The sequence below is a fragment of the Paraburkholderia susongensis genome (genome assembly GCF_900177725.1).
Lineage (GTDB): Bacteria > Pseudomonadota > Gammaproteobacteria > Burkholderiales > Burkholderiaceae > Paraburkholderia > Paraburkholderia susongensis.
The window spans coordinates 56,705-113,388 of sequence record NZ_FXAT01000009.1 but is presented as its reverse complement, the minus strand read 5'-3'; the positions used below and the strand labels follow the sequence as shown (position 1 = coordinate 113,388).

General features: G+C 64.0%; 54 protein-coding genes, 1 tRNA gene and 1 riboswitch (2 of these 56 running past the window's edge). Of the genes, 36 read left to right on the top strand and 19 right to left on the bottom strand.

What is annotated here, in order from left to right; all coding sequences use genetic code 11:
- Positions 1–570, bottom strand: partial view of a LysR family transcriptional regulator gene (locus B9Z01_RS24165; RefSeq protein WP_085487715.1) — the 5' portion only. 396 nt of this gene lie to the left of the window's left edge; 570 of the gene's 966 nt are visible here — the first part of the coding sequence; the start codon lies at positions 568–570; its stop codon lies off the left edge, out of view.
- A gap of 155 nt (positions 571–725) precedes the next feature.
- Here B9Z01_RS24165 and B9Z01_RS24160 point away from each other — a divergent pair, with 155 nt between their 5' ends.
- The 3 genes from B9Z01_RS24160 (at position 726) to ribB (ending at position 3,866) form a co-directional block, all read left to right on the top strand.
- Entirely contained in the window at positions 726–1,892 is a 1,167-nt protein-coding gene (locus B9Z01_RS24160; RefSeq protein ID WP_085487713.1) for an MFS transporter, read from the top strand.
- 123 nt (positions 1,893–2,015) lie between these two features.
- Complete coding sequence (locus B9Z01_RS24155; RefSeq protein WP_085487711.1) at positions 2,016–2,717, top strand: helix-turn-helix domain-containing protein; 702 nt, start codon at positions 2,016–2,018, stop codon at positions 2,715–2,717.
- A gap of 92 nt (positions 2,718–2,809) precedes the next feature.
- Positions 2,810–2,993: riboswitch (FMN riboswitch) on the top strand.
- A gap of 153 nt (positions 2,994–3,146) precedes the next feature.
- Positions 3,147–3,866 (top strand): 3,4-dihydroxy-2-butanone-4-phosphate synthase, encoded by a 720-nt coding sequence (ribB, locus tag B9Z01_RS24150; RefSeq protein ID WP_208626166.1) that lies wholly within the window; start codon positions 3,147–3,149, stop codon positions 3,864–3,866.
- A 53-nt stretch (positions 3,867–3,919) separates the two neighbouring features.
- Here the strand turns inward: ribB and B9Z01_RS24145 are convergent, their stop codons facing one another.
- The 3 genes from B9Z01_RS24145 to glpD form a co-directional block, all read right to left on the bottom strand.
- The gene (locus B9Z01_RS24145) at positions 3,920–4,606 is read right to left on the bottom strand and encodes an HAD family hydrolase (RefSeq protein WP_085487707.1); all 687 of its coding nucleotides are present in this window, start codon (positions 4,604–4,606) and stop codon (positions 3,920–3,922) included.
- 128 nt (positions 4,607–4,734) lie between these two features.
- A complete protein-coding gene (gene glpK, locus B9Z01_RS24140; protein ID WP_085487705.1) occupies positions 4,735–6,234 on the bottom strand; it encodes a glycerol kinase GlpK in 1,500 nt (499 codons plus the stop codon).
- Between the two features lie 228 nt (positions 6,235–6,462).
- A complete protein-coding gene (glpD, locus tag B9Z01_RS24135; RefSeq protein ID WP_085487703.1) occupies positions 6,463–7,992 on the bottom strand; it encodes a glycerol-3-phosphate dehydrogenase in 1,530 nt (509 codons plus the stop codon).
- Between the two features lie 201 nt (positions 7,993–8,193).
- Here glpD and B9Z01_RS24130 point away from each other — a divergent pair, with 201 nt between their 5' ends.
- Positions 8,194–8,568 carry a hypothetical protein gene (locus B9Z01_RS24130; RefSeq protein ID WP_208626163.1) on the top strand — a complete coding sequence of 125 codons (375 nt, stop codon included), beginning with the start codon at positions 8,194–8,196 and terminating at the stop codon, positions 8,566–8,568.
- A 150-nt stretch (positions 8,569–8,718) separates the two neighbouring features.
- Here B9Z01_RS24130 and B9Z01_RS24125 read toward each other — a convergent pair whose 3' ends face one another.
- The 3 genes from B9Z01_RS24125 to B9Z01_RS24115 all read right to left on the bottom strand — a co-directional run bounded on the left by B9Z01_RS24125 (position 8,719) and on the right by B9Z01_RS24115 (position 10,852).
- Positions 8,719–9,366 carry a TetR/AcrR family transcriptional regulator gene (locus B9Z01_RS24125; RefSeq protein ID WP_085487699.1) on the bottom strand — a complete coding sequence of 216 codons (648 nt, stop codon included), beginning with the start codon at positions 9,364–9,366 and terminating at the stop codon, positions 8,719–8,721.
- A gap of 181 nt (positions 9,367–9,547) precedes the next feature.
- A complete protein-coding gene (locus B9Z01_RS24120; protein WP_085487697.1) occupies positions 9,548–9,745 on the bottom strand; it encodes a hypothetical protein in 198 nt (65 codons plus the stop codon).
- Between the two features lie 327 nt (positions 9,746–10,072).
- Positions 10,073–10,852 (bottom strand): DeoR/GlpR family DNA-binding transcription regulator, encoded by a 780-nt coding sequence (locus B9Z01_RS24115; RefSeq protein WP_085487695.1) that lies wholly within the window; start codon positions 10,850–10,852, stop codon positions 10,073–10,075.
- A 395-nt stretch (positions 10,853–11,247) separates the two neighbouring features.
- Here B9Z01_RS24115 and ggt point away from each other — a divergent pair, with 395 nt between their 5' ends.
- The 5 genes from ggt to B9Z01_RS24090 all read left to right on the top strand — a co-directional run bounded on the left by ggt (position 11,248) and on the right by B9Z01_RS24090 (position 16,345).
- Entirely contained in the window at positions 11,248–12,885 is a 1,638-nt protein-coding gene (gene ggt / locus B9Z01_RS24110) for a gamma-glutamyltransferase (protein WP_085487978.1), read from the top strand.
- A gap of 206 nt (positions 12,886–13,091) precedes the next feature.
- The gene (locus B9Z01_RS24105; RefSeq protein WP_085487693.1) at positions 13,092–14,468 is read left to right on the top strand and encodes an MFS transporter; all 1,377 of its coding nucleotides are present in this window, start codon (positions 13,092–13,094) and stop codon (positions 14,466–14,468) included.
- A 35-nt stretch (positions 14,469–14,503) separates the two neighbouring features.
- The gene (locus B9Z01_RS24100) at positions 14,504–14,689 is read left to right on the top strand and encodes a hypothetical protein (protein WP_085487691.1); all 186 of its coding nucleotides are present in this window, start codon (positions 14,504–14,506) and stop codon (positions 14,687–14,689) included.
- A 157-nt stretch (positions 14,690–14,846) separates the two neighbouring features.
- Entirely contained in the window at positions 14,847–15,674 is an 828-nt protein-coding gene (locus B9Z01_RS24095) for a ferritin-like domain-containing protein (RefSeq protein WP_085487689.1), read from the top strand.
- A 146-nt stretch (positions 15,675–15,820) separates the two neighbouring features.
- Positions 15,821–16,345 (top strand): hypothetical protein, encoded by a 525-nt coding sequence (locus B9Z01_RS24090; protein WP_085487687.1) that lies wholly within the window; start codon positions 15,821–15,823, stop codon positions 16,343–16,345.
- 82 nt (positions 16,346–16,427) lie between these two features.
- On the opposite strand, the gene B9Z01_RS24085 is transcribed toward B9Z01_RS24090, so the two are convergent.
- The 4 genes from B9Z01_RS24085 to B9Z01_RS24070 all read right to left on the bottom strand — a co-directional run bounded on the left by B9Z01_RS24085 (position 16,428) and on the right by B9Z01_RS24070 (position 21,037).
- On the bottom strand, positions 16,428–18,032 hold the full coding sequence (locus B9Z01_RS24085; protein ID WP_085487685.1) for a DEAD/DEAH box helicase: 1,605 nt from the start codon (positions 18,030–18,032) through the stop codon (positions 16,428–16,430).
- A gap of 202 nt (positions 18,033–18,234) precedes the next feature.
- Positions 18,235–18,855 carry a PAQR family membrane homeostasis protein TrhA gene (gene trhA / locus B9Z01_RS24080; RefSeq protein WP_085487683.1) on the bottom strand — a complete coding sequence of 207 codons (621 nt, stop codon included), beginning with the start codon at positions 18,853–18,855 and terminating at the stop codon, positions 18,235–18,237.
- 132 nt (positions 18,856–18,987) lie between these two features.
- Positions 18,988–20,286 (bottom strand): c-type cytochrome, encoded by a 1,299-nt coding sequence (locus B9Z01_RS24075; RefSeq protein WP_085487681.1) that lies wholly within the window; start codon positions 20,284–20,286, stop codon positions 18,988–18,990.
- A 19-nt stretch (positions 20,287–20,305) separates the two neighbouring features.
- Entirely contained in the window at positions 20,306–21,037 is a 732-nt protein-coding gene (locus B9Z01_RS24070) for a c-type cytochrome (RefSeq protein WP_085487679.1), read from the bottom strand.
- Positions 21,038–21,365: 328 nt separating this feature from the next.
- Between B9Z01_RS24070 and copC the strand changes: the two genes are divergently transcribed.
- Together copC and B9Z01_RS24060 are read left to right on the top strand one after the other, a co-directional pair.
- Positions 21,366–21,743: a copper homeostasis periplasmic binding protein CopC gene (copC, locus tag B9Z01_RS24065; RefSeq protein WP_085487976.1), complete on the top strand. Its 378-nt coding sequence runs from the start codon at positions 21,366–21,368 to the stop codon at positions 21,741–21,743.
- A complete protein-coding gene (locus tag B9Z01_RS24060) occupies positions 21,740–22,669 on the top strand; it encodes a CopD family protein (protein ID WP_085487677.1) in 930 nt (309 codons plus the stop codon). Before copC ends, B9Z01_RS24060 begins: the two co-directional genes overlap by 4 nt.
- Positions 22,670–22,758: 89 nt before the next feature.
- On the opposite strand, the gene B9Z01_RS24055 is transcribed toward B9Z01_RS24060, so the two are convergent.
- Entirely contained in the window at positions 22,759–24,093 is a 1,335-nt protein-coding gene (locus tag B9Z01_RS24055; protein ID WP_244196148.1) for an MFS transporter, read from the bottom strand.
- Between the two features lie 184 nt (positions 24,094–24,277).
- Positions 24,278–25,426, bottom strand: coding sequence for a galactonate dehydratase (gene dgoD / locus B9Z01_RS24050; protein WP_025602604.1), 1,149 nt, complete (start codon positions 25,424–25,426; stop codon positions 24,278–24,280).
- A gap of 182 nt (positions 25,427–25,608) precedes the next feature.
- On the opposite strand from dgoD, the gene B9Z01_RS24045 reads away from it, so the two are divergent.
- Positions 25,609–26,343 carry a FadR/GntR family transcriptional regulator gene (locus B9Z01_RS24045; RefSeq protein ID WP_244196147.1) on the top strand — a complete coding sequence of 245 codons (735 nt, stop codon included), beginning with the start codon at positions 25,609–25,611 and terminating at the stop codon, positions 26,341–26,343.
- 37 nt (positions 26,344–26,380) lie between these two features.
- Here B9Z01_RS24045 and B9Z01_RS24040 read toward each other — a convergent pair whose 3' ends face one another.
- Positions 26,381–27,919, bottom strand: coding sequence for a DHA2 family efflux MFS transporter permease subunit (locus B9Z01_RS24040; RefSeq protein WP_085487675.1), 1,539 nt, complete (start codon positions 27,917–27,919; stop codon positions 26,381–26,383).
- A 138-nt stretch (positions 27,920–28,057) separates the two neighbouring features.
- Here B9Z01_RS24040 and B9Z01_RS24035 point away from each other — a divergent pair, with 138 nt between their 5' ends.
- Positions 28,058–28,501, top strand: coding sequence for a MarR family winged helix-turn-helix transcriptional regulator (locus B9Z01_RS24035; protein WP_085487970.1), 444 nt, complete (start codon positions 28,058–28,060; stop codon positions 28,499–28,501).
- Between the two features lie 123 nt (positions 28,502–28,624).
- Here the strand turns inward: B9Z01_RS24035 and B9Z01_RS24030 are convergent, their stop codons facing one another.
- Positions 28,625–28,975 carry a hypothetical protein gene (locus B9Z01_RS24030; RefSeq protein ID WP_085487673.1) on the bottom strand — a complete coding sequence of 117 codons (351 nt, stop codon included), beginning with the start codon at positions 28,973–28,975 and terminating at the stop codon, positions 28,625–28,627.
- Positions 28,976–29,636: 661 nt separating this feature from the next.
- Here B9Z01_RS24030 and B9Z01_RS24025 point away from each other — a divergent pair.
- Positions 29,637–30,248, top strand: coding sequence for a putative pterin-binding protein (locus tag B9Z01_RS24025; protein ID WP_085487671.1), 612 nt, complete (start codon positions 29,637–29,639; stop codon positions 30,246–30,248).
- Positions 30,245–32,068: an ATP-binding response regulator gene (locus B9Z01_RS24020; protein WP_085487669.1), complete on the top strand. Its 1,824-nt coding sequence runs from the start codon at positions 30,245–30,247 to the stop codon at positions 32,066–32,068. The genes B9Z01_RS24025 and B9Z01_RS24020 overlap by 4 nt, the downstream gene beginning before the upstream one ends.
- A 45-nt stretch (positions 32,069–32,113) precedes the next feature.
- On the opposite strand, the gene B9Z01_RS24015 is transcribed toward B9Z01_RS24020, so the two are convergent.
- On the bottom strand, positions 32,114–32,968 hold the full coding sequence (locus B9Z01_RS24015) for a helix-turn-helix domain-containing protein (RefSeq protein WP_085487667.1): 855 nt from the start codon (positions 32,966–32,968) through the stop codon (positions 32,114–32,116).
- 461 nt (positions 32,969–33,429) lie between these two features.
- Here B9Z01_RS24015 and B9Z01_RS24010 point away from each other — a divergent pair, with 461 nt between their 5' ends.
- The 21 genes from B9Z01_RS24010 (at position 33,430) to B9Z01_RS23905 (ending at position 52,769) form a co-directional block, all read left to right on the top strand.
- Positions 33,430–33,720 carry a Flp family type IVb pilin gene (locus B9Z01_RS24010; protein WP_085487665.1) on the top strand — a complete coding sequence of 97 codons (291 nt, stop codon included), beginning with the start codon at positions 33,430–33,432 and terminating at the stop codon, positions 33,718–33,720.
- Positions 33,721–33,742: 22 nt separating this feature from the next.
- Positions 33,743–35,245 (top strand): hypothetical protein, encoded by a 1,503-nt coding sequence (locus B9Z01_RS24005; RefSeq protein ID WP_143809051.1) that lies wholly within the window; start codon positions 33,743–33,745, stop codon positions 35,243–35,245.
- Positions 35,242–36,057 (top strand): hypothetical protein, encoded by an 816-nt coding sequence (locus tag B9Z01_RS24000; RefSeq protein ID WP_085487661.1) that lies wholly within the window; start codon positions 35,242–35,244, stop codon positions 36,055–36,057. The genes B9Z01_RS24005 and B9Z01_RS24000 overlap by 4 nt, the downstream gene beginning before the upstream one ends.
- The gene (locus B9Z01_RS23995) at positions 36,057–36,830 is read left to right on the top strand and encodes a hypothetical protein (RefSeq protein ID WP_208626159.1); all 774 of its coding nucleotides are present in this window, start codon (positions 36,057–36,059) and stop codon (positions 36,828–36,830) included. Before B9Z01_RS24000 ends, B9Z01_RS23995 begins: the two co-directional genes overlap by 1 nt.
- On the top strand, positions 36,823–37,029 hold the full coding sequence (locus tag B9Z01_RS23990) for a hypothetical protein (RefSeq protein ID WP_085487657.1): 207 nt from the start codon (positions 36,823–36,825) through the stop codon (positions 37,027–37,029). The genes B9Z01_RS23995 and B9Z01_RS23990 overlap by 8 nt, the downstream gene beginning before the upstream one ends.
- A gap of 21 nt (positions 37,030–37,050) precedes the next feature.
- Positions 37,051–38,064 (top strand): Flp pilus assembly protein CpaB, encoded by a 1,014-nt coding sequence (gene cpaB, locus B9Z01_RS23985; protein ID WP_244196146.1) that lies wholly within the window; start codon positions 37,051–37,053, stop codon positions 38,062–38,064.
- Between the two features lie 143 nt (positions 38,065–38,207).
- A complete protein-coding gene (locus B9Z01_RS23980) occupies positions 38,208–39,863 on the top strand; it encodes a type II and III secretion system protein family protein (protein WP_167387566.1) in 1,656 nt (551 codons plus the stop codon).
- 71 nt (positions 39,864–39,934) lie between these two features.
- Complete coding sequence (locus B9Z01_RS23975) at positions 39,935–41,932, top strand: TadA family conjugal transfer-associated ATPase (RefSeq protein ID WP_085487653.1); 1,998 nt, start codon at positions 39,935–39,937, stop codon at positions 41,930–41,932.
- 14 nt (positions 41,933–41,946) lie between these two features.
- Positions 41,947–42,795, top strand: a complete 849-nt coding sequence (locus B9Z01_RS23970; protein WP_085487651.1) for a type II secretion system F family protein — start codon at positions 41,947–41,949, stop codon at positions 42,793–42,795.
- Positions 42,796–42,800: 5 nt separating this feature from the next.
- Complete coding sequence (locus B9Z01_RS23965; protein WP_085487966.1) at positions 42,801–43,682, top strand: type II secretion system F family protein; 882 nt, start codon at positions 42,801–42,803, stop codon at positions 43,680–43,682.
- On the top strand, positions 43,679–44,035 hold the full coding sequence (locus tag B9Z01_RS23960) for a DUF192 domain-containing protein (protein ID WP_085487649.1): 357 nt from the start codon (positions 43,679–43,681) through the stop codon (positions 44,033–44,035). Before B9Z01_RS23965 ends, B9Z01_RS23960 begins: the two co-directional genes overlap by 4 nt.
- Positions 44,036–44,040: 5 nt before the next feature.
- Positions 44,041–44,796, top strand: coding sequence for a TadE/TadG family type IV pilus assembly protein (locus tag B9Z01_RS23955; RefSeq protein ID WP_244196145.1), 756 nt, complete (start codon positions 44,041–44,043; stop codon positions 44,794–44,796).
- Between the two features lie 150 nt (positions 44,797–44,946).
- Positions 44,947–45,486: a hypothetical protein gene (locus B9Z01_RS23950; RefSeq protein WP_085487647.1), complete on the top strand. Its 540-nt coding sequence runs from the start codon at positions 44,947–44,949 to the stop codon at positions 45,484–45,486.
- A gap of 1 nt (position 45,487) precedes the next feature.
- Positions 45,488–46,915, top strand: coding sequence for an OmpA family protein (locus tag B9Z01_RS23945; protein WP_085487645.1), 1,428 nt, complete (start codon positions 45,488–45,490; stop codon positions 46,913–46,915).
- The gene (locus B9Z01_RS36680) at positions 46,912–47,736 is read left to right on the top strand and encodes a lytic transglycosylase domain-containing protein (RefSeq protein ID WP_275937517.1); all 825 of its coding nucleotides are present in this window, start codon (positions 46,912–46,914) and stop codon (positions 47,734–47,736) included. Before B9Z01_RS23945 ends, B9Z01_RS36680 begins: the two co-directional genes overlap by 4 nt.
- A gap of 68 nt (positions 47,737–47,804) precedes the next feature.
- Complete coding sequence (locus tag B9Z01_RS23935; RefSeq protein ID WP_085487643.1) at positions 47,805–48,620, top strand: hypothetical protein; 816 nt, start codon at positions 47,805–47,807, stop codon at positions 48,618–48,620.
- A 44-nt stretch (positions 48,621–48,664) separates the two neighbouring features.
- A complete protein-coding gene (locus B9Z01_RS23930; RefSeq protein WP_085487641.1) occupies positions 48,665–49,051 on the top strand; it encodes a hypothetical protein in 387 nt (128 codons plus the stop codon).
- Between the two features lie 399 nt (positions 49,052–49,450).
- A complete protein-coding gene (locus tag B9Z01_RS23920) occupies positions 49,451–50,905 on the top strand; it encodes an OmpA family protein (protein WP_143809050.1) in 1,455 nt (484 codons plus the stop codon).
- Between the two features lie 172 nt (positions 50,906–51,077).
- Entirely contained in the window at positions 51,078–51,929 is an 852-nt protein-coding gene (locus B9Z01_RS23915) for a hypothetical protein (RefSeq protein WP_143809049.1), read from the top strand.
- Positions 51,930–52,000: 71 nt separating this feature from the next.
- Positions 52,001–52,384: a hypothetical protein gene (locus B9Z01_RS23910; protein WP_143809048.1), complete on the top strand. Its 384-nt coding sequence runs from the start codon at positions 52,001–52,003 to the stop codon at positions 52,382–52,384.
- A gap of 118 nt (positions 52,385–52,502) precedes the next feature.
- Entirely contained in the window at positions 52,503–52,769 is a 267-nt protein-coding gene (locus tag B9Z01_RS23905; RefSeq protein ID WP_143809047.1) for a hypothetical protein, read from the top strand.
- Between the two features lie 406 nt (positions 52,770–53,175).
- On the opposite strand, the gene B9Z01_RS23900 is transcribed toward B9Z01_RS23905, so the two are convergent.
- The 3 genes from B9Z01_RS23900 to B9Z01_RS23890 form a co-directional block, all read right to left on the bottom strand.
- Positions 53,176–53,252 (bottom strand) — tRNA-Met (locus B9Z01_RS23900).
- An 86-nt stretch (positions 53,253–53,338) separates the two neighbouring features.
- Positions 53,339–54,997 (bottom strand): MFS transporter, encoded by a 1,659-nt coding sequence (locus B9Z01_RS23895; RefSeq protein WP_085487631.1) that lies wholly within the window; start codon positions 54,995–54,997, stop codon positions 53,339–53,341.
- Between the two features lie 228 nt (positions 54,998–55,225).
- Positions 55,226–56,684 carry the 3' portion of a sensor histidine kinase gene (locus tag B9Z01_RS23890; protein WP_085487630.1) on the bottom strand. The gene runs 80 nt beyond the window's last position, so the window shows 1,459 of its 1,539 coding nt (coding positions 81–1,539); the start codon falls outside the window, past its right edge; its stop codon occupies positions 55,226–55,228.

The window sequence follows — 56,684 nt, the reverse complement described above, 5'->3', positions numbered from 1 at the left end:
GATGCAATCGAAATTGGCCAGATCCCGCGGGTCTTTCGGCTCGCCCTTGCGCGCGACGTATTCCGGCGACGCGCACAGCACGCGCCGGTTCGGCGCCAGCTTGCGCGCGACCAGCGAACTGTCGGGCGGCACGCCGAAGCGGATCGCGAGATCGATGTCCTCCTGCACGAGATTCGACAGCGAATCCGACAGCATCAGCGCGAACTGCACTTCCGGATACAGCGCGTTGAATTCGTCGAGCCAGTGCATCAGCAGATTGCGGCCGAAGTCGGACGTCGCCGAGATCCGCACCTTGCCGCGCACGACGCCCTGGCCCGCCTGCAGCGCCGCTTCGGCGTCGTCGAGTGATTGCAGCGCCTGGCGGCAGCAGTTCAGGTAGAGCCGGCCTTCGTCGGTGAGCCGCAACTGGCGTGTGGTGCGCTCGAAAAGCCGCGCTTTCAGATGCGCTTCGAGTTTCGCGAGACGCGCGCTCGCCGCGGCGGGCGTGAGACCCATCTTGCGGCCCGCCGCCGACAGGCTGCCTTGCTGCGCCGCTTCGACGAAGAGACGGATGTCGCCGAGATTGTCCATCGCTTACTTTCAAAGAGAATTTGAAAATGCTTCAAATGCTACGCCAATTATCAAATTGACGCCGTGCCTCGACAATGCCGTGGTCAAAAGTCTGATGCTGCTCAGCCATTGCCTGCCGCCGCCAGCACCATCTCATCTCAATCCGGAGCGGAAAAATGCCCATCCCCTTACTCGCGCTTGCGATCAGCGCATTCGCGATCGGCACGACCGAATTCGTCATCATGGGCCTGTTGCCCGAGGTCGCGCGCGATCTCGCCGTGTCGATTCCGTCGGCGGGGCTGCTCGTGAGCGGCTATGCGCTCGGCGTCGCGGTCGGCGCGCCGCTGCTCGCGGTGGTGACGAGCAAAATGTCGCGCAAGCTGGCGCTGCAATTGCTGATGGGTGTGTTCATCGTCGGCAATGTGCTGTGCGCGACGGCGCCGGACTATTCGGTGCTGATGGTCGCGCGCGTCGTGACTTCGTTCGCGCACGGTTCGTTCTTCGGCATCGGCGCGGTGGTGGCGGCGTCGCTCGTGCCGGCCGAGAAGCGCGCGAGCGCGATCGCGTTGATGTTCACGGGCCTCACGCTCGCCAATGTGCTCGGCGTGCCGTTCGGCACCTTCATCGGCCAGCAGTTCGGCTGGCGCGCGACGTTCTGGATCGTGAGCGCGCTCGGCGTGCTCTCGCTCGCGGGCATCGCGGCGCTCGTGCCGAACCGGCACGACACCGGTCCGGCCAGTCTCGGCCACGAACTGCGCGTGCTGAGGGACCCGCAAGTCTGGACCGCGCTCGCGATGACGGTGCTCGGCTTCGGCGGCGTGTTCGTCGTGTTCACCTATATCGCGCCGATCCTCGAACAGGTGAGCGGCTTCTCGCCGCGTGGCGTGACGCTGATCCTCGTGCTGTTCGGCGTGGGCCTGACGATCGGCAACGTGGCCGGCGGCAAGCTCGCGGACCGCGCGCTGATGCCGTCGCTGATGGGCATTCTGGCCGTGCTCGCGGTGGTAATGGCGATCTTCGCGCGCACGAGCCATTCGCAGGTGGCGGCGGCGATTACGGTGTTCGTGTGGGGCATTGCCGCGTTCGCGACGGTGCCGCCGCTGCAGATGCGTGTAGTCGAGAAGGCGGCGGCCGCGCCGAATCTCGCCTCGACGCTGAACATCGGCGCGTTCAACGTCGGCAATGCGGCGGGTGCGTGGCTCGGCGGTCTCGTGATCGGTCACGGACACTCGCTCGATAGCTTGCCGTGGGTCGCGGCCGCGGTGAGCGTGGCGGCGCTGCTGCTCACGTGGTTCGCGGCGCGCATGGATGCGCCGATGCGCACGGTAGCGCAGCGCGCGTGAACTGCTTGCCTCTGCGATGCTGATAACAGTGTGAAGATAACTTCGTTGGGCGCGGCGCAACGCGATGCTATCTTGCTTCCACTCACTGCTTTTGCGCCGCCGGGCGGCGCTTTGGAGGCAAATATGCATTCCCCGCTCGCGCTGGTTCGCGATCCCCAGGCCGAAGCCGATGCGTCGCCGCGCGCCGCCGAACCCTTCGATGCACTAGAACAGCTGGTCGGCGTGAATCTGGCCCGGCTGCGCGCCGAACGGCAGCTTTCGCTCGACGCGCTGGCGCGCGCCTCGGGCGTGTCGCGCGCGATGCTCGCGCAGATCGAATCGGCGCGCAGCGTGCCGTCGATCAAGGTGCTGTGCAAAGTGGCGGCGGCGCTGAAAGTATCGGTGGCGGCGTTCCTGCGGCGGCACGCGACCAACGGCTTCGAGCATCTGCCGGCAGAGCGCTCGGCGCGTATCGTCAGCGAGAACGGGCGCTATTCGGCGCGGCCGCTTTATCCCGATGCCGAGCCGGGCGCCGCCGAGTTTCACGAGTTGCGCATCGCGCCGCTGCACACCGAGGCGGGCACGCCGCGCGCGCCGGGCACGACGGTGAACCTCGTGGTCAGCGACGGCACGCTCGAAGTCAGCGTGCACGATCAGCGTCAGTTGCTGGCGACCGGCGACGCGATCGTCTTCGATGCCGACCAGCCGCACAGTCTGCGCAATCCCGGCGACACCGAGGCACGCGCGTTTCGCGTGACGTTGAAGGCGGAAACGCCGCCGCGCTGGGACGTGCCGGCAGCGGGCGCGACGCGGGACGAGGCCGCGCGCGAAGGTGTGCCGGGTTGAGGGATCAGCACCCCCAGTAGGGTCTTTGTTCGTCGCGCTGCAGCTCCGGCGCGGCTGTTGTATGCTTCGCCAGCCGGTCGATCCGGCAATCAGTGCGTCTTCAGGGCGGGGTGAAATTCCCCACCGGCGGTAAGCCAGCAGCGCGAAAGCGCGAGCCGGCGAGCCCGCGAGCGCCCGCATCGCGTGTTCTTCGCATCAGCGAAGACCGTGGCGGGGTCAGCAGATCTGGTGAGAAGCCAGAGCCGACGGTCATAGTCCGGATGGAAGAAGATGTGCAGATAGTCCTGTGCGTTCCGTGACGCCGTCCGTGGTTCAGGCGGTGCATCAGGTATGAGCGCCGCCTTTGCGCGGTGCCCGGCGGCGCGTGCCAGTCTGTTTGCAATGCCCTGAAACGTTTTTCGCCCAACTTTTGCGATGAGCGTTTCAACCATGTCCTTTGCTGCTTTTCCTGCTCCGTCGACGATTGCAGACGATGCATTCGCCGATCTCCCCCTGCTCGCCACCGAGACCGTTCCGCCGCGTATCGCCGCCGCCTTGCAGGCGATGCGCGAGGGCCGTGCCGTCGTGCTGCAGGACGACCACGACCGCGAGAACGAAGCCGATCTGATCGTCGCGGCAGAGCGTCTGTCGGTCGAAACGATGGCGCTGCTGATCCGCGAATGCAGCGGCATCGTCTGCCTGTGCCTGCCCGACGACAGGATTCGCGCGCTCGAATTGCCGCCGATGGCCGTCAACAACGAAAGCCGTCACGGCACGGCGTTCACCGTGTCGATCGAAGCGCGCGAGGGCGTGAGTACCGGCGTGTCCGCGCAGGATCGCGTGACGACGATCCGCGCCGCGATCGCCGACACGGCCATGCCCGCCGACATCGTGCGGCCGGGCCACGTGTTCCCGCTGCGGGCAATGCCCGGCGGCGTGCTCGCGCGGCGCGGCCATACCGAGGGCACGGTCGATCTCGCGATTCTCGCGGGCCTGAAGCCGGCCGGCGTGCTGTGCGAATTGATGAATCCGGATGGCACGATGACGCGCGGCGCGGACGTCGAGCGCTTTGCGGCTCGACACGATCTGCCGATGCTGACGATCGCCGAACTCGTCGAGTTCCGTGAGGCGCTCGCGCAGGTGCGCGAGGGTGCGGTGATCGAGGCCTGACAGGCGGGTGGTGCGTTGTTGCCGATGACGCAACACGTCATCGGCAACGACCGCTACGACTGCACGTCGCCAAACTCACCGCGCACGCCTGCCGCGACGAGCTCGGGCAATTCGTCCATGTGCTTCATGATGCGCGTCATGCCCATTGCGCGCAGCGCGTCCGCGTAGCCGTCGGGAATATGGCTCGCGCCGACGAAGGCAATCGTCTTCATGCCCGCCGCGCGCGCCGCGTTCAGGCCGGCCACGCTGTCTTCGACGACGAGGCAGCGCGACGGCTCCACGCCGAGCGTCTGCGCAGCGAACAGATACACGTCGGGGTAGGGCTTGGGCCGCGCCACCTGTTCGGCGCTGAAAATCCGCGCGCCGAAAATCTGCTGCAAACCCGCGCGCCGCACCGATGCGCTCACGCGCGTCATGCGGCTGTTCGAGACGACCGCGACCGGCAGTGTCACGCGTTGCAGCGCCTCGCGCACGCCGTTGATCGGGCTGAGCGAGGCCGCGAGCTCGATCCCGACGTTGTGTTCGACCGTTTCGAGGAAGCCATCGGGCAGCGTGATGTCGAACGACTTTTCGACGCCTTCGAGAAAGCGCGAGGTCTGCTGGCCGAACGCGGTTTTGACGACGGGTTCGAAGTCGATGCCGGGGAACGTCGCCGTCAGCGTGTCGAACATCACGCGATCGGCGATGACTTCGCTGTCGACGAGCACGCCGTCGCAGTCACAGATGAGGTGGTCGATCATGCCTGAAAAACGATAAGCGGGAAGTGCGGGCTGGCGTCGTCGCCAGCCCGCGCTTTGGGATGGAAAGCGTCATGATACGTGCTTTCCGGCGCCGTTCATGTGCCACTCATGGGCCGCTTATGTGCCACTCATGGCGTATCGGCCCACGCCTTCGCCGCGCGGATCGCGCGCTGCCAGCCGTCGAGGCAGACCTTGACCTCCGCGTGCGGCAACGCGGGCGTGAAACGGTGCTCGAGCTTCCACTGGCTTTGCAGTTCGTCGATGTCCTTCCAGTAGCCGACCGCGAGACCGGCGAGATACGCCGCGCCGAGCGCGGTCGTCTCCGGCACTTTCGGGCGCACCGTGTCGACGCCGAGAATGTCGGCCTGGAATTGCATCAGCAGATTGTTTGCGCAGGCGCCGCCATCCACGCGCAATTCGCCGATGCGAATGCCCGAGTCGGCTTCCATTGCCTTCAGCACGTCGAGCGATTGATACGCGATCGAATCGAGCGCCGCGCGCGCAATGTGCGCGGACGTCGTGCCGCGCGTCACGCCGAACAGCGTGCCGCGCGCGTGCGCGTTCCAGTGCGGCGCGCCGAGGCCGGCGAACGCAGGCACGAGGTATACGCCGTCGCAATGCGGCACGCCGCGCGCGAGCGTTTCGATCTCCGCGGCGTTCTTGATGATGCCAAGGCCGTCGCGCAGCCATTGCACGACCGCACCGCCGATGAAGATGCTGCCTTCGAGCGCATAGTCGATTCTGTCGCCGATCTGCCAGGCGATCGTCGTGACGAGATTGTTCTTCGATTCGATCGGCTCGCTGCCGGTGTTCATCACGAGAAAGCAGCCGGTGCCGTAGGTGTTCTTCACCATGCCCGACTCGGTGCACATCTGGCCGAAGAGGGCGGCGTGCTGATCGCCGGCGATGCCCGCGAGCGGAATTTTCGATGCGAACACCGTGGTCACGGTCGGCCCGTATACCTCCGACGAAGGCCGCACTTCCGGCAGCATGCTGCGCGGAATGTCGAGCGCGTCGAGCAGTTCATCGTCCCATTTCAGCGTGTGGATGTTGAAGAGCATCGTGCGTGACGCGTTGGTCACGTCGGTGATGTGCAGCGCGCCCTTCGTGAAATTCCACATGAGCCAGCTGTCGACGGTGCCGAACGCGAGCCGGCCCTGGCGGGCTTTTTCGCGCGCGCCTGCGACGTTGTCGAGAATCCAGCGGATCTTGGTGGCCGAGAAGTACGAGTCGATCGGCAGACCGGTTTTCGCCCGCACGCCCGCTTCGAGACCTTGCGCCTTCAGTGCGTCGCAGAAGTCGGCGGTGCGGCGGTCCTGCCAGACGATCGCGTTGTAGACCGGCTGGCCGGTTTCGCGATCCCACACGATGGTGGTTTCACGCTGGTTCGTGATGCCGATTGCCGCGATCGACGTGCCGTTCATGCCGGCGCGCGTCACGGCCTCGGCGGCGACGCCGGCCTGAGTCGACCAGATTTCCTGCGGATCGTGCTCGACCCAGCCGGGATGCGGATAGATCTGCTGAAATTCTTTCTGCGCGATCGACACGACGTTGCCGCGCCGGTCGAACAGCATCGCGCGCGAGCTGGTGGTGCCTTGGTCAAGCGCGAGGACGTACTGATCCTGCATTGTGTCTTCTCCATGCATGTTACGGATCGCCGTGCTGCGGGCCGGCGATGCGGGCGGCTATTGTTGCGGCGTGTTGTTCTGAGCGGGCCGCCATAGTGTGATTGCGCGTGCGGGTCTCGTCCAGCCGGAGATGAGCCGGTTTGAAGCGGGAGGGCGGCGTGCGCGCTCGCGCGGGCTTGCGCCTGCTTGTGCCGCGTGTGTTCGTGCCGCGCGTGTCGCCTGCGCCGCCTACGCGCTCTGCCGCGCGGTTTCGTGCGCGAACCACCCGTCGATGTCGCGCGTGACCTGTTCGAGCGTGCCCGGCGCAACGTGCAGCCCGAGTTTCGAGCGCCGCCACAGCACGTCCTGCGCGCTGCGTGCCCATTCGGTATCGCGCAGGTAAGTCAGCTCGGCTTCGTAAAGACCCGGCGAGAATTCGTGGCCGAGGTCGGCGAGCGAGCGTGCGTTGCCGAGCACGCGGCTCGCGCGCGTGCCGTACGCGCGGGCGAGCCGATGAGCCAGCGGCGCCGGCAGCCACGCATGCGCGCGGCTGAATTCGCCGAGGAAGCGATTGAAGTTCGCATGCGCGATATCGCCGCCGGGCAGCGGCGCGCCGACCGTCCACGCCGGCGCATCGTGATGCAGCGTCTGCGCGAGCGTATCGACCGCCTGCTCGGCGAGCTTGCGAAACGTCGTGATCTTGCCGCCGAACACCGAGAGCAGCGGCGCTTCGTTCGCGGGTGCGTCGAGCTCGAGCGAGTAGTCGCGCGTGACCGCCGACGGGTTGTCCGCGTTTTCGTCTTCGAGCAGCGGACGCACGCCCGAGTAAGTCCAGCGCACATCAGCGGGCGAAATCTTCTGCTTGAAGTAGCGGTTGATCGAATCGCAGAGGTACTGCGTTTCGTCGGCGTCGATCGCCACCTGCGACGGGTCGCCGCGATATTCGAGGTCGGTCGTGCCGATCAGCGTGTAGTCGTGTTCGTACGGAATCGCGAAGATGATCCGCTTGTCCGGGTTCTGGAAGATGTACGCGTGATCGTGCTCGAACAGGCGCCGCGTGACGATGTGGCTGCCCTTGACGAGCCGCACACTGTGCGACGCCGGCCGGCCGAGCGCGCCCTTCAGCAGTTCGCCGACCCACGGGCCCGCCGCGTTCGCGATGGCCGCCGCGCGCACGTCGAGGCTCGTGCCGTCCGCGCGTTGCAGTTGCGCGCGCCACTCGCCGCCCGCGCGCGCCGCGCTCACGAGCTTCGTGCGCGTGAGGATCGTCGCGCCGCGCTCGTGCGCGTCGAGCGCATTCAGCACGACGAGCCGCGCGTCGTTGACCCAGCCGTCCGAATAGACGAAACCGCGTTTGATCGAATCGACGAGCGGCCCGCCGGCAGGGTGCTTGTGCATCACGATGCCGCGCGAGCCGGGCAGCAGCTCGCGTTTCGCCAGATGGTCGTAGAGGAACAGGCCCGCGCGGATCATCCAGGCCGGACGCAGATCGGGCATGTGCGGCATCACGAAGCGCAGCGGCCACATGATGTGCGGCGCTGCGCGCAGCAGCGTTTCGCGCTCCTGCAGCGCTTTGCGCACGAGCCCGAACTCGCGGTATTCGAGGTAGCGCAGGCCGCCGTGAATCAGCTTGGTGCTCGCCGATGACGTATGCGCGGCCAGATCGTCCTGTTCGCACAGCAGCACCGACAGCCCGCGGCCGGCCGCGTCGCGGGCGATGCCGGCGCCGTTGATCCCGCCGCCCACGACGAGCAAATCGTATTTCGAGCCTTGCGTCACCTGCTGAGTCCTCTGCGTCGAATCCGGAAAAATGAGTTGGAATGGTAATCGAGCGAATTGTGTTCGTTTTCGAACTTTAATGAACATATTCGAAAAAGTAAAGTTCGTTTGCCCGAACGCGGCCTGGCCGGATGGCGAGAGGAGTGGCGCAACGCGCGTCCACGGACGATACTTTCGACAGCAGCCATTTCGAGGTGATGAATGCGTGGACTTTTGATGATCGGCGCCGCGGCGCTTCTGGCGGGATGTGTGAGTTCGCCGAGTCTGGAGGGAACGAGAGGGGCGCCGTCGTTCGAGGCGTTGCAGCAGATGTGTTCGCCGCAAACGGTCGATTACGGCAATGACGCGCAGAACGTCTACACGACGTTCTTCGACGCTTACGTGGCGAACCGGCGCGGCCGGCTTTCGAAGGAAGACTTCTGTGCGTTCCAGGCATCGATCGCGCAGCGTCACGCGAGCGAGGGAACGAGCAGCGATCCGAAGGTGCGCAATCAGTGGGTCCAATTCTTTGCCGACCAGCGCGCGCAGGCGATCAGCTGGCGTTCGGCCGTCGATCCGACCTTGCGCGCCGGGTGAAGTGCGGGGCAATCGCCGCTGCCGCTTATCTTTGCCTCGCGGGCCGATGCGGGGGTTGGACCGATTAGAACGATCGGGCTGATCGAAGCTGACGGGCCTGATGTTCGCGTTGGCCGGCTCGCACGCAGATCGCGTGCAAACCCGCCTGCGTCACCCACGCGGCGGCAACGCTCCGCGCCATAGCATGCGCAGAATTTGCGCGAACACTGCTTCGCGGGATGGTTCGCTCGCGTCACTGGCCGAATCGGGGTGCAGTGCCGCTGGCGGCGGCAACTGGTTGGCGAGCGCGAGCATCGTGAAGCCGTGCAGGCTCGTCCAGTAGGCGTAACCGATCAACTCCGGATCACCTTCGAGAACGCCCGCCGCGACCAGCCGCTCGAAATGCGCGCCGAGCAGGCGCCACGCGCGTTGCGAAGCAGCGGTGAGTTCAGGGTAGGCACCCTGTTGCGGCGTCTGGTCGAACATCAGGCGGTACGCGTGCGGCTCGTCGAGCGCGAATGCGACGTAGGCTTCGCTCACCGCGTCGTGATCGGTGGCGGCAGCATTCGCGGAGATGCTCTTCGCGACCGTTTCGAGGCGCGCGGCGAAGCGGTTGAACGCGGCGGCGCGGACCATCGCGAGGATTTCGTCCTTGTCGCGGAAGTAGCGGTAGGGCGTCATCGCGCTGCAGCCCAGTTCCTTCGCCAGTTCGCGCATCGTCACGCCTTGCGCGCCGCGCGTCGCGAACGCATTTTCGGCCACGCGCCGCATGGCTTCGCGAAACTGCTGGATGTCTTCGGGTGAGAGCGTTTTGGGCATGCGCGAGAGCGGAAAATCCGTCGCGTCAATTTACCGTGTAAATAATTCGCGCACAATAAAGGGCCGCAAGGCGGCCCGCTGTCACACTAGTCGAACTGCGAGGTCGCGTGAAACGAAGGTGCGCGCGAACTGCCCGCAACGCACCCTGCCGACACGACTCGAAACTTTGACAGAACAAGCCTCAGGAAAAACGCTTGATGGCCCGCAGCGCGTTGTCGCCGTTCTCCGTCACGAGCCACCGATCGTCGCCCGATGCGAGGCGTTCGAGTTGCACGAGCTGGCGCTCCAGCAATGCATCGAGTTCTTCCCGGCCCATATCGACCTGATTGGGGGCATCCTTGACGAGCAACAACGTGGCGAATTCATGCGGACTCAGCATCGTTCTCTCCATGTCAGGCAATCGCGGACAGCCTTGCAGGCAACCGGCGGGGCCGGTCGGGTCCGCTAATGGATCAGGGCGGGAAGTACGGCTTACACGACAGATTCACGCAGCCGGCGCCGCGTGTAGCGCGCAACGAACGCCGGGGAACTGGAGTGTAGTCAACCCCTTGTGAAACACCAAACCGGCTCCCGTAAATTTTCCGTTTGACAATTGGGCGCCGGGGCGGCGGTCCGGGGTTGCGGCCAGATCCTTGATTTCACTCGAAGTTTTGCGTGCGCCGCAGCATGGCGGAGAATGTCTGGCGCGACCGGACGCCGCCAGGCGTTACGCGGCGATATAGACCTGGCAGTTGGTGGCGGTAAGCATCTCGGCCATGTCCGCGGGCGGGATTGCGTCGGTGAAAAGCGCGTCGATCTGATCGAGATGCCCCTGGCGAACCAGCGCCGGGCGGCCGAACTTGGAGTGGTCGGCGGCGAGAAACACGGTGCGGGCGTGCTCGATGATCGCCTCGGCCACGCGCACTTCGCGGGTGTCGAAATCGCGCAGCGTGCCGTCGGTCTCGATGCTCGACGTGCCGATGATCGCGAAGTCCACCTTGAACTGGCGGATGAAGTCGATCGCCAGCTCGCCGACGATCCCCTTGTCCCACGGCCGCACGATGCCGCCCGTCACGAGCACTTCGCAATCGGGGTAGCCGCTCATCATGCTCGCGACGTTCAGATTGTTCGTGATGACGCGCAAGCCGCGGTGCCGGTTGAGCGCGCGCGCGACTTCCTCGGTGGTCGTGCCGAGGTTGATGAAGAGCGACGCCTGATCGGGAATGTGAGTGGCTACTAGCGCCGCGATGCGCCGTTTCTCGTCATGGAACATGCGCTGGCGCGCGGTATAGGAAACGTTCTCGGAACTGGTGGGCAGGCTCGCGCCGCCGTGATAGCGGCGCAGCAGGTTCATGTCGGCGAGCCAGTTGACGTCGCGGCGGATCGTCTGCGGCGTCACGTTGAAGTGGCTCGCGAGGTCGTCCACGGTCACGAAGCCGTCGCGTTGCACCCACTCCAGCAATTCCTGTTGCCGGGCGTTGAGAGTCAGGCGGGGGTCTCGTGTCATGTGTCTCGTGTCGTGGATGTCGTGGCGGCGTGGCCGTCGCGCGGGCAAACGCAGGCAAACGCGGCCGCCGGGCAAGGGCCGGCACCGGGGGCATGGCGGAGGCCGCGACAAGCTTGCGACAAGCCGCGCCGGCGCAAACGGGTTGCGGCTATTGTAAGACCATCGGGCCCCTTGGCCGCCAACTCGCGCCATCCGCCTAAACTGAACGCGGGAATTTCGAACCTGCATCCGACATCCATTCAGGCGGATTGCGCATTTATTCATTTGATAAATGAATTTGTTTTTTGGGCCGGTTCGCGCTGCAATCCGGGGTTCCGCGTTTCATCCGCGTTTCAATCTTTCCCATGATGTCCGGCGCTTTCCGGGGCCGGGCCGCGCTTTCGAGAGTATTCGACATGACTGGCTTCAACTGGCAAAACCCCTATCCGACCCAGCGTCTGCCCGTATTCGCACGGAACATCGTTTCGACCTCGCATCCGCTCGCCGCGCAAGCCGGGCTGCGCATGCTGTGGAAAGGCGGCAATGCCGTCGACGCGGCGATCGCGGCAGCCGCGGCGATCACGGTCGTCGAGCCGGTGTCATGCGGTCTCGGCGGCGATGCGTTCGCGCTCGTGTGGGACGGCAAGAAGCTGCATGGTTTGAACGCGTCGGGCGTGTCGCCGGCTGCTTGGAACGTCGATTACTTCAAGCGCAAATACGGCGAGGAAAACGGTCTCGCGAAGCAGCCCAAGCGCGGCTGGGATGCGGTCACGGTGCCGGGCGTGATCGCCGGCTGGGAAGCGCTGCATCAGAAGTTCGGCAAGCTGCCGTTCGCCGACCTCATGGAGCCCGCTATCGAGATCGCCGAGCGCGGTCACGCGGTGGCGAGCATCGTCGCCTACAAGTGGGCCGCCGCCGTGCCCGAACTGAAGGACCAGCCCGGCTTCGCGCAAACCTTCATGCCGCGCGGCCGCGCGCCTGAAGTGAGCGAACTCGTGCGCTTTCCCGGTCACGCGAAGACGCTGCGCAAGCTCGCCGAGCAAGGCCCGCGCGCGTACTACGAAGGCGAGATCGCCGAGCGCATCGCCGCGTTCGCGCGCGAGGGCGGCGGCGCGCTGACCGCCGAGGACCTGCGCAACTATCGCCCGGATTGGGTCGAGCCGATCGGCAAGGACTATCGCGGCTACACCGTGCACGAAATTCCGCCGAACGGCCAAGGCATCGCGGCGCTGATCGCACTCGGCATTCTCGAGAAATTCGACGTGAAGTCGCTGAAGGTCGACAGCGTCGAGTCGCAGCATCTGCAGATCGAAGCGATGAAGCTCGCGTTCGCCGACGTCTACCGCTACGTGGCCGATCCGCGTTCGATGGAAGTCACGCCGGAGCAGATGCTCGACGACGCGTACCTCAGCTCGCGCGCGAAGCTGATCGATCCGAAGCGCGCCACGCAGTTCGACTTCGGCATGCCGAAGGCGGGCGGCACGATCTACATGTCGGCGGCGGACGAGAACGGCATGATGGTGAGCTTCATCCAGTCGAACTACATGGGCTTCGGCTCCGGCATCGTCGTGCCGGACAGCGGCATCGCGCTGCAGAACCGCGGCTGCGGCTTCTCGATGGATCCGAAGTCGCCGAACGTCGTGGAAGGCGGCAAGCGGCCGTTCCACACGATCATCCCGGCATTCCTCACGCAGCAGGTGAACGGCCAGCAGGAAGCGGTGATGAGCTTCGGCGTGATGGGCGGCGACATGCAGCCGCAAGGCCATCTGCAAACGGTGGTGCGCATGCTCGACTACGGCCAGCAGCCGCAGGCCGCGTGCGATGCGCCGCGCTGGAAGGTCAATCGCGACTTCACGGTCGACATCGAGGCGACGCTCGATCCGCAGACCACCGAGGGCCTGCAGAAGCTCGGCCACACGATCAAATCGGTCGACGATCCGTACATGGACTTCGGCTCCGGCCAGTTCATCTGGAAGCTCGATCGCAACGAGCCCGAGCGCGGCTATGTGGCGGCCAGCGACAGCCGTCGCGACGGGTTGGCCGCCGGCTTTTGACGCGCAGCTTCGAGCCTCGGAGCCGAGGCTCGAAGCGTGGGTCAGGAAGCACTTCCACGGCACGAACCGGCGCGGCGCCTCGCGCGCCGCGCCGGTTCGTGCCGGCAACGCGCTTTGCCGACAGGCACGCATCCGCCAGCGCCCACGCGCGCGGGCGGCCGCTTCACGCACACCAGAATCACGCATCAAACAGGCAGGAGACCATCATGAACACCCCGGGGTCGAGTTCCGCGACCGCTTCCCTTCATCCATCGCCCGCGCCGCTTTCGAAGGCCATGGTGCGGCGCATCGTATTTTCGTCGTCGGTTGGCAACGCACTCGAGTGGTTCGACTTCCTCGTCTACGGCTACTTCGCGACCATCATCGCGAAACAGTTTTTCCCGATGCAGGACGAGTGGCTCTCCACGCTGCTCGCGATCGCCACGTTCGGCATCTCGTTCCTGATGCGCCCGCTCGGCGCGATCGTGCTCGGCGTATACGGCGACCGCAAGGGCCGCAAGGCGGCGCTCACGCTCGCCATCGCGCTGATGATGGTCGGCACGTTCGCGATGGCGGTGATGCCGCCGTTTTCGTCGATCGGTCTGGCGGCGCCGCTGCTCGTCCTGTTCGCGCGCCTCGTGCAGGGCTTCGCGGTGGGCGGCGAGTTTGGCAGCGCGACGGCGTTCATGGTCGAGCACAGTGCGTCGCGGCGCGGCTATTACGCGAGCTGGCAGTTCGCGAGCCAGGGTCTCGCGGCGATTACCGCGGCGGCGTTCGGTTCCTTGCTGACCGCATGGTTGCCGGCCGAGCACCTCAATAGCTGGGGCTGGCGCATTCCGTTCGTGTTCGGCCTGCTGGTCGGGCCGGTGGGCTATTACATCCGCTCGCATCTCGACGAAACGCCGGAGTTCCTCGCGCTGCGCGCCGAGCGGGAAGCCCGGGAAGCCGCCGGCGAACACAAGGTCGTGGACACGCAGAAGGACGCGTCGTTTTCGAATCAGTGGGTCAACCTGCTGCTCGCGATCGGCATCGTCGCGCAGTCCACGGTCGGCGTGTACGTGCTGCAGCTCTACATGCCGCTGTACGCGGTCAAGCAGCTGCATATGGCGGCGGCTGCATCGTTCGGCGTGGTCGTGCTCAATGGCGGCATGCAGTTCATCTTTTCGCCGGTCATGGGCGCGCTGTCCGATCGCATCGGCCGCATTCGCATCATGCTGACCACGTCGATCCTGATGGGCTTGCTGATCTATCCGATGTTCGCGTGGCTGCAGTCTCATCCGACGATCGGCTGGCTGCTGTTGCTGCAAGGTGTCGCCGGTATTTTCAAGGCGGCTTACTCGGGACCGATGCCCGCGTTGATGTCGGAGATCTTCCCGACCCAGGTTCGCTCGACGGGACTTTCAATCGGTTACAGCATCGGTGTGACGATCTTCGGCGGTTTTGCGCCGACCATCGTCGAAACATTCATTCATCTGACCGGCGACAAGCTCGCGCCGAGTTATTACGTGCTGCTCGCAGCGGTGCTGTCGGGCGTGTCGCTGATCATCGTCGCGGTGCGCATGCGCCGCGTGCGTCCGGCGCAAGGCAGCGTGCAACCCGCCTGAGTGTGCGCCGGCGGTCGTTGCCGCGGCAGCCGTCAATGCTGCGGCGCTCCGGCCTCGGCCGACCGACTGGATTCGCCGGATTCGCCGGGTTTCGTGCGCGGATTGAAAGCCAGCTCATCGAGCTGGCTTTTTTTTCGCCGCTCGCACGCCGCTTTAATCCGCTGGAATATTTCGCCTACCTCCGGATTGGAACTGCGGCAGTGCCGCATGGTCTGTGCTGAGTGATCTGCATGATCGGCCAACACCAGCTAACATGCAGAGTACAAGAGCCCAACTCTAATTCACGGCGTTGTATCCGGCACCGGGAACATCACGGCGAGCGCGGGGGCGGTTGCGAGCAGGCTCCACGGGTCGGTACAGCATTCGGAGCAAGACACGATGCACACAGAGCTGAACCATGTCATGCCCTGGCGGATCGAGGACATCGACCTTACCCGCATCGACCGGCAGAAGGCCGCAGCGAACGAAGACCTGCTGCTGTTGCTGTGCGCGGCTTCGTTTATCGAAAGCGGGACCGATCTCTACACCAGCAATCTAAGTACGTTTTTCAACGACGACCCTGAAGTCTCGGCCTGGCTCAACAACGAGTGGGAGCCCGAGGAAATGCAGCATGGCCGCTCGCTGAAGACCTATATCGCCTACGTGTGGCCCGAATTCGACTGGGACACCGCGTTTCGCAATTTCATGGACGAGTACTCGCTGACCTGTTCCGTGGACGATTTCGAAAAGACCCGCGCGCTCGAAATGGTGGCGCGCTGCGTGGTCGAAACCGGCACGGCCACGCTGTATCGCGCGATCAATGAATGTTCGGACGAGCCGGTGCTCAAGCAGATCACGGACAATATCCGTACCGACGAAGTCCGTCACTACAAGCACTTTTTCAAGTATTTCAAGAAGTACAACCGGATCGAGGGCAATGGCCGTCTCGCGGTGCTCGGCGCGCTGATGCGCCGCGTCATGGAGATCAAGAACGAAGATTCGGAGATCGCGTTGCGGCATGTGTTTGCGATCCGCTATCCGGAGCGCGTGCACGACTCGGCGTACAACCGCGAGCGCGCGGCGCGTATCAATACGCTCGTGCGGCGCAATCTGTCGGCCGACATGTGCGTGAAGATGTTGCTCAAGCCGCTCGATATACCCGCGCGCATTCAACCGGGCGTGCATTACCCGCTCGCGAAGATCACGCAGCATGTGTTCTTTCGCTGATCCGGCGGCGCGCCGGGTTGGCGGCGATGCCGCGATGAATTCGCGGCACAGGCGCGCAACGAAGTGACACAGCAAGGCCCGCTCATGCGGGCCTTGCTGTTTTCGAGGCATGATGGAGCCTTGTCCATTTCAACCGGATCGACCGCATGAGCGATTCTTCCGCATCCTCGCGTCCGCTCGAACAGCAGGTGTTCGACGAATGGCCCGCTACCGTGCGTGCGTTGTTCGACGGCTCGTCGCTCGCGCAGAAGACGGGCTTCACCGCGTCGCTGCTGAGTATCGATGCGAACGGCGATGTGCGTACCTCGTTGCTCAGCGTCGGCGAGCTTTATGCGCCCGATTCGCGCACGCTGTGCATCGCGTTATGGCCGCAGGCGAGGGCGGCACGCGCCATCACGCAAACCGGCCGCGCGGCGCTCACCTTCGTTTGCGACGCGGCGTTTTATCAGGTGCAGTTGCGTTTCGCACCGCTCGCGAGTGTTGCCAGCGACGATAGCGGCCTCGTCTATCTGCTCGGCTCGATCGACACAGCGCAGGCGCAAAGCGTGCGTTATGCGCGCCTCACCGGCGGCATTACGTTCGAACTGGAGGGAGAGGGAAGGGATGTGCTCGACCGGTGGGAGAAGCAGGTCGAGCATTTGAAGCGGGCCGCCGCCGCAACCCGCCGTTAGTCTTCAACATAGCACTCGAAGCACTAACGGCCGGTAAAGCGGCAGCCTCAAACCAGCGGATTCACACGAAACTCGAGCGAGTTCAGCGACCACGCTCACCGTTACGCGACGGATGCGCTCCACGCGGCGCATCGTTGCGCGGCTTCGCGCCGCCGCTGAGCAACGCGCCTGGATTGCCGCTGTGCGAACGATTGCCTTGCGGTTTGCGCGGCGCATGCTGCGCGGCTGCGCCTTCATGCGTGGCCGCGCGCGGCCGCTCGTCGTGACGTTGCGCGTCGCGACGCGGCTGCCCGCCATTGCCGGCCGGCTTCGCACCTTGCGGCCGCGGTGACGGCTGACCGTTCGATGAACGCTGCCCCGAGCGCTGTCCCGCTCCTTGCGCCGGTTTTGCCGAAGCGGCTCCGGACGCCGAGCGCGCATTCGCACCCGCCCCCGACCGTGCACCGGCAGTTGCGCCATCGCGCCGCCCGGCACCTTCTCCCTGGCGCGGCGAGCGGCCACCGCCGCCACCCTGGCTGCGGCGCTGGATCGGCTCCGGCTTCGCGCTCGGGTCCGGCTCGAAACCGGCGATCACTTCCTGCGGCACCGAACGCTTGATCAGCTTCTCGATGTCCTTGAGCAACTGCAGTTCATCGACGCACACGAGCGACACCGCTTCGCCTGTCGCGCCCGCACGGCCCGTGCGGCCGATGCGGTGCACGTAGTCTTCCGGCACGTTCGGCAGATCGAAGTTGACCACGTGCGGCAGTTGATCGATATCGATGCCGCGTGCGGCGATGTCGGTCGCGACCAGCACCTGCAGCGTGCTGTCCTTGAACTCGGCGAGCGCGCGCGTGCGGGCCGACTGGCTCTTGTTGCCGTGAATCGCGAGCGCGCTGATGCCGTCTTTCGCCAGTTGCTCGGCAAGACGGTTCGCGCCGTGCTTGGTGCGCGTGAATACGAGCACCTGGAACCAGTTGTGCTGGCGGATCAGATGCGTGAGCAGTTCGCGCTTGCGGTCGCGATCAACGGGGTGAATCTTTTGCGCGACGGTTTCGGCCGTCGTGTTGCGGCGCGCGACTTCGATCAGCGCGGGCGAATCGAGCAGGTTGTCGGCGAGCGCCTTGATCTCGTCGGAGAAGGTGGCCGAGAACAGCAGGTTCTGGCGCTTCGGCGGCAGCTTCGCGAGCACGCGCTTGATGTCGTGAATGAAGCCCATGTCGAGCATGCGGTCCGCTTCGTCGAGCACGAGGATCTCGAGATGCGACAGGTCGATGGTCTTCTGCTGCATGTGGTCGAGCAAACGGCCCGGCGTCGCGACGACGATATCGATACCGCGCTTGAGCGCATCGATCTGCGGATTGATGCCGACGCCGCCGAACATCACGGTCGACTTCAGCTTCAGATACTTGCCGTAAGCACGCACGCTCTCTTCGACCTGCGCGGCGAGTTCGCGTGTCGGTGTGAGGATCAGCGCGCGCACCACGCGCTTGCCGCCGGCGGCCGGCGGCATCGAATTCAGACGCTGGAGGATCGGCAGCGTGAAGCCGGCGGTCTTGCCGGTGCCGGTTTGCGCGCCGGCGAGCAGATCGCCGCCGTTGAGCACGGCGGGGATCGCCTGAGTCTGGATCGGAGTCGGCGTGGTATAGCCGAGTTCGTTGACAGCGCGGACCAGCGGTTCGGACAAGCCGAGGGAATCAAAAGACATAAAAGCTCTTTGCAATGCAGTGTCGCGAACGGCACCAACGGGAACCCACATGGCATGAACACGCCTCTATGGCGCGCTCGAGGCCGGAGCCCGGTTCCGTTCACGGAGAAATCGGCGGCACGTTCAACCCTGTGCCGAATGTTTCAACGCGCTATGCAGACACGTTGACTGGTCTTAAGTTGCATTTCGTCGCCGTGGGATGTCACGCGACGTAGCGCGCGACACTGACGAATTGACACAGACTGCCCGCCAGGACGAACAGGTGCCAGATACCATGTCCGTGGCGGATGCGCTCGTCGTTGATGAAGAAGTAGATGCCGGCGCTATAAATGACGCCGCCAGCCACGAGCCAGGCAGTACCCGCGGCCGGCAACGCCTGCACCAGCGGGCGGACGGCTACGAGCGCGAGCCATCCCATCAATACATACAGCACCATCGACACGCTGCGGGTGCGTCGCCCGAGCGTGAGTTCCTGCATGATGCCGAGAGCGGCAAGCCCCCAGCTTACGCCGAATAGCGACCAGCCCCACGGCCCACGCAACGTGACGAGCGTGAACGGCGTGTAGCTGCCGGCGATCAGCAGGTAGATCGCCGAATGATCGCATTTCTGCAGAATTGCCTTCAGACGCGGATGGCTCACGCTGTGATAGAGCGTCGAGATCGCATACAGCGCGAACAGCATCGCACCGTAGACGCTAAAGCTGACCACCTTGTACGCGTCGCCGGCGAGCGCGCCCATCGTGACGAGCGCCACCAGTCCCACCACCGACAGCACGGCGCCGACGAGATGGGTAAGGCTGTTGAAACGCTCACCGACAGGCACGACTCTTTCCTCCTGCGCGGTCTCACGAGGGCGGCCACAAACACAAACAACCCCACATGATACCGGTCCTGAAAAAACGAAGGGCGCGGCCGCGAATTTCGCAGGCCGCGCCCGGGGTGCGTCAAACGCTGCTTAGTCGAGCGGCGCCGAACGCAGATCGGACACTTGCTGCGGCGACACGGAGGTACCGTGGTTGCCCCAGGACATACGAATGTACGTCACGACCGCTGCGACTTCCTGATTCGACAGTGACTGCGCAAACGGCGGCATGCCGTACGGATGCGGGTTCGCTTCCGTGCTCGGCGGATAACCGCCGTTCAGCACCATACGGATCGGGTTGACCGCCGACGGCATCTGGATCGACGGGTTGTTCGCGAGCGGCGGGAATGCCGGTGGCATGCCGAGGCCGTTTGCCTCATGGCACTTCGCGCAGTTGTCAGCGTAGATCTTCTGACCTTGCTTCAACAGTTCGCCACCGAACTTTTCCGAGGTTTCGAGCTGCAGCGGTTCCGGTGCTTCGCTCTTCTGCGGAATCGTCTTCAGGTACGTAGCCATCGCGTTGATGTCTTCAGCCGACAGATACTGCAGACTGTTGTGCACCACTTCGGCCATCGGGCCGAACACCGCGCCGCGGCTTGACACGCCGGTCTTGAGCAGGTCGGCGATGTCCTGGAGATCCCAGTCGCCGAGGCCGGCTTCCCGGTTCGACGTGAGCGACGGCGCATACCAGTTCTGCAGCGGAATCAGACCGCCCGCGAATGCCGCCGAGCTGACCGGGCCGCCCATCGCGTTGATCGACGTGTGGCACATGCCGCAATGGCCGAGACCTTCGACCAGATACGCGCCGCGGTTCCACTCGACCGACTTGGTCGGATCCGGCTTGAACTCGCCTTCACGGAAGAACAGCGTGCGCCAGCCGATCAGCATGTTGCGCTGATTGAACGGGAATTTCAGTTCGTGCGGACGGCTTGGCACGTTGACCGGCGGGACCGAGCGCAGGAACGCGTAGATCGCGTCCGAGTCGGCGCGCGTGACCTTCGTGTAGCTCGTGAACGGGAAGCCCGGATAGAGCAGGCTGCCGTCCTTCGAGCGGCCGGTGTGCATGGCGCGATAGAAGTCGTCTGCTGTCCACTTGCCGATGCCGTACTGGTCGTCCGGCGTGATGTTCGGCGTGAACATCGTGCCGAACGGCGTGGCCATCGGCAGGCCGCCGGCGAACTGCTTGCCGCCGCGCACCGTGTGGCAGGCGATACAGTCGCCGGCGCGGGCGAGGTACTCGCCCTTCTTGATCAGTTCGGCCTGGTCGGTGGGGGTGGCCGCCACGGCCGCGCCGCTATGCAGGTTGTCGCCGCCCGACCAGAGGACGGGAACGAGTGCGGCAGCCGCAGCCACGACGACTGCCGAGAGGGCGAACAAAGACTTGCGTTTCATTTGAGTGTCTCTCCCGGCCTTATTGCGGTTCGCTGCCGCAGGCAAGCGGAGTCTTCAACGAGCGGGCCGGAGCCGGCACGGGGTTTTGAGGAGCCTGTTGCGTGGAAAGCCAGGCCGCGACGGCGTTCACGTCTTCGTCGGTCAGGCGCGTGGCGATCGTGTGCATGCAGTCAGGGGCGATTGCGTGACGCGAGCCCGAGCGCCATGCGCCAAGCTGCGCACTGATGTAGTCCGCGTGCAGCCCGACCAGACCGGGGATTGCCGGTTCCATGCCGGTGAGCGCCTTGCCGTGGCAGGCCACGCAAGCGGGCACCTGCTTCGACTCGTCGCCGTGCAGCACGATCTGCTGGCCGCGCGTGAGCGTGGTGGCCGACACCGTCGGCTTGGCTGGCGGCGGATAGGGCGGGCGCTGCTGCGAGAAGAAGGTGGCGATCTTGTGGAGGTAGTCGTCGGAGAGATACGTGACGAGGTAATTCATGGGCGGGTACTTGCGGCGCCCTTCGCGGAAGTTCTGCAACTGATTGAACAGATAGTCCGCCGGCTTGCCCGCGAGACGCGGGAAGTAATCGTTGTCGGTACCTTGCCCATGCGAGCCGTGGCAGGCCGTGCAACCTTGCACGCGCGCTTCCATCGTGTCGGGGGCCTTCGGTTGGGTCTGCGCTTTCGCTGCGCTATAGACACCCGCGGAGCCGATCAGCAGAAGGGCAAGCAACGGGCGGAAGAGGCGTCTTGAAGACACGCGTAACTCCATCAGAATCGGGGACCTGACCGAACTTCGGGCGGCTCGGTGTGAAGGACAGCCGTCGCTGCGGCGACGCAGCATTCTATCATCGAAGAGTGATGGTGACTATTTGCCGCATTAGAGACGGTTTCTGGTGTGACTGCCATGCGACAGTATGCCGCGCGGCGTGTGTTATCCCGCGTGTTGCTGCGCATCGCATTCGGCGAAGCACGTTGAACCGATGCCCGCGCGCGCCATCGAAGCGTACACTTCCGGGCTCGCTGGCCGCCGTCCGACCGATGCGCGCCCCGGCTTGCCACTCACCGTTTGTTCTCATCTCATCAGCTATCGGCCCTACATGAAGCTATTCGATTTTTCCCTTCCGGCGCTGCGCGCGTTGATGTCCGGCGCGCTGGCGCTGGCGGTGTCGTCCACTGCATTCGCGCACGCGCATCTGGCCTCGAGCGTGCCGGCGGCGAACGCCGAGGTCGCCGCGCCCACCGACGTGACGATCCATTTCACCGAACCGCTCGAGCCGGCCTTCAGCCGGATCACGCTCTCCGATGCGAGCGGCAAGCCCGCCGCGGCCGCGGCGTCGGCGGTCGACGCAGGGGATGCGCGCGTCATGCATCTGCCGCTCCCGCAGTTGAGCACTGGCCGCTATGCGGTGCACTGGATCGCGGTGGCGACGGACGGCCATCGCACTCAAGGCGACTTCGCGTTCAACGTCAAATGAACTTCGACGGACTGTGGATCGGGCAGGTCGCAATGGCCGCGCTCATGAATGTCTCGTTTGCGTTCGCCGTCGGTTCGGCGCTGCTTGCCGCGTGGCTCGCCAAAGATGCGCGGCAGAGCGTGTCACCGGCGCGCCCCGGCTGGACGCGCGCGCAACGTTCGATGCTCACGGCCACCATCGTGCTGGTGCTCGCGGATCTCGGCTGGCTGCTGTATCAGAGCGCGTCGATGAGCGGCGTCGCGTTGCCCGCGGCGTTCGCCGTGGTGCCGACCGTGCTTATGCAGACGCACGTCGGCTATGGCTGGAGCGTCGCGTTCGGCGGCGCGCTGGTGCTGCTCGGCACGGCGCTCTCGCACGGCACGGGCCTGCTGCGCAATGTGCTGCTGTGGCTGGCGGTGCTTGCGGTCGCGGCGGGCAAGGCGTCGCTCGGACATGCGGCCGATGCCGGCGTGGCGTCGGCGGCGATCGGCATGCAAACGCTGCACGTGCTCGCGACGAGCGTGTGGGGCGGCCTCGCGATGGCCGCGGGGCTCGCGGTCCTGCCGGCGCTCGGCGCGTCGACCGCGCGCGGCATGCTGATCCGCACGGCGGCCCAGGTGTCGAATGTATCGATCGTCGCGGTGGCGCTCGTGCTGCTGTCGGGCATCTTCAATGCGGTGCGCGGTTCGGGCGGCTCGTTCGAGGCGATCCTGTCGAGCACGTGGGGGCATGTGCTCACGCTCAAGCTCATGCTGGTCGCGCTCGCGCTCGTGCTCGGCGGGCTGAACAGGATGCTGGCGCTGCCGCGCCTGCGCCGCACCGCGTCGACGATGGATGCGCACACGTTCGTCAACCTGATCTATCTCGAAGCGCTCGTGATGATCGGCGTGTTCGTCGTGGCGGCGGCGCTGTCGCATAGCGTGCCGGCGTTCACGGCGCTCGGCTGAGCGCGCGATCTTCTTTCCGGCCGAACCGGACCCGCGCGTTGCGTTGGCGTAACGCGCGGGCGCCGTGACGTGCCATGGCGCGCAACGCGTCAGCGGATGCGTTCGATCTTGCCCACGAGGAACAGATACGACAGCGCGCCGACCACGCCGACCGCGCTCATGAACATCAGCGCGGGCTTGAAATCGCTGTTCTTGACGATGAAGCCGATCACCACCGGCACGCAGATCGACGACAGATTGCCCATCAGGTTGAACATGCCGCCGGTCAGGCCGAGCAACTCCTTTTTCGCCATCGACGACACCAGCACCCACGTGATCGATGAAAAGCCGCTGCCGAAAAACGCGATCGCCATGAAGAGGATCACCATCGCGGGCGTGTCGACATAGTTCGCGCCGACGATCGCCGTCGACAGCAGCAAGCCCGTGACGATCGGCACCTTGCGCGCGACGGTGGCCGACACGCCGCGCCGGATCATCCAGTCCGACAGCAGGCCCGAGCCCAGAATGCCGACGAATGCCGCGAGAAACGGCACGGCCGCCATGAAGCCGGCTTTCAGGAAGTCCATGTGCCGGTACTTGACGAGGTAGGTGGGAAACCAGGTGAGGAAGAACCACAGCGTCGAGGTCACCGCGATCTGGCCGATATATACGCCCCAGAGTTTGCGGTTGCCGAGCACGGCGCGCCAGTCGGCAGCGGTGTAGCGCGTGCGTTGCCTATAGCCCGTTTGGCCCGCTTGGTCCGCTTGGTCCGTTTTGCCCGCTTCGCCGAGTTCGATCAGGCCGCCGCCCGCACGGATGATTTCGAGTTCGGCCGCGTTGACGTCCGCGGCCTCGGACGGCTCACGGTACAGCGAGTACCAGACCAGCGCCCAGCCGAGGCCGATCGCGCCCGTCAGAAAGAACACGCCCTGCCAGCCGAAATGTTCCTGCGTGAGCACGAGCGCGGGCGTCAGGAAGGCGAGCCCGACGTACTGGCCGGACGTGTAGCTTGCGATCGCACGGGCCCGCTCGTTGTCCGGAAACCAGGTGGTGACGACGCGGTTGAGCGTCGGATAAGCGGGCGCTTCGAGCGCGCCGAGCAGCACGCGCAGCGACAGCAGCATCGCGAACGCGCTGGCGAAGCCCTGTAGCAGCGTTGCGAGCGACCACAGCCCGATGATGAGCGCAAGCAGCAGGCGAGGGCGCGTGCGGTCCACCAGTATGCCGCCGGGAATCTGCAGCAGCGCGTACGACCAGCCGAAGGCCGAGAACACGAGGCCCATCTGGGCGGGGTCGAGTTGCAGATCCTGCCCGATCGCAGTTGCCGCGATCGACAGATTGCTGCGGTCGAGATACGTGATGACCACGGTGACGAACAGCATCGCAAGCAGGCGGTGGCGTTTGCCGGTCGCTTGCGTCTGGCCGTGGGAGTAGGTTGTCTCCACTGAGAGAAGCCTCTTGATGATTTTTTATCGGAGCGGGGAGAGGTGAAACGCAAGGGCAGGCACGCGGGCGCCGACAAAGAGGCGGCGCGCGACAGCGGCCGCCGGGGGCAGGCCAGGAACCGCGCACTCCGGGCCGCGCCCGAAGCCGGAACGCTGCCCGCCGGCAGCGTTCCGCCTCATCCGCTCACCACTCGGCGACGCTGCCGTCCGCGTGACGCCACACCGGATTGCGCCAGCGGTGGCCGACCTTCGCCATCTCGCGCACCTTCTCTTCGTTGACCTCGATGCCGAGGCCGGGGCCCTGCGGAATCGACACGAAGCCGTCTTCGTACTTGAAAACCTCAGGATTCCTGATGTAGTCGAGCAGGTCGTTGCCCTGGTTGTAGTGAATGCCGAGGCTCTGTTCCTGGATGAACGCGTTGTAGCTCACCGCGTCGATCTGCAGGCAGGTGGCAAGCGCGATCGGGCCGAGCGGGCAATGCAGCGCGAGCGCGACGTCGTACGCTTCGGCCATCGAGGCGATCTTGCGGCACTCGGTGATGCCGCCCGCGTGCGACGCATCCGGCTGGATGATGTCGACGTAGCCGCCCGACAGAATGTGCTTGAAGTCCCAGCGCGAATAGAGGCGCTCGCCGAGCGCGATCGGCGTGTTGGTCTGATTGACGATGTCGCGCAGTGCCTCGGCATTCTCCGAGAGCACCGGCTCCTCGATGAAGAGCAGCTTGTACGGATCGAGTTCTTTGGCGAGCACCTTCGCCATCGGCTTATGGACGCGGCCGTGGAAGTCCACGCCGATGCCGATGTTCGGCCCGACCGCCTCGCGCACCGCCGCGACGTTGTTGATGACGCCTTGCACCTTGTCGAACGTGTCGATGATCTGCAGCTCTTCCGAGCCGTTCATCTTCACGGCCTTGAAGCCGCGCTCGACCACCGCGCGCGCGTTGTTGGCGACGTCGCTCGGACGGTCGCCGCCGATCCACGAGTAGACCTTGATCCGGTCGCGCACCTGGCCGCCGAGCAGCGCATGCACGGGCACGCCATGATGCTTGCCCTTGATGTCCCACAGCGCCTGGTCGACGCCGGCGATCGCGCTCATCGTGATCGGGCCGCCGCGATAGAAGCCCGCGCGGTACATCACCTGCCAGTGGTCCTCGATCAGCAGCGGGTCCTTGCCGATCAGATAGTCGGACAGCTCCTCGACCGCCGCGGCCACCGTATGCGCGCGGCCCTCTACTACCGGTTCGCCCCAGCCGACGATGCCCTCGTCGGTCTCGATCTTCAGGAAGCACCAGCGCGGCGGGACGATGAAGGTTTCGAGCTTGGTGATTTTCATGGTGTGCGTCTCCTGTGTCGGTCGGGGTCAGCGCCTGGGCGGTCAACCGGAGCGGGCGCTTTAGCCCTGCTCCGGTTCCGTGCACAGCACTGGCTCGGGTTCCATGCGAAAAATTTCGAGGATTCCATGCTACAACAAAAGTGCTTTAAAGTACTATTAATAGTACTATTTGCCACATAGTGGTGAGATCGAAAGAACTGCCGCCGCGCCACGACACCACCAGCAGCCGGGAGAAAGCCATTCAGCACGACCTGCACGGGCGAGTCGCCCAACTGCTCGCGACCGCGATTCTGCGCGGCGACTACGCACCCGATTCGATCCTGCCGCGCGAAGCGGAGTTGATGGAGGCGTTCGGCGTGAGCCGCACGGTGCTGCGCGAGGCGCTGCGCACGCTGACGTCGAAGGGGCTGATCGAGTCGCGGCCGCGCGTGGGCACGCGCGTGCGGCCGAAGCCGGCGTGGAATCTGCTCGATGCCGATCTGCTCGACTGGTACTCGCGGGTTGCCGAGCCGTTGGCGTTCGCACTCAAGCTGCAGGAAATGCGCGAGATGATCGAGCCGTACGCGGCGAGCCTCGCGGCGGCTGCCTATACCGACGAGACGTTGCGCGCGCTCACGGCCGCGCATGCGTCAATGGTGGCGGCGCGCAACGTCGACGAGTGGGTGCGCGCGGATCTGCAATTCCATATGGGCGTGTTGATCGCGTGCAGCAACGAGTTGCTGATTCCGCTCGGCGCGCTGATCGAGCGCACGCTCGAAGCGCAACTGCGGCTCAACGCGAAACGCGCGGACGTGTTCAATGCGTCGCTCGCCGAGCACACCGCGGTGTTCGAGGCGATCCGCGCGCGCGATGCCGCGGCGGCCCGCGCGGCAATGGCGTCACTGCTCGGCGTGACGCGCGGGCGAATTGAAGGATGAGGCAGGAGGGATGAGGCAGGAGGGGTGAGGCCGGAATTCAATCCATCGCCGCATGCGCCACCGACGCATCCGGCGCCTTGTGCGCGGGCCGGATCAGCAACAGCAGCGGAATCACCAGCAGCGTCGCCACGAACATGAGCTTGAAGTCGTTGAGATACGCAACCATCGACGCCTGCTGCGTGATCGACGCATTGAGCGCCGCGATGTCGTAGTTCGAGCCGCTGTCGAGCATCGGCTGGATCGCCGGGTTGAACGCGGTCACGTTCGCCGCGAGGTCTGCGTGCGAGACTTGCGTGTTGCGCGTCATCAGCGTCTGCACGATCGAAATGCCGATACTGCTGCCGATGTTGCGCATCAGGCTGTAGGTCGCGGTGCCGTCCGCGCGCAGTTCCGGCGACAGCGTCGAGAAGGTCAGCGCCGAGAGCGGCACGAACACGAGGCCGAGCCCGAAACCCTGAATCACGCCGGGCCACACGATATCCGACGCCGACAGCACGATCGTGTAATGCATCATCTGCCAGAGCGCGAACGCCGAAATCAGGAAGCCGGCGAGCAGCAGGAGCCGCGCGTCGACGCGCCTCAATAGCCGCCCGGCGATCAGCATCGCGATCATCGTGCCCGCGCCGCTCGGCGCGGTAACGAGGCCCGTGGTCGCGACCGGATAGCCCATCAGGTTTTGCAGCATCGGCGGCAGCAGCGCGCGCGTCGCGTACATGACCGCGCCGATCACGAAGATGAAGAACGTGCCGGTCGCGAAGTTCGGGTCCTTCAGCAACTGGTATTTGAAAAACGAGTCCTTGCCGATCGTTGCCGTGTGTACGAGAAAGAACGCGAAGCTGATTGCCGAGACGAGCGCCTGGATCACGATCTCGGTCGACGAAAACCAGTCGAGCTGCTCGCCGCGATCGAGCATCGCCTGCAATGCGCCGATCGCGAGGCCGAGCGTGATGAAGCCGAACGCGTCGAACTTGACGTCGTGCTTCGGCTCGCGCGTCGGCAGGAAGGTCGCGACGCCGAACAGTGCGAACGCGCCGATCGGCACGTTGATGAAAAACACCCAGCGCCAGTTGTAGCTATCGGTGAGCCAGCCGCCGAGCGTCGGTCCGAGAATCGGCCCGACCATCACGCCCATGCCCCACACGGCCATCGCCTGGCCTTGTTTTTCGCGCGGGTTGATGTCGAGCAGGATCGATTGCGAGAGCGGCACCAGCGAAGCGCCGAAAATGCCTTGCAGCAGACGCGACGCGACGATCTGCGTCAGCGTTTCCGACAGGCCGCATAACGCCGAGCTCACCGTGAAGCCGCCGATTGCGACCAGCAGCAGCCGCTTCACGCTGAGGCGATCCGACAGCCAGCCGGTGAGCGGCGTGGCGATCGCGGCGGCGACGATGTAGGAAGTCAGCACCCACGTGATCTCGTCCTGTGACGCGGACAGCGTGCCTTGCATATGCGGCAGCGCCACGTTGGCGATCGTGCTGTCGAGCGTCTGGATCAGCGTCGCTAGCATGATCGAGATCGTGATCATCGGCCGGTTGAGCGGTGCGGCGGCGCTCGCCGGCGTGGAGACGGAAGACATGAAGGGCGGGGAGAAGGTCGATATAGTAAGCATGCTTATTATATCGGCTGAACGGGCTTATGCTATCGGGAGTTGTGCTGAGGCCCAAACGCATGCGCAGCCGTGCTGGGAGTCGAAGTGCTTTCGTATAATTCGTGCATGAAAACCCAACTCGAAGAGCGTTTCGGCTTTCTGATTTCCGACGTCGGCCGTCTTACGGGCAAGCGTTTCGACGATCTCGCGAAATCGTCAGTCGATCTGACACGCGCGCAGTGCCGTGTGCTGGCCTACCTCGGCCATTACGGCGATATCAATCAGGCGCGGCTCGCGGATCTGCTCGAAGTCGCGCCGATCTCGGCGGGGCGCCTGCTCGACCGGATGGAGGAGGGCGGCTGGATCGAGCGGACCGCGAATCCGCAGGACCGCCGCGAGCGCCAGGTGCGCATGACGCCGAAAGCCGAGCGCACGCTCGGCAAGGCGCGCAAGGTGGGAGATGAGGTCGCGCTCGAAGCGCTCAACGGCTTTAGCGACGAGGAGGCGGCGCAACTGATTGCGTTGCTGCAGCGGGTGCGCGGCAATCTGAGCCGGCTGGTGGATCGGTGAAGCGTGTTGGCGAGCTTGCGCTGCGGTGTGACTGCGCGCGCCCGTTGGTTTGGTAGCGCGCTGGCAGTGCGCGGATCAGTGCCTGCGGACCCGCGCATCGCAAACGCAGATCATCACCAACCGCTATTTCGGCTCGGACGCCGGCGCGGCACCGCTCGGCGGCATCAGCTCATAACAGGACGGCGCGGCCGGTTTCGTTCTCGCATCCGGCTGTAGCGGGTCGACGCATTTGAACGCGCTCTGATCGCGCTGCACGAAGATCGTGTCGGCCGGGCCGGCATTGCCGCGCGCATCGTTGACGACAGCGACGATCCTGTAGCCGTCCTGCAGCAGCGTCGCGAGCGTGGTCGAACTGGCGCGCCACTGGCTGTCGGGCGTAGCCGGGGTTTGGGCCTGGGCCGTGAGCGCTGCGGTCGTGCCGGCGAGCGTGAGGGCAGCGGCGGTTGCGGCGAGCGCGGCGGTGCGGAACGTCATCAGGAAACCTCTTCGAAATTGCGTTTCTGGAAGCCAAAACAAAAAAGCCGTTGAACCTTGTGGTCAACGGCTTTTTCCTGAAGCTGATGGCGAATCAGGGATTCCAGCTTTATTGGCCGCAAACCCCTTCTACTACTCTGTTTTCACCAAGCTGTAGCAACAGTATCAGGGTAGCTTGCTGTAGCAGTCAAGGCTTTGGCCGAAGCGTGCGCGCGGAAGCTGTGCTTGCGTCGCCGCTCATTCCCATGATTTTGCAATGTAAGTAGTACTGTGCATCTTGGTCTCGCTCACCCCTTGATCCTCACCGCGACAAAACCGCCGTCCGGCTTGCGCCGACCTGGCGCGGTCCAGGTAGACACGCAATTGCAAGGTTTTTCGACTGCATTAACAGATCAGTATGTCCCTGGAATTGCAAGTGGCTGTTGCGCAATTTTTTTCACCACGCTGACCTGAAACGTTTTTTGTAATTCTTGTAATTCCGTTGATTAGAATTAGTCCACTACTCAGCCGGTCGTTCAAAAATTGCCGCCGGACCTCGTTCAATTCCTGTCTGTTTCCGCGAGGTGTGGCACATGTTACATAAACTTACATCAGGGATAAATCAATGACCACTATTATCTGGTTTTCCAGCTCTGAGAGCGACTAAAAAAAGGTGTGGCGCATGCTCATGCCCTTCTTGAAGAATGTTAAACGGGGCGCGCACTGCCCGATTAACCACTCGGATAAAGCAGAAAATCATCGTACTGTCACACTCGGCGGAGTGAGGCGGTTCGGCTTGCCACGCAGGTCTCGTGTCTATATTGTCTGGCTGTCGCTCATGTCGGCCGGCGCCGCACATGCGGATCCAGATTTGCTCCAGCTGGATGTAGATGGCAACATTGCGTACCAGGCTGCGGCTCCACACAACGAGCGCACCTTCACGCGCGAGGAGCTGCTTGCCATGCCCGTGCATGCGATTCGAAGTTCGACCAACTGGACGGGCTCCGAACTATGGGAGGGGCCGCTATTAACCGATGTACTGAAGAAGGCCGGGATTCGAGGATCGACTATTCGCGTGTTTGCCTATGACGATTACAGCCAGGAAATTCCACTGGCATTCATCAAGAAATATGAACCCATTCTGGCATATCGTGAAAACGGACGTGAGCTGACTCTGAAGGACTTCGGACCCCTGTTCATTATTTTTCCGCGTGATGAATATCATCGAGAATTGAGCACCATCAGTAACACAAGGCGGTTTGTCTTTCAGGTTCGTAGAATCGAGGTTAAATGAAAGTCCCAAAATCGAGGGCAAGCAAAATCAGGGTGTCGCTGTCCGCGGCGCTATTGGCTTTACTCGTCGTCCTGTGGGGTTATTCCGCTTACCTGTTCATCGTGTCTCGCGCTGACAGCCAGAGCTTCTCCCAGCGCACGACGCAAGACGACAATTTCGCGATCGGGCAGCTGGAACGGTCGGCCTTGAAAGCGGAAATTGCCGTGTTGCAGTACGCGCAAGGCTTGCGCGGCATGGACGAGGTCACTGTCAAATTCGATGTGTTCGAGTCGAAAGTCGCGTTGCTGTCCGCGCCTACCGACGCGGTGTTTCCGTTCAAGGCGGAGCCGCGTTCCCGCGCCAGCGTGGAGAAAATCCAGAACATTGCGGAGCGGCTTTCGCGTCAGATAGAAGCGCTGCCGGACGGGAAAGAAAATGTCGCGGCCATCATGGCTAGCTTCGATGAACTGCAACGCCCGCTTGCCGAACTCGAGATGATCGTGGGAAACGCCGACAGCAAACGGCGCGACGATGTGCGTCAGGACTACGCAAGACGCCGGGAGATGCTGATGCAGTCCAGCGCCGGCTCGACCATTGCGTTGCTGGTCCTCGCGTGGCTGCTGGTTGGCAACGCACGGCGCGGGCGCGAACTCACGGCACAGCAGCGAGCCGCGCTTCAACGGGAGAGAGAGGCCGCGCTGGCGGCGGCCAATGCGGTCAACGCGAAAAACGCGTTCCTCGGCATGATCGGCCACGAACTGCGCACGCCGCTGCAAGGCATCATGGCGGCCACCGACGTCCTCGCCGAACGACAGTTCTCGGGTACGGACAAGCTGCTGATCGAGCAGCTTGCGCGGGCGGCCGACGTGCTCGACGCCCAGATGAAAGATCTGACCGACTTCTCCCGCATGGGGGCCGGCAAACTGACGGTGCGCAAACGCGTGTTCAATCACTATAACGTGCTGATGGCCGCGGTCGAATCGGTCTCGGAGCGAGCACACCGCAAGGGGTTGCAGCTTGAAGTCATCGCGAGCGATCAGCACGTTTTCAATCTGTCGGACCCGGACCGGATTCAGCAGATCGTCACGAATCTGCTCGGCAATGCGATCAAATACACCGAGCACGGAAAAGTGACGATGCGCGCCTCACTGCGTCGCGGCCAGACGAATGACGAATTGTCGGTCAGTGTGGAGGACACGGGCATCGGCATCGAACGCGCTCAGGTCGAGCAGATCTTCATGCCGTTCACGCAACTGCAGTCGTCGGGTTTGCCGCGCCATGATGGGATCGGCATCGGCCTCGCGATCGTCAGGGGACTCGTGGAGTTGCTCGGGGCTGCCATGCATGTGGAAAGCGAACCGGGCAAAGGCAGTACTTTCCATGTCGTGTTCCCGCTGGAAAAAGTCAATGCGCCGCCTGCCGCCCCAAAGGAGGAGACGGAGCAACCCGATCCTGCGCCGCAGAGGCAAGTCCTCGTGGTCGACGACCACGAGTCGGTCAGAGGTTTGCTCAACGCGATCCTGACGTCGCACGGGATCGGCTGCACGGTTGCGTCCAACGCGCGGGAAGCGCTCAAGGTAACCGCGCGTCAGCGGTTCGACGCCATCGTGATGGACATCAATATGGCCGAGGTGAATGGCATCACGCTCGCACAGGAAATCCGCCGGACGGCGGGAGCGAACCAGGAGGCTCCGCTCATTGCATGCAGCGCCCTGGCTCCGGAGCTGCTTGCCCCTGAGAGCCGCAGGCTCTTCGAGCATTACCTGATGAAGCCTGTTCGAGCCGACATTCTCAAGGTTGCGCTCGACGCGGTCTGGGCCGACGACAGCCCGGTTTCCTGACAGTCCCGGTATGGTCCGCCACGGTGCCCGGATTTTCGGGCGCGTCTATTTCGCCATCAGCCGCTTGCTGATCTCGGCGGCCAGCAGGGGGAGTCTGGCGGGCTTTTCGAGCACATTGACGTCGAACGCGGTAATCACCCGTGCAATTTCCGATTCGTTGACGTTACCGGCTTCCAGTTGCCCCGTCAGGATAAACACGGGCGCCTTCGGGTTGCCGGTCTGGCGGATGTCGCTAATGGCGGCCTCGGCCGTCTCGGTGCCGAGCAGCCAGTCGACGACGAATGCGTCGAACCGCGTGTGCCGAAGCGCCTTGCGAAAGCTCGACGCATCGTAGTACGGCGTGGCGTCGAAGCCCTTCTCGTTCAGATACAGGCAGATCGTGTCGGCCGTCTTCAGGCCGCTGGCGTCGCGGCCGCCATCGTCATCGACGACGGCCACCGCCGGTTGGGCGGTCTCGGCTGGCCGCGGGCGGATCTCGATCAGTTCGACGACATGCCTGATGCCGACGGGCGCGCTCTCGGGCGAATAGATGCGCCATACCCCCGACATGTGCACGGCAACATATTCCGGCGACCGGCCCGCCGGTACTTCACCGCCAAGCCAGACGACGCACGGCAACAGCTTCGAACCCACATCGAGCAACGCGGGCGTGCCGGGTTGCCGGTCGGGTTGCGGGGAATCGACCAGTACCGTAATCGGCTCGCCGAAGGCGTCGGCAATCTGCTTGAGTTCGATAAACGTCCAATTACTCTGACCCCGCATTTTGCGATGCGCCTGCGCAAAGCTCAGCCCGAGCGTTTTCGCAAGTGTGCCGGCGTGTTTCTGCCGAGGAACTTGATGGCGGTCCATGAGCTGGGCGACGCAATTCGCCACCAGCAGATTGTCCTGCGAGTGCTGCATTCGGTCAGTGTTCCTTTTTGGTGCGGGTTGAGAAGCCTAACACCCGACAGTACGGCGCGACATTAGGGCAAGCGGGCCTTGGTGCAGACCATGAAACGCGGTCATTACATTTTGTTACAGTAAATTATTGTTAAATGCAACGATAAGCCCCGTTTACCAAATTGACAGGTGCATTAGACGATTGGTACTCTCATTAGATGCAATGCGGGTTGCATCTAATGCAAGAAAAAATTGCTGCATGGAAATCAAATCCTGGTAATTCGGTAAATATCTCCATACAGCATCGACCTGGATGCCCCTGCTAACCGTGCGTTTCCGTACGAACAGCAGGTCATGCCACAGCCTCGCGTTGCACTGTCCCGGCCTGTTTTGCGATCCGCCTGCATCGATCCTTTTGCAGGGGAGGGCTAAGCACGCCTTTATCGATGTCAATGCTGTCTTCTAAACAATGGGAGTACGCCATGCTTCAAGCGAAGTCCGCAGTTAAAACCCTTTCTCGGCGCCGGCGTCAACTCGGCCAGGGGATGACCGAATACATCATCATCGTCGCTCTGATCGCGGTAGCGGCTATCGGCGTGTATGCGGCGTTCGGCAAGACCATCCGCAACCAGACGGCGGGCCTCGCGCTCGAAATGGCCGGCGATTCGAACTCGGCCAACGCGATCCAGAACGCTGACACGGCTGCCAAGGACGCGAGCTCGAAGGGCAATACGCAGAAGACGCTCAATACCTACAACAACGGCAACCACTAACGCGGCCGAGCGGATTCCAGCGATGAAAACCCATCTCGAACGGCGTCGTGCTCGCCGCCTTGTCCAGCGGGGACAGGCGATGCCGTTCGCCCTGGTTTTTCTGGTCGTCGGGGCGGCCGCGTTGTATCTGGCATTCAACGCGGCCCAACTCGCTCACGCCAAGACCAAAGAACAGGACACCGCCGATTCCGCCGCGTTCAGCGTCGGCGTGCTGCAGGCGCGCGACCTGAACTTTGCCGCGTACACGAATCGGGCGATGGTTGCCAATCAGGTGGCGGCCGCGCAGATGGCCAGTATCAAGTCGTATGTTGATGAACTGGCGGGCACGTATAAGAACACGCACGGGTTCGATTTCTTCATCGAATCGACGGCACTCACCGCCGAGGCGACCTGGACTCTACCTAAACAAGGCGGCAGCGCGGTGCTCAATGTGGCGAAAAGCGCGCTGGATACTGCCACGCGTATCGCCACCGTCGCCATCGACGGGCTCGACAAAGTACTTAGTACCGAGCAGGCGGCGTTTCACGATTCGATGCTGTTGCAGATTCCCGTCGTGGCCGAAGAGGTCGCGCAAGCCAACGAGTCGAATTCGCACGCCACCAAGACCTATTTCGCCACGCGTGGTGCGCTCGCACTCAACTCGACGCTCAACTTCGCGAAGCGCAATACGCCCGCCGGGCAGACCGGCAAGGATCGCTTCGCCGACGTGGTGACCGACAAGACCACGCTCGATCAGTTCGTTCAGCAGCGCGGCCCCAATATCCGCGATCCGTTCGTAGCGAGTATCGTCGAAGAATGCCCGGGCTTTAGCGCCATTGTGGCGGACAACAATCACCGCGGCGGCACACAACTGCGGCCGGACAAGCGCGGCTGGGAAAGCCTCGACGCGACCGACGTCAATGGTTTCTGGATCTGCTACTTCGAAGTCGGCGTCGCCGGCGGTCCGATTATCGGCGATGCCGGTTCCGGAGGCGCGGCCAACGGTCCCGGCGGCAGCTATTCCGGAACGCAAGGCTACGGCGGCTACGACAACTTTGGCGGCGCGCTCACCAGTGCGCTCACGAGGATCGCCGCGACCGACCAGTACGACAAGGGGCCGGGCAGATCGCTATCGTCATCCAACGGCGGCCTGCAACCCTATCTCGAACTCTCGACACTGAAAACACCCGCCGACGGCGACGACTTCAATCGCGCACCGGCCATCACAGTCGAAGTGCAGCGCGCATCGTCGTCGATCCGTACCACTGACCAGCTGCACATCGCCAACGGCCGCCTGCAGGTCACGGACGGCACGGCGAACAACCAGATGCGTTCGGTCGCGAGCGCGAGCGCCTATTTCATCCGGCCCGCCGATTCATCGGCAGGTGTGGCGGGCGCGCTGAACAATCTCACGCACTGGAAGCGCGACGATAACAAGTGGGAGTACCCGAGCCTCTTCAGTCCGTACTGGCAGTCGTCACTCGTCGCTACCAATATGGCGGCGCTCGAAGCGGCGGATCTGGCGCAATCGGCGGGTGCGCCATGAACATGCGACGCAAGATGGTGGCGGTGCGTTCACGCCGCCGGGCGCAGCAGGGTCAGGCGCTCGTCGAAGTGCTGGTGATCGCGGGCAGCGCGCTCATCCTCGCATTCCTCGGCATGAACATGATCGGACACCTGAGCGATGCGCGCGACCGCACGCTGTCGGCTTCGCGTTACGCAGCGTGGGAGCGCACGGTCTACTTCGACGACAAGAGTTGGGCACCCACCTACGGCAGCGCGATCACGAAGAGCGACGCGCAGATCCGCAGCGAGATCGCGCAGCGCGTGCTCGGCCACGACACGAAGCTCGCCTCGCAAGACGGTTCGGCCAACGCGCTCGCCGCGCAGCCTGAGCCGATGTGGCGCGACGTTGCCGGCAAGGACATGCTCAGGCAGTACAGCGACCTGCAGGTGAGCCATTCGAGCTCCGGTACCGGCACGGTCGCCGACAAGGCCCTCGGGCTGCTTGGCTCTGTGAGCGGCATCGGCGCGGGTTTTGATCTGCCGGTGAAAAATCAGCAGACGGCCAGCGTTTCACTGCACATGGGCTACGACAGCCCGACACTTTCGAGTCTGTGGCCGTCGTGGCAGGGCGTCACGTTCGCCGACCACAACGCGCTGCTGACCAACACGTGGACGCCGGACGGCAGCGACAAGGCCAAAGCGATGATCGCGGACGCCGTGCCGACCGCGAAAGGCTCGGTGATCGAATACGGGCTCGACGTGCTGGCGCCGTTCGGCATAGACATCTCGCACCTCGATCTCGGCCGCATCGAGCCGGACGTGGTGCCGCAGGACCGGCTGGGGAATAAATGATGCGCACACCACGTGCTCTTGTCGCGTCGGCAGGCCAGACGCTGTCTGCAGGCGTGTCCGGGACTTCGCTGGGGCGTTGGCTGCGTCTGCTGGCAGTCTGCGGCCTCGCGCTTGGCGCGGCGACCCGCGCGGTCGCCAGCGATGCCTGCGACGACATGCCGGTGACCGGCCAGAAGGTGGAGTGGGTCGGCCACGATATGGTCATCAACGGTACGCCGACGCAAGTCGCGCTCATCACCTTCGACAAATCGACCAGTCAGATCGCCGATGCGTTCACGCAGTACTGGGTCGAGCACCGCGTCGCGACGCACCGGATGCACAACCCGAAGACGCTGATACTCAGCGCGCTGTCGGCGCAATGCAGCTATACGCTGCAACTGCCGCCGAACCAGTCGGCGCCGGTTCGCGGGTTGTTCAGCGTGATGCGTCTGACCGATGCCCAGTCGCTGCCGCGCGCGCTGCGCCCGGGGAACTATCCGCTGCCGATGGGCAAGGTGCTGCTCGACATGACGAGCACCGATGGCGGCATCGTCGCGCGCACCGTGCAGATGTCGCTGGCCGAGCCGTCGCTCGCTCAGGCAAGCGCGGCGTATGCCGATCAGCTCAGGAAGGACGGCTGGCACACGGTGTCGGCCGGCCCGGCGATCGGCCGGCCGAATAGCGCGCCGTTCGGGCAGGCGCTTGCGATGCAGAAGAACGGTTATCGCCTCGATGCCGCATTTACCCAGGGTAAGGGTTCGACTTCGGTGGTGATCAATGTCGCATATGAATGAACCGCGCCGCGTGCGCCGGCTGCGCAGTTTGCACGCACCCCAGGCCCGCCAGACAGGCCAGGCCTATGCCGAATATATCGTGATCGTTTTACTGGTCGTCGTTGTGCTGATCGCCGGCGACAACTCGGTGATCTCACAACTGCTGGCGGCTTTCAAGTCGTTTTACCAGGCGTATTCGTACACGCTGTCCATGCCCTGAACCCACTAATCGCGACTCCTCATGATGTTCAAGAGAATTAAAACACACACGCTCATCAACAACCCCTGGGTGCTGCTCGGCGTCGCGGTGATCGCGGCCGGGCTGCTTACGTGGTCGATGTTCCGCTATATGTCGGGACGCGAAGCGGCAATGCGCGAGTCGTTGATGGAATCGATGAACGCGCGCAACCAGGTGTCGGTGCTGGTGCCCGTGATGGACCTGAAAGCGGGTGCGCCGCTCACCTCCGACAATTTCGCCGCGCGCGAAGTGCCCGCCGATTTCGTCTATGACGACACGGTACGGGCGCAGGACTTCGATTCGTTGTCGAAACTCACCCTGGTGCGTCCGGTGAAGCGCGGCACGCCGGTGCGGCGCGCGGACATTTCGTCGTTCCAGGCGCGCGATTTCAGCGACATGCTCAAGCCTGGCACCCGTGCGCTGACGATCGATATCGACACCACCAATTCGGCGGACAACATGCTGAAGCCGGGCAACCGGATCGACCTGTTCATGATCGCCACGCCGGGCGAGGGTTCAGATGCCAGCAGCCACGGTCAGTCCGCGCAACTGCTGCTGTCGGATCTGGCGGTGATCGCTACCGGCCGGGACGTGCGTCCGCGTGACTACGGCGAGGAACTCGCGCAACAGGACGACGGTCCGCAGCGGCAGGGCTACGACAGCGTGACGCTGCAGGTGAGCCCGGAGCAGGCCGCGAAGATCGCGCTTGCGCAGAAGGTCGGCACGTTGCGCGCGGTGCTGCGCAACCGCTCGGACAAGCAGGCCACGCCGCCGGTCACGGTGCAGCAGGCGTCGCTGTTCGGCGACGACGGCAGCGCGGGCATTCAATACATTGTCGGCGGCAAAGGCGAGAGCAGCGTCTCGACGCGTCCGGCGCTCGACACGAAGCCCACCAATGCACGCGGGGCCGCCGTCGCTGACGTCGAGCAGCGGATGGCGGCGATCAGCGACGCGCAGCAGCGCGCGGTTCAACAGATGCAGGACGCCGTCAACGGGCGTATCGGACGCACGAGATGACGGCCGGGTCGGCGAGACCGCCGTATCGGGCAGCACGGCCCTCCTTTCCAATCACTCCATCTTCACCCATGACGACCAATCGAGAACATAAAACGGGGCGCATTATCCGGGGAGTCCATCTGGCTTTCGTGACGAGTCTGGCGATGACCTCGCTGCACGGATACGCCGAATCGCCGCTCCCCGCGAGCGGCCCGGCCGCCGCCTCGGCACCGCTCGCGAAAAGCGGGGAGCCGGGTCCGGCCACCGCCGTGCCTGCTTCGGCTTCTACCTCTGCTTCTGCTTCGGCTTCCGTGCCCGCGCTCGTGCCTGACCGGCGTGGTCCGGCGAGGAGCGCCGAGCCGTCCACGGCAAGCACATCGGCCGCGGCGCCCGCGGCCTTGCGGCGCGTCAAATATCGCCCGCCGGTCGAGCGTGACGACGATGACTCGCTCGTCGAATACGCCCAAGGCGTGCCGTCGACGCTCTATCTGTACAAGGGTGAAGTCAAGGTCATTCCCGTGCAGGGCAAGGTCAAGCGCGTTGCGGTGGGCAACGGCGACGTGATCAACGCGTCCGTCGTGGACCATCAATTGCTGCTGCTCGCGCAGCAACCCGGCGATACGTCGCTGGTGGTCTGGACCGACGCTGGCATCGCACTGCGCACGAAGATTTCGGTGTCCGCGCAGGACCGTACGACGACGCTCTCGCGCCTGCAGCACTCGCTCGGCTTTGTCGAGGACCTGCGCATCGACGCCGACGGCAATCGCTTCGTGGTGCGCGGCAAGGTGCACCCTGAACAGAAAGATCTCGTCACGACCGCGCTGCAAGGCATGCCCGATGTGGTCAATCTGATCGAGGTCGACGACGGCGCGTCGCTGAAAAAGACAGTTCACTTCAAGATGGACATCCTCGAAATCTCGAAGACGGCCGAGCGCAATCTGGGCATCGCGTGGGATCAGCAGATCAACGGTCCGCAGGCGTCGGTGGCGGGCAATGCGATCCGCACCGGCCGCTATCGTCCGTTCCCGGATACCGGCACCGCTTCGTTCGACAACGCGCCGAGCGCGGCGGGGGGCGCCGCGAGCGGTGCGTTCCTCGGCATTGCCACGTCGATCTTCTCGAAGATCAACCTGCTGGTCAACGACGGCGACGCTTATATCCTCGCCTCGCCGGAACTGAATTCGCGAAGCGGCGGCAAGGCCACGTTCCTGTCGGGCGGCGAGGTGCCGATTCCGGTGTCGGCCGGTTTCGGCGCGCAGGACGTGATCTACAAGGAATACGGCATCCGGCTCGAGATCGCGCCGACAGTCGATGCGCGCAACGTGATCTCGACCGACCTGCTCACCGAAATCAGCCAGATCGATCCGACCGTGCAGGTGCAGGGCTATCCGGCGTTTATCACGCGGCGCACGACCTCGCAGTTGTCGGTGCGCCCGGGCGAGACGCTCGCGCTCGCCGGCCTTATCAGCGCGGATGCGGCCACGGCGGTCGACAAGCTGCCGCTGCTCGGCGACATCCCGGTGCTGGGTCATCTGTTCAAGTCCACCGACTTCCGCAATAACAAGAGCGATCTGGTCGTGCTCGTCACGCCGTACATCGTCGATGCGGACAGCGACAAGAACGCGGAACTGACGACACGCGGCTCCGACATCCAGGCCGATTACCACAACGAGTACGGCAATCCGAGCCCGCTGCCCGAGGCCAACGCGCAACGCACCGAAGCGCTGCGCAAGGAAGAGGAAAAGCGCGCCCGCAGCGAAGCGGCGCCGGCGTCGTCCGCATCGCCAGCGGTTCTGGACCGCTCGATGTACGGCAATTGATGAAGTTCAGGCAGCAGCGATGCGCCGATGTCCGGCGCATCGGCCAACCAATCGGCAACAGGCGGTGAATGATGGAAAACGTCCAGGCATTGCAGGTATCAGTCACGGGACGTGACGGCAAAGCACAGATTCATGTGCTGGAGGCCAGCGCGACCCTCGGCAAGGATCCGGCTTGCGACATCGTGCTCAAGGGCTTGCTGATAGGCAAGGTGCAGGCGAGCATCGAGCCGCGTCATGGACACTGGTATATCGAAGACAAGGGCGGTCTTGCCTCGACCATGGTCAACGGCAGCCCAATCACGTCCTACGGGCCGTTGACGGAAGCCGACCAGATCGAGATCGCATCGTTTCGCATCGGCGTGAAGCCCTCGGCGCAAGGCGCGCCGGGCGCGGGCGGACTGCATCTGGTCGACGGTCATGCGAAGCCGATGGCGGCGCACGCCGCCGCGGCCGTTGCGCCGGCGGCGGCGCGCTCCCGGCCGGCGGACGAATCCCGGCCGCAACAGGTGCCCACGCATCAGGCCGCGCACGCGCTGGAAGTCGTGGCGATGCCGCTCGGGGCAGCGGCGCAACAGCCGCATATCGAAGCGGCTGCGCCCTTGCGCACCGGGACCGATGGCCTCGCCGTGATCGGCAAACTGCCGGAGGCTGTCCTCGCGATGCCGCGTGAGCGCAACCCATCGGGCGGCTCGCATTCCGCTCACGCCGCGGCGTCGGCGGTGCCGGTGCGCGACACCGCCGCTGCGGCGCCCAGTGCGCAGGACGCGCAGAATCCGACGGACGAGCCGCAATGGCTGAATACGCCCGAAGGCATCGAGCTGCGCAAAACGGGCCACGCGCGCCTGATCGCGGCGATCGATCTGCGCCGCCTCAACGTGGCGAGCATGAGCGAAGTGGAGTTGTCGAGCACGATCAGCGGCCTGTTGCGCACGGTGCTCTCGTCGGATCCCATCTTCGCGCGCCCCGGCATTCCGACCGATGCGCTCTTCAAGAGCATCTTCGATGAAGTGATCGGCCTCGGGCCGCTCGAGTCGCTGCTCGCGGACGAGTCGATCACCGAAATCATGGTGAACCGCTACAACGAGATCTTCATCGAACGCGGCGGTCAACTGAGCCGCTCGGCGACGATCTTTACCGACGACCAGGCCGTGCTCGGCGCCATCGAGCGGATCGTCGCACCGCTCGGGCGGCGCATCGACGAAAGCTCGCCGATGGTCGACGCGCGCCTGAAAGACGGCTCGCGCGTCAATGCGGTGATTCCGCCGCTCGCGCTGAAAGGCCCGAACATCACGATCCGGAAGTTCTCCAAACGCAAGCTGCAAGGCGAAGACCTCGTGAGCTTCGGCTCGCTGTCGGCGCAGATGCTGGCGTTCCTGCGCGTAGCGGTAGAACTGCGCGCGAACATCGTGATCTCGGGCGGCACGGGTTCGGGGAAGACGACGCTGCTCAACGTGCTGTCCAACTTCATTCCGGATAACGAACGGATCGTCACGGTCGAGGACGCGGCTGAATTGCGGCTCTCGCAGAGCAACCTCGTTTCGCTCGAGGCGCGGCCCGCCAACATGGAAGGCAAGGGCGCAGTGCCGATTCGCGAACTCGTGAAGAACACCTTGCGGATGCGTCCCGACCGCATCGTGGTCGGCGAGTGCCGCGGGGGGGAAGCACTCGACATGCTGCAGGCGATGAACACGGGCCACGACGGCTCACTCACGACCGCGCACGCCAATTCGCCGCGCGATTGCCTGTCGCGTCTCGAAGTGATGACGCTGATGGCGGGTCTCGATCTGCCGGTCAATGCGATCCGCGAGCAGGTGGTGTCGGCGGTCGACATGATCGTGCAGCAGACACGCTTTTCCTGTGGCACGCGGCGCGTCACCCATATCACCGAAGTGAGCGGAATCGAGTCGGGCACCGTGCAGTTGCAGGACGTGTTCGTGTTCAAACAAAGCGGTTACAACGAAAACGGCAAGGTACAGGGCACGTTTCACTCGACGGGTTACGTGCCGGATTTCTACCAGGACCTGATCCGCCGCGGCATCGCCGTCGATACGTCGATCTTTCAGGACTAGCGCGAGACTCTGCAATGAATACAGCTCTGATGATGGTCGCGGCCTTCGTGCTATTGACTCTGGTGTCGTGGGGCGTCGTCTCGCAAGGCAAGACGTGGTTCGTGCGTCGCACGGCGCAAGTGGGCGACGAAGTCGGCTCGAACCTGGCGGACCTGTTCATTTTCATCGGCACCCAGCAGGTGGCCGCGGCGAGCGCGCTGGCGGTGGTGGCGATTCCGCTCGTCGTGTACGTGGTGACGCAGAACGTCGTCCTGACGGTCATCTCGGTGCTGCTGAGTCTGCTCGCGCCGCGCATGATCGTGCGTCACATCCAGCGCCGCCGCCTGCAACAGATCGAAAAGCAGTTGCCCGACGCGCTGCTGATGGTGGCGAGCGCGCTGCGCGCCGGCGCGAGTTTTCCGATCGCGCTCGAAAGCGCGGCTCAGGAAACGCGGCCGCCGATCTCGCAGGAACTGGCGCTCCTGATCCGCGAGATCCGCCTCGGTGTGGATATGGCCGACGCGCTCATGCACATGGAGAAGCGCATTCCGATGCAAGATTTTCTGATGGCGACGGCAGCCATTTCGATTTCGCGCGAAGTGGGTGGCAATCTCGCCGAAACGCTCGAGACGGTAGCGCGCACGCTGCGCGACAAACAGCAGATGGAAGGCAAGATCCGCTCGCTGACGGCGCAGGGCAAGGCGCAAGGCTGGGTGATGACGCTGCTGCCCATTTTCCTGATGATCGTCCTGAGCCATATGGACCCGGTCGCCATGGACCCGCTTTTCAACAAGCCTATTGGCTGGGCCACGCTGTCGGTCATCGCGGTGATGGAGTTTCTCGGCTACAAGGCGATCGGTAAGATCACCAACATCGACGTGTGAGCGCCATGTATTTCGCTATCGCTTTCTGCATCTCTCTTGGTCTGATCGTTTTCCTTGGCGTCATCGTGCGCTCGCTGTCGGTGCTCGGCAAGCACGTGCCCGGAGAAGACCGCGAGTTTCTCGATCCGCTCTCCAAACCACTGCGCATGCTGTGGCCGCTGGTGCGCTTTCTCGACTTCTACTTCGGTCGCCTGTATCCGCCCTCGATCGTCAAGCGCGTCGAATTGCAATTGCAACTGACCGGCCGAAGCTATCTGCTGTCGGCGCGGCAGTTCATTTCGCTGTCGCTGGTGGCGGCGTCGCTCGCATTCGTGATGGCACTGCTGGTCGTGCACTGGCTCGACAGCGACAACGCGCTGTTTCCGCTGCTGGCCGGCGCGATCGGCTTCTTTCTGCCGCGCCTGTGGCTGCGCGACATTCGTGCTCGCGCGGTCAAGGAGGTGGAAAAGCAACTCCCGGTGTATCTGGACTTTCTTACGCTCAGCATGGAAGCCGGTCTGAATCTCAACGGCGCCCTCGCGCAGGCGGTGGGCAAGGGCCCGGCTGGCACGCTCAAGCGCGAATTCGAACATGTTCTGCGCGATATGAAATCGGGCTTGCCGCGCGCGGACGCATTGCGACGCATGGACGAACGCCTGCAGGTTCGCGAAGTGACCAACTTCGTGAGTTCGGTGGTGCAGTCCGAACGCATGGGCGGCAGTATCGCGACCACGCTGCGCTTCCAGTCGGAGCAGCGCCGCACCGAACGTTTTCAGCGCGCGGAGAAGCAGGCAATGGAAGCGCCGGTCAAACTGATTTTCCCGCTGGTGGTGTTCATCTTTCCGGTGACCTTCATCGTGCTCGGCTTTCCCATCGTGATGAAGTTCATGCAGGAGGGGCTGCTGTGAAGCCCGCGCGAATTTCAGCCGGCGGTGCGCCGCTCACGCTCGATCTGAACATCACGACGGGGATGTTCGATCGGCTCAAGGGCTGGATGGGACGCAAGTCGATTGCCGAGCGCGATGCATTGCTGATCCAGCCATGCAATTCGATCCACACGTGGTTCATGTACGCGCCGATCGACGTGGTGTTTCTGGACCGCCACCGCCGCGTCGTCGGCGTGCGCAACAACGTCGGGCCTCGCCGCCTGTGCATGCACTGGCGCGCGGCGGCGGCGCTCGAACTGCAGGCGGGCCGCAGCGCGGCGCTGGGTCTTGCACCGGGCGTGCAGCTCGACATCGACGACGGAGGCACACGATGAGGCACATGGCGATTCGCTGCACGACGCGGCGGGCGGCGCATGACGTGCGCGTGCCGCGCCGCATGGCATCGCGGCACGCGCAGAGCGGACAGTCAGCGGTGGAATTCATCATCGGGCTGCCGGTTCTGCTGCTGCTCTGCCTTGGGCTGATCCAGTTCGGTCTGTTGTACCAGGCAAAAAGTACGGTGAACTACGCAACGCTGATGGCGGCACGCGCCGGCGCGGTGCAGAACGGGCAGAAGAGCGCGATGCTCAACGGCTTCGGCCGCGGTATCGCGCCGCTCTTCGCGCATTCGACAGGCATCGCGACGCAGCAGACCGCGGTGCTGGCCGCGACCGTCGAAGCGCGCAACCCCGGCATCACCAGCCTGACGGTCATCAATCCGACCAACGCGGCGCTGGCCGATTTCGGCCGTTCGAACTATTACGCGGGCAAGACAGTGAGAGAGATTCCGAACGACACGCTGATGTATCGCAATACGAATACCGGCGCTAGTTCGGGCCTGTCGATTCAGGATGCGAACCTGCTGAAGATCAGCATCACTTATTGCTACGATCTCTATGTGCCGTTCATTAACCGTGTGGTCTTCTATCTCGTGAACGGCGTCAGCAACATCTATTCGACCGGCACGACGGGCGGCCTCGGCGTGCCGACGAAAATGAACAGTTGCTATGGCTATTCCAGCGTGTCGGGCGGCTTTCGCATTCCGATAGAATCCGAAGCGATCGTGCGGATGCAATCGCCGTATCGGGGAGGCTGACCGATGGGCGATCATGGTACAACGCTGGCTGTGCGCCTGCGACGCGTATCGGCGTTGGCGGGATTTGCGGCGCTTGTCGTTGTGTGCAGCGGCGCGGCTCGTGCGCAGAGTGCGTCACAAGGCGCACTACAGGGCGCACCACAGGGCGCCGTGTCGCAGGTTCAACCGGCGCGCCCGGCGCAGTCGGCCGTGTCGGTGGTGCACGAGGGTGGCGTCGAAATCATCACGTCGCGTACGATTGCACCCATGCCAACGGCCGCCGGCGCATCAGCCGCAAGCGATGCAGCGGCGCAGCGCGACATGCCATCGGCTTTATCTGGCGCTTCATCCGGCGCAGCGGCGCTCGCCTCATTCAGCCGCCCGCGTCAGCATGCGCCGATGAACGCGACCTTGTCCGCGCGCGATCCGGGCATGTTGGCCGACGACGTGCGCGGCGATCACCGGTTGCGCGCGAATCTGCTCAATCCCGACGGCACCGCGAATGAGCAGGCCGACAATAGCGCGCATCAACTGGTCAACGCGCGTCGCGCGGAATCCCAGGCGGATCTGAAGGATGCGCTCGCCGCATTCGATGCCGCCAAGCGCAACGGTGCGAGCCGCACGAGACTGAACGAATTACAGGCGCAGATCCGGACTGATCTCGACGAGATTCATATCCTCACGCGCAGCCAGCAATCAGGAGCCCAGTGAATTGACTTCCAGGTCACGCATTTTTTTCATCACCCGCCGCTCGATCGCCGTTACGGCACTGATGTCCGCGAGCGCCGTCCTCGTGCTCGCGGGTTGTCATCGCCAGCAGGACGAAGCGTCGAACACCTCGTCCGCCAAGGTTTTGCCTGATAGCGCGGCGAATAGCGACGCAGCGGCGGCGGCGGGTGCGTCCGCCTCTGCTGCCGCGCCGGCAGCCGCGAGCGCGGCGAACCCGGCAACGGCCGAGGCGCAGCAGATCGACGTGGCGAGCCTCAGCGCCGGCGCGTTTGCAATCGGCCAGAGCAGCGACGACTGGTTCCGGCTGGTCGACGGCGTGCCCGATTCGCCGGGCATCCAGGTCAATAGCAATCCTTATGAACTGGTCCTGGCGCTGCCGGGCGAGGCGCAGATTACGTCGTTCGCCTTCGGCAGCAGCCCGCAACGCCAGGTGACGCCGCATCACGTCAAGGTCGACACCGCGGCGAGCGCGAGCGGACCTTGGACCACGGCCTATGACGCCGATATTCCCGGCGCCGACAACATCCAGCCTGGCGTGGTCGTGCGCGCGCCGCTCCAGCAACCCGTCACGGCGAAGTTTCTCCGCCTGACGCTGTCCTCGCCGCCGGAGCAGGCGCCGAACGGCATCGGCCTGAGCCGCTTCTCCGCGTACGGCACACCTGGCGCCGCGCGGTCGGTGCGCCAGGTGGCGGGCCTCTATCACTTCCCGCTGAATTTCGGCTCGAGCGGCTACGTGCTGTTGCAACAGCAAGGCGCGAGCGTCGAAGGCTGCTACTTCGAATCGCAGGGCAGCGATCCCGTCCGCGTATCGCAAGTGCTCGGCACGATCGTCGGCGGGATCGAGCAGGGCGGCTATCTGCGGCTCACGCGCAACGAGCAGCAATCGAAGCTCGGCACGCCGGGCATCATGGCGTTCAGTCCCGATGGCAAGCAGGCGTTCTCCGCGCTCTTCACGGCCGATGCGCATACCTTTTCGAGCGTCGCCGAAAGTCCCGGCGAGCGGGTCGGAGCGTCGAACCTCACCTGTGATCCGTCGGGCAAGCCGAGCGATGCCGTGGCTTCGCAGCTCGAACAGACGGGCCACGTGCAACTGTATGGCGTGAATTTCGATCTCGACAAAAGCACCCTGCGCGCTGATGCAAAACCGGTGCTCGACCGCATGGCGACGCTGCTCAAGACACACGCAGACTGGAAGATCGAAGTAGCCGGCCATACCGATTCGACGGGCGAGGACGCGCACAACATGAAGCTCTCGCAGGATCGCGCGGACGCGGTCGCGCAGTATCTGAAGAGTGCGGGCGTGACCAGCACGCTGACGTCGAAGGGCTACGGCTCGACGCAGCCGCTCGTGCCGAACACGACCGATGCATTGCGCGCGCAGAACCGGCGCGTGGAGCTCGTGAAGCAGTGAAGCTCGCTTACTACCTCGTTGCGCTGATCGGTATCAGCGTCGGCATCGGGTTAGCCGTAGTGCCTGCACCAGCGTGGGCGGCTGGCGGCGTGAGCTATGTCATCGGCGGCCATACGCTGCCGGCACGTGACAACCGCGTGCGGGTGCTCGGCGCGACACCAGAGCGCAGCGCGATGCGCGCGGGGATACCGGCGCCGCAGGGCAGCGTCAGCGCGGGCTCCGATGCCGCTGCTGACGCCAATTCCGACTTCGGTTCCGACGCACCGGGCGCGCACGGCGTCGTGCTCTCCGGCGCGACGCTCGCCCTGTCCAGCTCCAGCCGGGCGTCGCGGCCGCGCGTGAGCGTCTGCGCCGACTGCAACTACGCGACGATGGAGCCGCTCATCCGCATCGCATCGCGTGCCGCGGGTGTCGATCCCGCGCTGGTTGCCGCGGTCATCGACGTCGAGTCGGGCTTCAACCGCCGGGCGGTGTCGCCTGCGGGCGCCCGGGGTCTTATGCAATTGATGCCGGCCACCGCGCAGGGTTTCGGCGTTTCCAACGTCTATGATCCGGTGCAGAACGTCGCGGCGGGTACGCTATATCTCGGTCAGATGCTGCGGCAATTTTCCGGCAATCTGTCTTACGCGCTGGCGGCCTACAATGCCGGCGAAGCCAACGTGCGTACCTACGGCGGCATCCCGCCGTTCGCCGAAACGCAGGCGTACGTCCCGCGCGTGCTGTCTCGCTACGCTGCATTCAAAGCGCATAGCGCGCCCGAGCGCGATGTTGCCGAACCCCAGCCTCGTGCGATACATATGACGCTCACCGAGTATCGCTAGATTGAACTCGCCGTGCGCGGCGCCGGTCATTACGACTCGGCCTCAGAGATAACAGCAGGAGAAAAACGATGAACGGCAGCAGGAACCATCCGGTTGAAATCAGCGCGCGCAAGCGTGTCCCGCCGTTGCGGCGCGCGCTCATGATCGCGGTCGCCGCCGCGTGCGCGGCAGGCGTCTCGCAGGCTCAGGCCGAGGTCGCGTGCGATGCGCCATGGATGCATCAGGGCGGTGGTTTCACCACGACGTCCTCGCCGAGCCAACGTACCACGGTGTTCACCGTGACCCAGTTTTCGAAACGCGACGGTAACAACTGTAACGGCCAGATCCGCGCAGTGATGAACATGTCGATGGGCGGTCAGCCGGTCCAGAGCGAATCGAACATCAAGTTCGAGATTGCCGACGGCAAGGTGCAGGCGCAGACGGAGGCCGCCTCGGGTTCGATGAACAGCCACGCGGGCGCAGGCACGTTCGGCGCGACGGTGTCGTCGCAAACTGTCGGTGTGCTGAGCTACGTCGGCGAAATCACGAGCGATGGACAGCGTATCCCGGGTACCCGCAGCGAAGGTTCGATGTCGGGCAAGCTCGCCAACATGGGGCAGGCGGTCGGCACGATGGCGGTGCCGAAGTTCGTCACGACGACGAGCGACAAACTGGTCGGCAAGCAGGAGCAACTGCAGACGCCGGCCGGCAAGTTCGCGTGCTGGCCTGTTACATATGACCGCAGCATGCACGCGGACAATGTGAAGGCGATGAGCCGTACCGTCAATCTGAACGCGCAGACGCATGTTGTCGATCACTTCTGCCCGGCAGCAGGCCTCGTCATGCGTCAGGATATGACGACCAACGGGAAGCCGACGTCGCTGACGGTCAGTGCGCTGCACTAAATCGCATCCCATCGTCTTAGATCAACACATTCAAGGACCCACTGATGAATATCCGCCGAAACGCATTGCTCAAACTGTCCGTCATCTCCTTCAGCGCCGCATGCCTCGCGCTGGGCGCGAGCGGCGCGAACGCGCAGAATCAGGACGCGACCCAGAAGCTCATGAAGTCGGCGGTTCTGTTAGCCGCGAACAATGCGCGCGTCGCCTCGGAAGTGTGCGGCGTCGACGCGTCGACGGTGTCGGGCTACAAGAACTCGGCGAGCAAGAAGTTCAGCCAGGACCCGAGCTTCGCGGCAGACTGGGACACGGGTTGGAAGAACGCTGCGAAAACCGTCGCCAGTTTCCAGCAGATGAAAACCAGCAGTCCTAAGGATTACGACGAGCAGAAATCGGCGACCTGCAGTGACTTGCAGGAGCAGATGAAGATGTAGGGATGTTTTTGCGCGAGCGCTCGCCCCTGACCCGACAAGTGTGGCGACGCGGCGGCGCGCAGCGATTTCGCCTTCGACATCGGCTGCGCGGCTTTGCCGTTGCTCCACATATAAGCGAGCTTCTCGTCGCCCATCGACGCCGCGAACTCGTCGAACGTTTGAGGGAGCGCTTCGCGGACGTCTGTTCAAAGTAGAGGCAGGCTCGGACGACAAAAGCCGCGCCGGTTCCGTCATGCGGATAGCGCGGTTCGAGAAGGGCGTTGGAGACCCGCGCCTTGGACTGATTGGCCTTGGCCCAGATCGATATCCTCACGCGCAGTCAACAATCTGGAGCCGATTGAATTGAGCAGGCAAGCTTATCCTTTTCGTTTTTCCCGAGCCCTCTACGCGGTGATCTTCTTGTCCGCATCGAGCGGCATGCTGTTGTCCGGCTGTCATCACAAGGATCGCGACGCGGCGGCGAGCACCGCGGCGTCTTCCGCGTCGGGCGCGGTGGCGGCGTCGAGCGTGGCAAGCAGTGTGGCGGCGCCGGGCGCGGCGAGCGGCGCGGCTGAAGCGAACGGCGCGAGCGCTGCCGCAGCGGATGGCGCCAGCGGTACGGCGGCCGCGTCGGATGCGGCGGCTTCCAGCAATCAGACGGATCTCGCGAGCCTCATTTCCGGCACGTTCCCGGTGAACACCAGCTACCGGTCGGACGAGTGGATTCCTCTCTTGAACGGCGTGGCAGGGCCGAGGAAGGTCGGTATCCGGTCGCGGCACAATCCGTACGAACTCACACTTGCGTTGCCCGGCGAGGCGTCGATCACGTCATTCGCCTTCAAGGCCGTGTCGCTCTGGGACTTGACCGCGCATCACGTCAAGGTCGAGGTGTCGGACAGTAGCGCGAGCGGCCCGTGGAGCACCGCCTACGATGCGGACCTTCCGCCCACCGCCCAGGCGCGCGTGGATGATGAAGCGGCAGTGTTCACCGCCAAACTGCAGCAGCCCGTCAGCGCACGGTTCCTGAAGCTCACGCTGTCTTCGCCGCCGGTCGAGGGCAAGGCCGTCGACCTCGGCCTGACGCGTTTTTCGGCGTACGGTACGCTGGCCGCGGCTGAATCGGTGCGCAACGTGGCGGGCATTTACCAGTTTCCGGGGACCCTCTTCGAAGGAAGCGGCTACGTATTGCTCCAGCAGCAAGGCGCGAGCGTGGAAGGCTGCTACTTCGAAGCTACGGATAATAGCGGCCTCACGATCCCGAAGGGCGTGAAGAAGGTACTCGGAACCTTCACAGGCGGCATCGAGCCGGGAAGCTATCTGCGGTTCATGTACTACGACGCCGGAAAGAACACCAGCAAGCCAGGCGTCATGGTGCTCAGCCCCGACGGGTCGAAGCCCTATATGCAGATCTACAACGGGGACGCGCATACCGTCGGCAGCGTCAGCGATAGTCTCGGCGATCGCCGGCAATCACCCAGCCAGCTGAGTTGCGATCTCTCCGGCCAGAGCGGCGGCGCGACCGCCGAGCAACTGGAACAGACCGGCCGTGTGCAGCTTTATGGCGTGAACTTCGATCTCGACAAGAGCACCTTGCGCTCCGATGCGCAGCCGGTGCTCGACCGGATGGCCACGCTGCTGAAAGCACATCCGGACTGGAAGATCGAAGTGGCGGGCCATACCGATTCGACCGGCGGCGACGAGCACAACCTCAGCCTGTCACAGGCGCGCGCCGAAGCGGTCGTGCAATATCTGAAGACCGCCGGTGTAACGGATACGCTGACCGCCAAGGGTCATGGCTCGACACGACCGCTCGTGCCGAATACGTCCGACACGTTGCGTGCGGAGAATCGCCGCGTCGAGCTGGTCAAGCAATGACGCGCAGCCGCGCCGATCATTCGCGCGACCTCGACGATTGCGCGGGTCGATCCAACGCTGGCGAAGCGAACGTACGCAGCTATGGCGGCATACCGCCGTTCGCGGAAACGCAGAACTGTGTGCTCCGGGTGCTGGCTCGCTATGATGCGTTTCGCAGCAGGTCCACACAGTAATGGCCATTGACGATGTGATTTGGAGGAAGGACGTGATGCAGAAAAACGCCACACGCGGCGCAGTCTCTTGCCGAGAGGCATCCTTTGCATTGCGGCACCTGCCGGTGCTGATCGCGGCGTTAATCGGCGTGGCGGCCACCCAGCGTGCGCACGCGGAACTGGCTTGCGACGCCCCCTGGATGCATACGAACGGTGGTTTTACGACAACAAGCTCGCCGGGCGATCAGAAAATTGATTACCTTGTCACGTCGTTTTCGAAACACGATGGCAATAACTGTAGTTTTGATGTGCGGGTGAACATGAAGCTCGCAATTCCCGGGCATGATTCGGACGGTGGGGCCGTCCTTCACGTCACGATCGAGAGCGGCAAGGTGCATGTCGAGCGTCAGACCGCCAAGGGCAGTGAACAGAGCCATACCGATCAGGTTGCGTTCACCGGCATCGCGTCCGGACAGACCACGGGTCTGCTGAGTTATGTCGGCGAAATTACTGGCGAAGGGCAGCGGCTTGCCGGTACGCGCAGCGAATCGTCGGTGTCCGGACAGGTTGCGATGGGGCCGGGAGGGGGGAACTTACCCGTCTCGATTCCGAAGACTGTCATCACGACCACCGAGAAGCAGGTGGGCAAGCAGGAACAACTCGCCACGGCAGTTGGCAAATACGAATGCTGGCCTGTCAGTTATGACCAGCGCACGCAGAGCAATGGGATGCAGTTCATGGGCCGCACCGTGAACATGGATCACGTCGCCCATGTCGTCGACTATTTTTGCCCGGCAGCGGGCCTCGTGATGCGCAGTCAACGAACCGGCGGTGGCCAGTCGAGTTCGAAGGCGATTACCGCATTGCATTGAACGTCGCAGCGGCCTGAGCGGAGCCGCATTATTTTTTCAGCTATTTTTTTCGTCAGAAGGGTAAACATCGCATGAACATCCGACATGATCCGTTGCTCAAGCTGTCCGTGATGGCTCTCGGTTTTGCGTGCGCCGTGTTCGCATCGGGCTACGCCACGGCGCAAAGCGGTGATGCGGCACAGAAAGCGGCGTCAGCGCAGGTGCAACTGGCCGCCAACTATGCACGCCTCGCTGTCGACGTCTGCGGCGCAGATCCGAAGTCGGTGGAAGCGTACAAGACATCGGTCGGCAAACAGTTTCAGGATCAGAACTTTGCAGCCGATTGGGCCACCGGCTGGAATACTCACAAGTTCGTGACCGATTTCCAGGGCATGAAAGCGCATCTGAGCGCGGCCGACTACGAACAACAGAAGGCGGACACCTGCCAGAACGCGCAGGACCAGATGAAGCCCTGACGCGCAGGCTCATTTACTGAAGTGAATCGGAATGGGTAGCCAAGGTTTGGCTGCCGACGCCGTATTGTTCGGCGGGGAGATGGATCGACGTGGATTGGTGCGGGCTCCAAGTGCCTACATGGTGCCCACACGATTAGCCGCGAACAATGCGCGCGTCGCCTCGGAAGTGTGCGGCGTCGACGCGTCGACGGTGTCGGGCTACAAGAACTCGGCGAGCAAGAAGTTCAGCCAGGACCCGAGCTTCGCGGCAGACTGGGACACGGGTTGGAAGAACGCTGCGAAAACCGTCGCCAGTTTCCAGCAGATGAAAACCAGCAGTCCTAAGGATTACGACGAGCAGAAATCGGCGACCTGCAGTGACTTGCAGGAGCAGATGAAGATGTAGGGATGTTTTTGCGGGGGGCTCGCCATCCTCGTCACCCCTGGTTGTTCGATGGATAGGCTACGTACGGCGTACGCAAGCCAGGATGGCGTTCAACGGATAGCGCAGGCGTTTGATGATATGGGCCGCCGCCGGATTCGATGTCTTTGTCGAGCTTGCAGGCGGGCTTGGCGTCTCTCACATCGTAACGGGCCGTCTTACTGCCGCAGAACCACCGGGGATGAAGTAGGGGGCTTCATTGGGCAGACATTCCACATCCGCAGCGGGGTAACTGTGGCGTGTAGCACCCGGCCTCCGGAAACCGGCGTATCCAAAATCCAGATGTGTTATGCGGCGATTCAGGCGCATTACCGGCGTTTCAAAGCAAAAAAGCCGCTGTCCTTGTGGGACAGCGGCTTTTTCTTGAAGCTGGTGGCGAATCAGGGACTCGAACCCCGGACCTGCGGATTATGATTCCGTCGCTCTAACCGACTGAGCTAATTCGCCGAAAGAAGCGAGATTATGCTGGCGTGGCCAGGGGCTGTCAACCCCCGGCACGCAACTTTTTCAGACAGCCTCGGCTGTCCCGCGGCTCAGTCCCGCGCGTAGATGTCCGAGTCCTTGGTCTCCCGAACGAACAGCATGCCGATCACGAAGGTGATCAGCGCGATCACGATCGGATACCAGAGACCCGAGTAGATGTTGCCCTTCGCCGCCACGATCGCGAACGCGGTGGCCGGCAGGAAGCCGCCGAACCAGCCATTGCCGATGTGATACGGCAGCGACATCGACGTGTAGCGGATGCGCGTCGGGAACATCTCCACCAGCATCGCGGCAATCGGCCCGTAGACCATCGTCACGTAGATCACGAGGATCGTCAGGATCACGATGCTCATCGGCCAGTTGATCTGCGCGGGATCGGCTTTCGGCGGATAGCCGGCGGCCTTCAGCGTCGCGGCGAGCGTTGTCTCGAACAGCTTCGTCTGCTCCTTCGCGTCGGCGGCGTGGCCGTCGAACGTGTTGACGACCGTATCGCCCACGCGGATCTGCGCGATCGTGCCGGCCGGCGCCGCGACGTTGTCATAGTTCAGGCCCGCGCGCGACAGCGCACCCTTGGCGATGTCGCAGGAAGTCGTGAACTTCGCCGTGCCCACCGGGTTGAACTGGAACGAGCACTCCGACGGATCCGCGATCACGACGATCGGCGACTTCGCGGTCGCGGCTTCGAGCGCCGGATTCGTGTAGTGCGTGAGCGCCTTGAAGAGCGGGAAGTACGTGAGCGCGGCGATCAGCAGGCCGGCCATGATGATCGGCTTGCGTCCGATTCTGTCCGACAGCGAGCCGAAGAACAGGAAGAACGGCGTTCCGATCAGCAGCGCGAGCGCGATCATGATGTTGGCGCTGGTGCCATCCACCTTGAGCGTCTGCGTGAGGAAGAACAGCGTGTAGAACTGGCCCGTGTACCACACGACGGCCTGGCCGGCCGTCAGGCCGAGCAGCGCGAGGATCACGACCTTCAGGTTCTTCCACTGGCCGAACGCTTCGGAGAGCGGCGCCTTCGAGGTCTTGCCCTCGGCCTTGATGCGCTCGAACACCGGCGACTCGTGCAGTTGCAGGCGGATCCACACCGACACGGCGAGCAGCAGGATCGACACGATGAACGGAATGCGCCAGCCCCACGAGCCGAACGCGTCTTCACCCATCATCGTGCGCACGCCGAGAATCACGAGCAGCGACAGGAACAGGCCGAGCGTGGCGGTGGTCTGGATCCACGCGGTGTAGAAGCCGCGACGTCCCGCCGGCGCGTGTTCGGCCACGTAGGTCGCGGCGCCGCCGTACTCACCGCCGAGCGCGAGGCCCTGCAGCAGGCGCATCGCGATGAAGATCACCGGCGAAGCAATGCCGATCGACGCATAGCCCGGCAGGAAGCCGACGAGGAACGTCGACAGGCCCATGATGATGATCGTCACGAGGAACGTGTACTTGCGCCCGACCATGTCGCCGAGGCGCCCGAACACGATCGCGCCGAACGGCCGCACCGCGAAGCCTGCGGCGAAGCTGAGCAGCGTGAAGATGAACCCCGCGGTCGGATTGACGCCCGAGAAAAAGCTCTTGCTGATGAAGGCCGCGAGCGAGCCGGCCAGATAAAAGTCGTACCACTCGAAAACCGTGCCTAGCGACGATGCGAAGATCACCCGCTTCTCATCGCGCGTCATCGGCTGGTGCGAGATTTGCCCGCCAACAGTAGCCATATGTCGTCTCCAATATTGATATGCACGCGGATCGCCGCCTCGGGCGTTCCCGTGGAACCGATTATTGGAGTGGAAACTTACGGCGCACTGACGCGGCGGGCGGGTAGGGTATGTTTCGATAAAGCGCTTAAAGTACGCGCAACATCTGTCAAATGGTGTTCTGTTGCGTGTAACGTGCGCCTAAATATCTCAAAAATATCCGCGTGCGATGTCTGACGTCCGGCCGCGTTAGGGTAAGTCCCGCCCCCGTTCCTGCACGTGCAAACTGACACGCACGAGCGTCCCCGCGAGCCGTGGCGATTCCTGATAGACGTTGTCGTCGATGGCGAGCTCGCCGCCGTGCATCGCCGTGATCTCGCGCACGATTGCGAGACCCAGGCCGCTGCCGTCGCCTTCGCGGCCGAGAATCCGGTAGAAGCGCTCGACCACGCGCGAGCGCTCGGCGGCCGGAATGCCGAGGCCCGTGTCCTCGACTTCGAGGTGCACGAGCCGCGCCGCTGCGTCATGCCGCACGCGCACGGTGATGCGCCCGCCCGCCGGCGTGTAGCGGATCGCGTTGTCGATCAGGTTCGACAGCATTTCGCGCAGCATCACCGGGTTGCCGGCGACTTCGACCGGCCCGTCGGGCGCTTCGTAGCCGAGGTCCATCTGCTTGGCGAGCGCGGCCTGCACCCATTCGCGCACCGCGCTGCGCGCGAGTTCGCCGAGTTCGACCGGTGTGAAGATCTGTCCCGAGCGGCGGTTTTCCGCACGCGCGAGCGCGAGCAGTTGCGTGACGAGCCGTGCGGCATGTTCGGAGCTGGTCGCGATCTGTTCGAGCGAGCGGTGCACCTCGGCCGACGCGTTCTGGCGCAGCGCCAGTTCGGCCTGCGTGCGCAGGCCGGCGAGCGGCGTTTTCATCTGATGCGCGGCGTCGGCGATGAAGCGCTTCTGCAGCTCCATGTTCTGTTCGAGGCGCGTGAGCAGATCATTGAACGAGGTGACGAGTGGCTCGATTTCGGGCGGCGCGCGCCGTGCTTCGAGCGGCGACAGATCGTCCGGGCGCCGCGCGCGGATGTGCGCCTGCAGCGCATGCAGCGGTTCGAGCCCGCGCGACAGTCCGAACCACACGAGCAGGATCGCGAGCGGCAGGATCACGAACTGCGGCAGGATCACGCCCTTGATGATGTCGTTGGCGAGCTGGCTGCGCTTGTCGAGCGTTTCGGCGACCTGCACGAGCACGGGCTGCGCCCCCGGTGTCTGCGGAAACTCGACGGTCGTATAGGCGACGCGGATGTCGTTGCCGTGCAGCACTTCGTCGCGGAATTCGACGATGCCCGGCTGCGGCCGGTCTTCCTCGTGCGGCAGCGGCATGTCGCGCTCGCCGGCGACGAGCTCGCCGCGCGTGCCGAGCACCTGGTAGAACACGCTGTCGACGTTGTCGGTGCGCAGGAAATCGCGTGTGGATTCGGGCAGCGACAGCTCCGCTATGCCGTTGACCGGATGGATCTGGCGCGCGAGCACGTAGGCATCGGTTTCGAGCGCACGGTCGAACGGCCCGTTCGCGATCGACTTGGCAACCAGATAAGTGACCGCGAGGCTCATCGGCCAGAGCAGCAGCAGCGGCGCGAGCATCCAGTCGAGAATCTCGCCGAACAGCGAGCGCGGGCGCGCTTCGGCGGCGGCTTCGGTTTCGTCGGGCGGGGCG

Excerpts from the sequence above, each read along its gene's own strand:
- B9Z01_RS24155 (WP_085487711.1), top strand. The coding sequence starts at position 2,016 with ATGCATTCCCCGCTCGCGCTGGTTCGCGATCCCCAGGCCGAAGCCGAT.
- B9Z01_RS24020 (WP_085487669.1), top strand. The coding sequence starts at position 30,245 with ATGAAAGTCCCAAAATCGAGGGCAAGCAAAATCAGGGTGTCGCTGTCC.
- B9Z01_RS24115 (WP_085487695.1), bottom strand. The coding sequence starts at position 10,852 with ATGACACGAGACCCCCGCCTGACTCTCAACGCCCGGCAACAGGAATTG.
- ribB (WP_208626166.1), top strand. The coding sequence starts at position 3,147 with ATGTCCTTTGCTGCTTTTCCTGCTCCGTCGACGATTGCAGACGATGCA.
- B9Z01_RS24095 (WP_085487689.1), top strand. The coding sequence starts at position 14,847 with ATGCACACAGAGCTGAACCATGTCATGCCCTGGCGGATCGAGGACATC.
- copC (WP_085487976.1), top strand. The coding sequence starts at position 21,366 with ATGAAGCTATTCGATTTTTCCCTTCCGGCGCTGCGCGCGTTGATGTCC.
- B9Z01_RS24015 (WP_085487667.1), bottom strand. The coding sequence starts at position 32,968 with ATGCAGCACTCGCAGGACAATCTGCTGGTGGCGAATTGCGTCGCCCAG.
- B9Z01_RS23975 (WP_085487653.1), top strand. The coding sequence starts at position 39,935 with ATGGAAAACGTCCAGGCATTGCAGGTATCAGTCACGGGACGTGACGGC.
- B9Z01_RS23935 (WP_085487643.1), top strand. The coding sequence starts at position 47,805 with ATGAACGGCAGCAGGAACCATCCGGTTGAAATCAGCGCGCGCAAGCGT.
- B9Z01_RS24120 (WP_085487697.1), bottom strand. The coding sequence starts at position 9,745 with ATGCTGAGTCCGCATGAATTCGCCACGTTGTTGCTCGTCAAGGATGCC.
- B9Z01_RS24145 (WP_085487707.1), bottom strand. The coding sequence starts at position 4,606 with ATGATCGACCACCTCATCTGTGACTGCGACGGCGTGCTCGTCGACAGC.
- B9Z01_RS23895 (WP_085487631.1), bottom strand. The coding sequence starts at position 54,997 with ATGGCTACTGTTGGCGGGCAAATCTCGCACCAGCCGATGACGCGCGAT.
- B9Z01_RS24160 (WP_085487713.1), top strand. The coding sequence starts at position 726 with ATGCCCATCCCCTTACTCGCGCTTGCGATCAGCGCATTCGCGATCGGC.
- B9Z01_RS23990 (WP_085487657.1), top strand. The coding sequence starts at position 36,823 with ATGAATGAACCGCGCCGCGTGCGCCGGCTGCGCAGTTTGCACGCACCC.
- B9Z01_RS23955 (WP_244196145.1), top strand. The coding sequence starts at position 44,041 with ATGGCGATTCGCTGCACGACGCGGCGGGCGGCGCATGACGTGCGCGTG.
- dgoD (WP_025602604.1), bottom strand. The coding sequence starts at position 25,426 with ATGAAAATCACCAAGCTCGAAACCTTCATCGTCCCGCCGCGCTGGTGC.
- B9Z01_RS24035 (WP_085487970.1), top strand. The coding sequence starts at position 28,058 with ATGAAAACCCAACTCGAAGAGCGTTTCGGCTTTCTGATTTCCGACGTC.
- B9Z01_RS24130 (WP_208626163.1), top strand. The coding sequence starts at position 8,194 with ATGCGTGGACTTTTGATGATCGGCGCCGCGGCGCTTCTGGCGGGATGT.
- cpaB (WP_244196146.1), top strand. The coding sequence starts at position 37,051 with ATGATGTTCAAGAGAATTAAAACACACACGCTCATCAACAACCCCTGG.
- B9Z01_RS24100 (WP_085487691.1), top strand. The coding sequence starts at position 14,504 with ATGCTGCGGCGCTCCGGCCTCGGCCGACCGACTGGATTCGCCGGATTC.
- B9Z01_RS23905 (WP_143809047.1), top strand. The coding sequence starts at position 52,503 with ATGGTGCCCACACGATTAGCCGCGAACAATGCGCGCGTCGCCTCGGAA.
- B9Z01_RS23980 (WP_167387566.1), top strand. The coding sequence starts at position 38,208 with ATGACCTCGCTGCACGGATACGCCGAATCGCCGCTCCCCGCGAGCGGC.
- B9Z01_RS24040 (WP_085487675.1), bottom strand. The coding sequence starts at position 27,919 with ATGTCTTCCGTCTCCACGCCGGCGAGCGCCGCCGCACCGCTCAACCGG.
- B9Z01_RS24030 (WP_085487673.1), bottom strand. The coding sequence starts at position 28,975 with ATGACGTTCCGCACCGCCGCGCTCGCCGCAACCGCCGCTGCCCTCACG.
- B9Z01_RS24005 (WP_143809051.1), top strand. The coding sequence starts at position 33,743 with ATGAAAACCCATCTCGAACGGCGTCGTGCTCGCCGCCTTGTCCAGCGG.
- B9Z01_RS23965 (WP_085487966.1), top strand. The coding sequence starts at position 42,801 with ATGTATTTCGCTATCGCTTTCTGCATCTCTCTTGGTCTGATCGTTTTC.
- glpK (WP_085487705.1), bottom strand. The coding sequence starts at position 6,234 with ATGCAGGATCAGTACGTCCTCGCGCTTGACCAAGGCACCACCAGCTCG.
- B9Z01_RS24070 (WP_085487679.1), bottom strand. The coding sequence starts at position 21,037 with ATGGAGTTACGCGTGTCTTCAAGACGCCTCTTCCGCCCGTTGCTTGCC.
- B9Z01_RS23930 (WP_085487641.1), top strand. The coding sequence starts at position 48,665 with ATGAATATCCGCCGAAACGCATTGCTCAAACTGTCCGTCATCTCCTTC.
- B9Z01_RS24000 (WP_085487661.1), top strand. The coding sequence starts at position 35,242 with ATGAACATGCGACGCAAGATGGTGGCGGTGCGTTCACGCCGCCGGGCG.
- B9Z01_RS24025 (WP_085487671.1), top strand. The coding sequence starts at position 29,637 with ATGCTCATGCCCTTCTTGAAGAATGTTAAACGGGGCGCGCACTGCCCG.
- B9Z01_RS24090 (WP_085487687.1), top strand. The coding sequence starts at position 15,821 with ATGAGCGATTCTTCCGCATCCTCGCGTCCGCTCGAACAGCAGGTGTTC.
- B9Z01_RS24060 (WP_085487677.1), top strand. The coding sequence starts at position 21,740 with ATGAACTTCGACGGACTGTGGATCGGGCAGGTCGCAATGGCCGCGCTC.
- B9Z01_RS23970 (WP_085487651.1), top strand. The coding sequence starts at position 41,947 with ATGAATACAGCTCTGATGATGGTCGCGGCCTTCGTGCTATTGACTCTG.
- B9Z01_RS23915 (WP_143809049.1), top strand. The coding sequence starts at position 51,078 with ATGGCCATTGACGATGTGATTTGGAGGAAGGACGTGATGCAGAAAAAC.
- B9Z01_RS24085 (WP_085487685.1), bottom strand. The coding sequence starts at position 18,032 with ATGTCTTTTGATTCCCTCGGCTTGTCCGAACCGCTGGTCCGCGCTGTC.
- B9Z01_RS24105 (WP_085487693.1), top strand. The coding sequence starts at position 13,092 with ATGAACACCCCGGGGTCGAGTTCCGCGACCGCTTCCCTTCATCCATCG.
- B9Z01_RS24075 (WP_085487681.1), bottom strand. The coding sequence starts at position 20,286 with ATGAAACGCAAGTCTTTGTTCGCCCTCTCGGCAGTCGTCGTGGCTGCG.
- B9Z01_RS24010 (WP_085487665.1), top strand. The coding sequence starts at position 33,430 with ATGCTTCAAGCGAAGTCCGCAGTTAAAACCCTTTCTCGGCGCCGGCGT.
- ggt (WP_085487978.1), top strand. The coding sequence starts at position 11,248 with ATGACTGGCTTCAACTGGCAAAACCCCTATCCGACCCAGCGTCTGCCC.
- B9Z01_RS23995 (WP_208626159.1), top strand. The coding sequence starts at position 36,057 with ATGCGCACACCACGTGCTCTTGTCGCGTCGGCAGGCCAGACGCTGTCT.
- B9Z01_RS24125 (WP_085487699.1), bottom strand. The coding sequence starts at position 9,366 with ATGCCCAAAACGCTCTCACCCGAAGACATCCAGCAGTTTCGCGAAGCC.
- B9Z01_RS23910 (WP_143809048.1), top strand. The coding sequence starts at position 52,001 with ATGAACATCCGACATGATCCGTTGCTCAAGCTGTCCGTGATGGCTCTC.